The sequence below is a fragment of the Pedobacter sp. L105 genome (genome assembly GCF_009765875.1).
In the GTDB taxonomy this organism is placed as follows: domain Bacteria; phylum Bacteroidota; class Bacteroidia; order Sphingobacteriales; family Sphingobacteriaceae; genus Pedobacter.
Map to the genome: position 1 here is coordinate 115,344 of NZ_LMUP01000005.1, position 57,545 is coordinate 172,888.

Consider the following 57,545-nt stretch of genomic DNA (forward strand, 5'->3'; position numbering starts at 1 on the left):
ACCAGATCCTTTGGCCTCCATCTAATACACCACCCGAAGCTACCAATTTATTCCACTGGCTTTCCGTCAGCTTATCTTTCTTTATTGCCCTCCAGGCGTCACCATTTCCGTCAATGATGCCATCACCTGTAATAGCTATATTATTCGCATGCTTAGCCGATATGGGCGATTGGTTACGCATCTGTGGAATCCCTTCCCACTCGCCCTTCACCAGCTGATACTGGTTAAAGTCTTTGGTAAACTGCAATAAGGCATTCTCTTGCAGGTGAAGGTTCACATTGCTTTTTAACTCTATTGGCCCTGTTAACCATAGGCCTTCAGGAATGAGCACCACACCGCCGCCATTTTTTGAACAGGCAGTAATAGCCTCATTGATACTTCTGGTATTGAGCGTAATACCATCATTTTGCGCACCGAATTTTGTAATATTTAAGGTATCCTTTTTAAAAGAAGTTTCCCTGACCTGAGGCAGGTTGTCAAAAGAATAGTGGTTATTTTTCTGCTGTGCAAATACATGAACAATAGATAGCCATGCAGCCATGAAACATAATACTTGTCTGAACAGAATTGATGGTTTCATCATGGTAGTTAAATATAGAGAAACAAGTCTACAAAGTTTTAAATTCCGATCCCTTAAAAATCTAAAAAATAACTGTGCAATCGTTCCCGAAACGATTTAGGTTTACCGCAATTCAATTTATTTCGTTAAACTTGTAAAGGGTCATCTACCGGCTTAACCAAGTATTTTACGTCTTAACCAAAATGTTCGAAAGTTCAACTATAAAAGATATCGCCAGGGCCCTGGGTCTTTCTACCTCAACCGTTTCGAGGGCTTTACGCGACAGTTATGAAATCAGTGCCGGTACAAAAAAACTGGTTACAGATTACGCCAGAAAGGTTCATTACCGTCCAAATCCAAATGCGCTAAGCCTGAAAGAAAGAAAAAGCAAGTCTATTGGTATAGTGGTGAGCGAAGTGGCCAACCATTATTTTTCACAGGCTATCAATGGTATCGAGTCCATTGCTAATAGCCGGGGATATACGGTTATCATTACGCAGACCCATGAATCCCTGGAAAGGGAGATCGCCAATGTCCAGCACCTCGCCGCCCGGTCGGTAGATGGTTTATTAATTTCCTTATCAGCAGAAACCGAAACCACCAGCCACCTGGAAGAACTTCATGATAGAGGGCTTCCCATTGTTTTTTTTGACCGTATCCCGGAACAGATCAACACTCATAAAATTACTGCCGATAATGCCAAAGGTGCCTTTGATGCCACTACACACCTGATCCGCTGCGGCCATAAACGGATTGCCCACATCTCCAGTTCCGCACATTTGTCGATCAGTAAAGAGAGACTGGATGGTTACACCAAAGCATTAACAGAAAATGGTTTATCAGTTGATCATCAATATATTAAAAACTGTCCTCATGGAGGTATGATACAGGAAGAACTGGAATCTGTCTTTCAGGAATTAATGGAACTGGAGGTTCTGCCGGAGGCTATATTTGTAGCGGGCGACCGTTTAACCATAGGCTGTATGCATGTATTAAAAAAGCTGAATTTGCTAAACCCGACAAGTATCGCCATTGCCGGGTTTAGTAATTCTGATGTTCTTGATTTATTTAATCCGTCGCTTACTTCTGTATTTCAGCCTGCTTTTGATATGGGGCAGCTGGCCACCATCAAGTTGCTGGAACTGATTGAAGCAAAATATCCGGTGACTGAATTTGAAAGGAAAGTGCTGAACACCCAATTGTTTATCAGATAACTATCTTGCCATCCAGCCGCCATCCACCGTAAGCAATGTACCATGGACATAGTCGGACGCTTTAGAACTTAAAAATACAACCGGGCCTTTAAAATCATCAGGAATACCCCATTTACCAGCAGGGATGCGTTCCAGTATAGAGCGACTGCGGTTTTCATCAGCCCTCAAGGCTGTAGTATTATCTGTGGAAATATAACCGGGAACAATTGCATTTACATTTACCCCTTTCGCAGCCCATTCATTGGAGAAAGCCTTGGTTAACTGCGCTACGGCACCTTTACTGGCTGCATAACCGGGAACGTTAATTCCTCCCTGAAAAGAAAGCAAAGAAGCTGTAAATATGATTTTGCCTCCTCCATTGGCGATCATTCTTCTGCCTATTTCCCTGGTCAGGATAAAAGGCGCCGTCTGGTTTACCGCAATCACTTCATCCCAATATTCATCAGAATGTTCTGCAGCAGGCTGACGGAGAATTGTACCTGCATTGTTGATCAGGATATCGATTTGCCGGTGTTTTTCTGTTACCTTCGCAATAAAGCTTTTCAAGGCTGTACGGCTTCCGAAATCACATTGGTAGGCAAAAAAATCTTTTCCTAAAGCCTTCACTTCATTTTCCACCTCACTTCCGGAAGTTTCCAAGCTGGCAGAAACCCCAATGATATCTGCTCCGGCTTCAGCAAGGGCAACAGCCATCGCTTTGCCAATACCCCGTTTACAGCCGGTAACCAAAGCCATTTTTCCTTTTAAATCAAATGAATCTAATACTGACATATTATATGGTTACTTTAAGTCGTTAATTGCACAATGGTCCATATCGCCATAATCTAAATTTTCTCCCGCCATTCCCCAGATAAAAGTATAATTACTGGTTCCTGCTCCAGAATGTACAGACCAGTTGGGAGAAATCACGGCTTCTTCGTTCTGCATCCAGATATGCCGGGTTTCCTGCGGCTGTCCCATAAAATGGCAGACACTTTGTTTTTCGGGTACTTCAAAGTAAAAGTAAGCTTCCATCCTTCTATCATGCGTATGTGCCGGCATCGTATTCCATATGCTGCCAGTTTTCAATTCCGTCATGCCCATTTGCAGCTGGCAGGTTTCCACCACACTATTTACGATCAGCTTATTGATCACCCGGTGGTTGGCTGTTTCCAGTGATCCTAGTTCTACAATATCGGCTTCTGCTTTCGTTACTTTTTTTGTAGGAAATTTGTGGTGTGCGGGTGCCGAATTGATATATAGCTTAGCCGGAGCGGCTGGATCTACGGATTCAAAGTATACTTCAGCAGTTTCTCTCCCAATATATAAAGCCTCTTTATAGGCTAACCTGTACTGTTCCCCATCTGCAGTGACAATCGCTTCTCCCCCAACATTGATCAGCCCAATCTCCCTGCGGTGAAGGAAGTACGGTGCTTTTAAAGCATCTGGGTTAGGGAGGCTCAATTTGCCATTTACAGGCATCGCCCCGCCAACAATATAACGGTCAAAATAAGACAGGGTAAGATTTACTTGATGGGGTTCAAATACTGAACTGATTAAAAAATTGCTGCGCAGCGCAGTGGTATCCATTCCCTTTGCTTCGGCAGGACTAATTGCATAACGGCTCTCAAAACGGTTTTCCATACTATAAATATATGTTTAGGCAGAATCTCTTTTCTACCGGGGTAATCAACGGGGCATTAAATGGCGACAATTGTAAAGCCGCTGCCAGATTACGAATAGTACACTGCTGATTTTTATTCATAGAATAGGTTATACCCGGTTTTCGAATTTATGCAAACGAATTCATAAATCAAAAGCTAAATCGTAACATCATATACTATAGCGCATTATAAATAAATTTCTTCGGTTTTACATTCATCAGACATTAATAGATGTTACAACACAACATTACCATTATATTTGTACTGTAACAAATAGAATTACAGATGAACAATGCTAAATTTGCTACTGCCCTACATATTTTGTCTTTGCTGGATTATAGCAAGGACGAACAGTTATCCTCAGAATACATTGCCTCCAGCATCAACCTGAACGCTGCGCTGGTACGCAAAGAAATCAGTAACCTGAAAAAACTAGGCTTTATTTCCAGCAGAGAAGGCAATGGCGGCGGGTATTCACTGACAAGGGCTTCATCAGGCATTTTGTTATCAGAAATTTATTTTGCGGTGAGGCAGGCTCCCCTGCTTGGTCGTACGAACTCCCCTAACCCGGCATGTACAGTGGGGAGACAGATTAATACCCATCTGGATAATTTATATGCTGCAGCAGAATTATCATTAACAGATAAACTAAAGCAGCAGACACTGGCAGATTTCACTAAAAACTTCGACCCTGCATAATAAACCCATTAAAAATCAATTATATCCACACAAAAATTAAATCATATGAATATAGCATTAATCGGCGCCTCAGGATTTGTAGGTTCAGCCATTCTAACAGAAGCCTTAAACAGAGGCCACCAGGTTACAGCAATTGTAAGAAACCCTGAAAACATTGCCGTTCACCACGAGCATCTGATCATTGTTAAGGCAGACGCAATGGATGCTGCGCAAATCACCAAAGCTGTTGAAGGTAAAGACGCAGTGATCAGTGCCTACAACCCAGGATGGAGCAACCCTGATATTTACAACGAATTTTTAAAGGGCTCTAAGTCTATACAGGATGGCGTAAAAGCAGCCGGTGTTAAAAGATATATTGTTATCGGCGGCGCTGGAAGTTTAGAAGTTGCACCAGGCGTACAGGCTGTGGATGATCCTGAATTTCCGGCAGCGATCAAACCGGGAGCTACAGCAGCCAGGGATTACCAGAATTACATCAAAGAAGAAAAAGATCTGGACTGGACATTTTTTAGTCCCGCTTTTGAAATGCACCAGGGAACTTCAGGAGTTCGTCAAGGACATTACCGTACAGGTTTAGACAATCCGGTTTTTAATGAAGAAGGAAGAAGCGTATTGTCTGTTGAAGATCTGGCTTTAGTCATCATAGATGAACTGGAGAACCCAAAACATATCAAACAGCGTTTTACTGCTGCTTATTAATAGAAATAAAGGTTCAGCGGTAAGCTGAACTTTTATTTTTAATCTACTATTTTTATTCCGAGGCTATCCAGGAATGAAATTGCCGCAGGTAACTGAAAGGTTGCCCCTTTTATCTTGTTACCGGCCGGATCAATATGATAATTCTGTGCAGCGGTAAAATTTGCCAGTCGCAGGTCGGTATCAGAAAAAGTAGACCCCATAAAGTCTGTTCCGCTCAGATCTCCATTTCCCATATTAGCGCCCGTAAAATCTACCTCCCAGGCAATGCATTTTTGTAATTTTACTTTTTTCAGGTTCTTTCCAAAAAAGCTGGAATAGCTAAGGATAGATCCTTTTGCCTGAATAGAGAATGGATTTAGTGTGTCATACCACAATACGCCAATGGCCTTACAGTTGATCAGCACACAATCAGAAAAATAAGTATCCTTAAATTTGATCAGGGAAAGATCTGTTTCCTCAAAAGTACATTTAGTAAATGTACAATCGTCAAACAGGCAACCCTTAAGAGTAGATTTATAAAAAACGCAGTTGTCAAAATAACGGCCAACCAAATGTTTTTCTTCGTAATTTATACTTTCGAAGCGTTTGTTATAATGGCTGATGGGCTCGTCTGCATTACTCAAAACCGGAATCCTCCCTGAAAGGTGATCCCATGAGGATTAATATCCAGGTCATTACGACTATTATTGTATCCTTTAAAACCAGCAGAAACAAATGGAGCGAAATGTTTAGAAACAGCATATCTCAATCCGAAGCCACCATAAGCATAAAAGCCGCGGTCTGTTACATGGTCTACCGGGTTAGGATAAGGAATGGCGTCCGTACCCTGATCATACTTCATAAAAGTATAACCTAAAGCAATTTCTACATAAGGCTCAAACTTGGAATGAGAGGTAAAATCATAACTTAAATTTGCAAATACAGGCAGCAGTTTCATATTACTGAGCACTAATCCATTATCATGATGCTGCTGATCTGTTGCATAAGAAATGCCGATACCCGGTTTAAAATGTCCGCCAAAGTTTCTTGTGATCATCACAGCCGGGCCATTAAAAAAATCGCGGTGTGTAGATCGTAAAAGTTGATAGGCTGCTGAGAATGTAAAAAGGGGAATACTATCCGCTTTAGTTGTTTTTTCCTGCGCCAAAGCCGAAAATGAGAAGCTATACCCCACCAGGAGCATAATGCTTAAGGTTTTTATCCATTGCATGTTGGCCGCAAATCTAATACATTTTAAAATGCAGCGAAATATAATAGCCAATTAAATTGTCTCTCAAAGACCATATTAATTTCCACATCGGTTTCATTAATTATTTACTGTATCCTTAAAAAAAATATCATTCGCCAGATCAATCTCTTCATTTGTAATGGTATGCTGCTTTCCAGGATAAGCGACTACATGGATCCTTGCATTCATTTTTTCCATGATAGCTGCGCTTTCTTTTACCCTTTTCAAAGGCACATGAAAATCAGGATCGCTGGTGGTGATTAATATGGTTGTTTGCCCGAAGTCGCCTTTGTAATTTTCCATTTGCAAGTCCTTCCCAATCAGGCCGCCTGTAAATGCAATAATGCCTGCATATTTCCTTGCATTTCGGGTTACATATTCCAGGCTTAAACAAGCTCCCTGAGAAAACCCAAGAAAATAGATCTTGTCTGCCGGAATCCCTGCACTAATAATATCTTTTACCAAACCATCGATCAGCTCCACCGCAGAATCCAGCGCAGGCTGATTTAATTCTACCGGTTCAATGAAACTTGTAGGGTACCAGCTGTGTTTTGAGGCCTGAGGTGCAAATATAGCAACATCTTCAATTTGCAGATATTGAGCCAAAGGCACCATGCTTTCTGCCGAAGCACCACGGCCATGGATCATAATCATTGCGCTTTTGGCTTTTTCTAGAGCAACTCCTGCTGTAACGATATGTTTTGAATGCGTATACATATGAATTTCATTAAGTAGCAGCAAATTTAGATGATCCATTACTTAATCATCTTATCCTATCGTAAGAAAGTAATTAAAATCAAGGATTGAGCTGATAACAGATTTTAAGGTGTATCTAAAGAAAAAATAAAATTAATGCGAATAGATTTGCATTTGAATATTTGTTTTCTATCTTTGCAGCCCCGCAAGGGAGAACGGACCGGTAGTTCAGCTGGTTAGAATGCCGCCCTGTCACGGCGGAGGTCGCGGGTTCGAGTCCCGTCCGGTCCGCATAATAAGTAGCAAAACATTCAAAAAGCCTTTAATCGTATGATTAGAGGCTTTTTTGATTTAGTGATCCACCGAAATATTCAAGTTTTCTCATATAAACAGTGAGTCATTCAGTGAGTCACGGCAAGCAAACGCATGACTCACTGAAAAGCTTATAATTTAATGATTATCAGCTAGTTCTGAAAATGAACAACTTGACTGGCAGTATCTGCAATGCTAATTTTGTTTAACTCTAATCTCAAAGAAGATGAAAAACACTTTTAGCCTGCTCTTCTATTTGAAGAAGCCAAGAAATTATGTTTCCGGTGCTATGCCTATTTACATGCGTATTACTGTAGATGGAGTCCATAAAGAACTTTCCTCTGGAAAACATTGCGAACCGAACCAATGGAATACGAAAGCGGGCCGTTTAGATGGGAAGAAGGAAGATGCCCGAACAATTAACCGTCATTTGAAAGCGATTGAGGATAAAGTAGATCAGGCGCACACAGAACTGTTTAAAGCAGATCAGGAAATAACGGCTGAATCCCTTAAAAATAAATACTTAGGTGTTGAGGAAGAACCGCATACCCTACTGTTAGCTTTTCAAGAGCATAACGAGAAAGTAGAAGCACTTTTGGGTAATGGCTTCAAAAAAGGAACACTTACCAAGTACAATACTACGTTAAAGCATACCAAATCATTCATTTTGGATAAGTTCAAAGTCTCTGATATGGCGGTAACTAAAATTGACAATTACTTTATCACTGAATTTGATTTTTATCTGAGAAGTAAATGTAATTGTGCCAATAACGCGGCAGTAAAGCATATTAAAAATCTTGGTAAGGTAATACGTATCTGTTTAGCGAATCGTTGGATGACCCATGACCCGTTTTTAAACCACAGGAACAAGGTAACTAAGGTCGTTAGGGTAATCTTATCCCCTTCTGAGTTAAAGAGCATCTACAGCAAGGAATTTACTATAGAGCGTTTACGGGTAGTAAGGGACACTTTTCTTTTTTGCTGTTATACCGGGTTAAGTTTTATAGACGTGCAGGAGCTTACTAAATCAGAAATAAGAAAAGGAGTTGATGGTTATTCCTGGATTTTAAAGAACCGGCATAAAACAAGTGTAGCCACTCATATACCATTGTTACCTGTTGCAGAGGAAATAATAGAGCGGTATGCTACGCACCCGCAGTGTGAACATGGTAACCGGGTTTTACCTGTTTTCAGTAACCAGAAAATGAATGCCTATTTAAAAGAAATAGCTGATTTATGTGAGATCACAAAGCATCTAACTTTTCATATCGCAAGGCACACATTCGCTACTACGGTCACTTTAAGCAATGGTATCCCTATTGAAAGTGTCAGTAAGATGCTAGGGCATACTGATATTAGAACAACGCAGATTTATGCGAAAATATTGGATACCAAAGTTGGTGCAGATATGGCAATGATAAAGAATAAGTATTCAGTAGCTTAATTTTCAGCACTACACAATATCTTCCTGTTATGAGCGTCTTTATATGGAGAGCGTTAATTTAGATAAAGCGGAATGGTCGATCGATCATTCCGCTTTTTTATTGAGCTTTAGCCCAATTTCACATACTCTTCATTGAAAAATTCGCTTAAAGTTATATTAAAGCAATTCAAAATAGTTACTAAAGTGCCAATAGTAAGATTAGTACTTCCGGCCTCGTATTTTCCATATTGAGAGCGGTTTAAATTATGATCATAGGAAAACTTGTCGGGATTTGTATATCCTTTAGCTTTACGCAGATGTTTAATTCTCTGCCCAATCTTCTTTAATTCCTTTTCATTAATCAGTAAACTTTGATCATTCTTTTGCATCATGGAATAAAGTAAAAGAAAACCCTTTTTTAAATACACTCCATAAAAAGAGTATTATTATTTGGAGTATTACCATATTCTTTTTATCTTAGAGTAAGATTTAATTATTCACCTACAGTAAAATAATTATTCGACATAAAGAGTCTTGCGGTTGCATATCTGAAGCCGTAACGCAGGACAGCAGAGTAAACCCAGCCTATTGTAAATATGCTATATTTGCGTATTGAAATAGGTGCGGGACTGCTGTACACTCGTGTTACGTAAGGCTTCAGAAACTTTTATGCAACCACGAGATGCAGTTCCGCACCTTTTTTGCGCAATCTCCAAGACTCATTTATAGTGTAACCAACTAAAATGAGAATATATGGAACCGCACATTCTTTCATCAGCAGACCAACAGGCAAATTATTTTAAATCATTTGTCCAGTGCCTGGTTAATCAATTTCAGCCCTTACAGCTTTTCTGCTTTTCCAAAACAAGTGTTCTAACGGAAACCAACGGTTGTTTTAAAGATCAGGAAAACGCCCACCGTTGTAACTATTGTTTGCTGATGGTGACTGAATCCAATACCCGTATTGACCATGAGGTGCAGGATTTCACCAACTTTCATTATCAGCACGGCACTATTTCTATTCTCTGTCACGGTCAGGAGTCCATTTTAGAAGCGATCAAAGCGAATAACAGGTTTTTCATGACTGTTTATACTCACGCACAGCTATTATATAGCCATGATGGCATGAGCAACTTCGATTTTACCGGAAAGTTTATTCCTTCACAATCCGCAAAGAAAGCGCAGAAACATTTTGATCACCGTATGCCACTGGCAGAAGGTTTTTTAAGGGGTGCAGGCGAATGCCTTACTATGCAGGATTTTAATATTTCCACTTTCATGCTCCATCAAGTCGTGGAGCAATGCTGTATCCTGCTCATTAGAGTACATCTTTCCTACCGTTCCGAAATTCATAATTTACTGCGCATGTTGCGTTTATGTGGTGCTTTTTCCGAAAGGCCAATCAAAACGTTTTTGTCAGGAAGTACAGAAGATGAAAGACTCTTTAACCTGCTGATGAAAAGCTATTCCGGTTCACGTTACGGAAATGGTTTCTCAGTAGCAGGGCACGATGCTCAATGCCTATATGATCGTATAACTTTTTTTGTCACGCTAACCAAAGAAATGTGCCTTGCCAAAATTGAAGAACTAGCGCATGAAGCCCTATTGTATCAGGAACTTAAAGAAGGAAGCGAGGTGAAAGTTGGTTAAGGAAACGACAAGCCCCGGAAAATATCATTATTATACCTTACCACTGGAAAAAGGTACAGTTACACTTACCCTTAAAACCCTAAACAAACATTCTGAATTTAGATTTTCAGAACGTCCTTATCTGGTCATCTGCAGAAGAACAATTTCGTTCCAGAATGAGGTATTAATTTTAGGCATCCGTTTGGGAGAGGAAAAAGAAGAACGTGTTTATATCAGGTTATTGCAAACTGAATTAAGAATCAGTTGCAGTGTAGATACAGATCATACCCATCTAAGCCGTTACGCTTACTTTGCCTTGTATCAATTTGTGTCATTTGGCTCCTTTAATTTTGATAAATATTACTGGCCGGACTTTTTCAGTCCAAAAACAGGGAAAAGCAAATACCTCAATATTATTATTGACAGAGCGGGAACAGATATTAAAAGAAAATCTAAATATGCCTTTTTTTACAAACCCGGTCAAAAACTGATTTATCCTTTTAAGCATACGAAGGCAATTGCACCGCCTGTATCAGAATCACAAACCGACCACATTAACTTATTAAACCGCCATGCCATAGGTTACTGCTTTGCAGATACCAGTTTAGGAGCAAGATATTCCAATCATTTCCCCTTTCTACTTCCCTATACGGGTATCTGGAAACAGAAGAAAGATGGCATTAAGGGTTTTCACAGCTTCATTATAACTTCTAGCGATATACTTTCTTATGATTATACCCCTTTGCAGGATAAAATCAATGCCCTTGGTCAGGAAATGGCAATCCTTGCACCTATCCAAATGCTTGAATATAAAAGCAGTGAGAAAGAGAAGCAAGCGCATATAAGGGATAATCTAAAAAAGCTAAAGCTAGTCTACACATTGTGGCAGAAGGCAATTCCATTGTTGCAGGGTCAGCCACTTACGCATTTCCTGTTTACGCATGGCATGCGTTTTATCAAAAAGAAGCCACGAAAACAGGATATGCACCCCTGTATCTTTTCTGGCGAAACCCCACAGCTTTGTTTCTTACTGGTCAATAAAGGAGATTACTATGAACTGGAAATGAGGTTTAAAGTCAATGGTAAAATGTATGTGCCTAATGAATGTAACCCGACTTTCTTTATTCATTCCACAACTGAACCTTACCTTTTTTACCTGTTGGACTCCATTACAGATTATCGGGTGACCTCTTTTTTTGCCAGACATTACTTTAAATTATCCGTGTTAAAATGCCACTATCAGCCATATTTTAAAAAATTTACTGATCGGTTAGCCACTGTTTACGAATTGAAAGCTAAAGAAATTGAGAATTAAAGCCATGAAAACGAAAAAGATCATCAAAAAACTGAATTATCAGCCAACCAGATTACAAGAACATCAATTGAAAAATCCTTTGAAAGTAATGCGTTATTTTTTCTACGACTTTCCTATCCATGAGACACGGGATAATTTATCGGAACTCTATAAAGGATGGGTATACAATTCTGCACCGTATGCGGATGAAAAGATCACTACTGATATGCTATGCTTTTTTACCCAGTTCAATGAATTTTTAGATGCCTGCTATGTTTTCACGGAAACGAATCAACCCAAAGATGAATAGATCGACCATTTATCATGAAACGAATCAACCCTAACCTCATTATAGTCCCATTAGAATTTAAAATCGCCTGTACCATTTATAAACTTGACATGGCTCAGGTCTTACAGATTTTGATTGACCATGTTACGCTATATGATACGATCTGTCAGAAGTATAATGAAGGCTTTTCAGAAGCAAGCAGAATGATTGTCTGGTATGTTAGATCAAAGGGAAAGATCCGTGTGAATAGCAGAGCCATGAGGAAGTGCAAGCAACTGTTCTGGGACAATCTCAGACATATTGAAATCCTTGCCCGTAAAAAGAAAAGAGGATGGAAAACGGCCACTAAGCGCAGTTATACCCGTTGTTTTGTTGAAACGATATTCCGGTCAATGGAACGGCTACATACCCCTTCTGATCTGGTATACCTCGATGAATTTTCCACTTTAAAGCTGAGCAAGGATTTTTGCGTCCTTTGTGAAATACACAACTGTTATCCTAAAGAGTATCTGGAATATTTTATGGGGCAAATCTCACTGGCCGATGCCCATGCCCGCAAGGGGTTAAAAATGCCACCTGATAATGCCACTTTTATGTTTTTTCAAAACATTGCCAACGGCTTTGGAAGGGACGCATCCGGTTTACTTGATCTGAGTGACTTTGAAATAGATTTTTATGAAAAAATGGATGAGATACGTCTGGCGCTATATATTGTACGTGATCTGGAAGAAAGGACTGCCATCCTTGGAAATCATTACTTATCACATTATCAAAGTATGAACCCACAATAAACCTGTACCTATGAAAATCACAATTGATATTACCCTGCCAGAAGATTTTTATACCCTGCTCAGTATCTACCAGATTAAACCGGATGTTTTTGTACAATACTTAGCCAATCAAATTTCTTTCCCTGTTTTTTACAGTCATCCCACAGGTAGTAACCGATGGGCAACTTACTTCTTCCTTGACTTTTTAGAGTCAGAGGAATCTGAATATGAGGTGAACGAGGAACTGGAAGCAAAATACCTCAAAGTCTTTAAGCGGGCAATCGGTTATAATTTTGACCAGACCACTGATGAATTTACCAAATCTGAACAGGCCGGAAGGGAAATCATGAACCAATGGCTCAAAGCTGTTTTGGCAGAACGGACAAGGTATATTACCGATAACTTATAAGTTCGGATGAGCAGGGTCAAACAGTGTAGAATTTATCGATACCTTCCTGATAGGCTATATTAGAAACTTGCACCATAACGTCTGCAAATGGCATTTTTGGATAGTACAGCTTGATGTATTCCATCATCGATTTCATTGTAGCAGGTATCGCAAATTCCATAACGGTCAGTATCTCCATTGGCCATCTTTTAGTTTGTTTCATAAAGCCGTATACAGGAAGGTAAGGCGTTGAATACGCAAAAGAGTGGTCTATTAATCTTTCATAGAGGGGTTTCTCCACAACTTTTTTCAAGTCACGGACAATGTTATAAGCAACCACATTTTTTGCACCTAATTTAACAATATCGGCTATGTATGGCAAGCCTTCATCCCAAAAGAAGGTATGCAGGTATTTAATGAACCCTGCTTCCATCAGATCACATAAATCCCTGCTGTAATACGCATAAGCTCTTTTAAACAGGTCAAGTGAAAAATCTTCCTTGTGTTTATCCATAATAAAATTGATAACCTCATTTTCTCTTTCAATGATTTCTTCTATAGATGGGGCTTTAGTGCCTACCCCCGGCACTTCCAGAAAATACTTCGGTTTGCTGAATAATTCAAAGTAATAGCTTTTAAAATAAATGGGTTTTCTTTCAAAAGTAACCTGCACATATAAGGGATAAGTCAGCCGATCATGAAATTGAACCTGTTTCAGTCTTTCATTAAAGTATGTTTTATAGCCGATTTTATTCATTTTTTTAAACATTTTTTTTGATACGTTTTGCTTGTCTTTGGCACCATCTGTATGGATAAAAACAGGAAAGCCCGATCAAAACACCTTAACCCCTATCATTTTAAAATCCCGCCTTTAAAAGTAGCGCAATTCAAAGATAATAAAAAGTTATGATATATTATATATTGCCATAACAATCCTGTACTTTTGTATAGTGGGTATTAAAAACCCTCAATATCAAATATTTAAAAATAACGGTATCCTGTTATTTTATGGGTACCCTTTTATTCACTTCTAAAGAAAAAGGTATGACGTTGAACGAATTGATCACTAAAGAAGACCTCCAGGAATTTAAAGGCGAGTTATTGAAAGACATTAAACTATTGCTTAGCCCTGGAATGGGCGAAAGCAAAAAATGGTTTAAAAGTTCAGAGGTGAGGAAGATGCTTGGTATCTCTCCGGGTACCTTGCAGAACCTGCGGGTGAATGGTACGCTACGCTATACCAAAGTCGGGGGAACCATGTTTTACAAAATCGAAGACATTCAAAAAATGTTGGAGAAAAACCAATCGGAAGGGGGTGAATCATGAACTACCTTCCGACCGTATTTTTAAGAAAAGCGGCTGATGATGTGCGCCTCTTGCCTTCCCACCTGAGTCTGGTGATGGCTATTTTTTATTTCCGGGATGATAATACACCGGGTGCACCAACACGCATCAGTCGCAGTAAGCTGATGCGCTTTTCCCGCATCCGGTCTATCGTTACCTATCACAAATGTTTAAAGGAACTGATCAGTTTCGGGTACATCAATTATGTGCCTTCTTACCATCCTACAAATGCCAGTTTAATCTGGCTGTTAAATGAAACGGAGTAATCCGGTACTGCTTAAATAAGAGGATTATAGAAAGTTTATGGAAGTCAATTATAGGAAGTCTGGCGACTTTCTATAATCCCCTTGCCTATAAGAATTGAGGGAGCAAGTGTGTGTTTTTGTTACACAAAAACCTGTCCGGGGGAAGACCCGGACAGAACTTGCTTTGTGCTCCCGATGGTCGCAAAAAGTGAAGAAAGAAAGGAAGGAAACAAAATGGAAACCGTAAGAAAATATGACAGGTTACACAACTCAAAAGGCGGTCGTCCTTTAAAAGCAGTGAAAAGGGAAAATGATATTCGGGTCAGGCTAACGCAAACCGAACATTTTTTGATCAGTGAAAAAGCGAAAAAAGCAGGGATGACCATTAGTGAATGGTTTAGGCGTTCAGCAGTAAAAGGTAAAGTTTTAGTAAGGGTCAGCACGGAAGATTTGAAGGTCTTGCGAACACTGTCAGGGATGGCTAACAACTTAAACCAATTGACCAAGTTAGCCCACCAACAGGGATTTCTGGTTGTTCAGCGCAAATGCCGGGAACTCCTTTCTGATATTGATGATACTTTAAAAAAACTGAGCAGGGATGATTGGTAAGGTAGTGATCGGGAAAAGCTTTGGCGGGTGCGTGAGGTATGTTGTACAGAAACAGGATGCACAGGTATTGTATGGTGAAGGGTTACGGATAGAGAATACCGATACCATGACACACGACTTGAATATGCAAAGAAAAATTAATCCTGCATTGGGAAGAGCAGTCGGCCATATCTCTCTGAATTGGAGTCCAAACGATAAAGACAAATTGACCCCCGAAATTATGCTTGCCACCGCCCTGGAATATCTGGCTAAAATGAAGATTAAAGATACACAGGTTTTAATCGTTCAGCACAAAGACCGAAACCACCCGCACCTGCATATTATCTATAACAGGGTCAACAACGAGGGTAAAACCGTATCAGACCAATATCAGTACAAAAGGAATTTACAGGTCTGTAAGGAATTGACGGTGAGTCAGGGTTTTCATCTGGCTACAGGAAAGGCGCAGGTAAACCGGGAACAGCTAAAAGGCGCAGATAAAACTAAATACCAGTTGTACGATATGATCTGTAAGGCAATCCCTACGGCTAAGAATTGGGAACAGTTTGAAAAGATACTGGCAAAGGACAATGTCTCTATGCAATTTAAGTACAAAGGCACGACAGATCAGGTCCAGGGGGTATCTTTTGGTTTAAACGGACAGACCTTTAAAGGTTCAGAGATTGACCGCTCCTTCAGTTTCGGTAAATTGGATGCAAGGTTAAATCTTGGACAGCAGATCAGCACAGAAGTATCAAGAGGTAAGCATTACGAAAAAGGAGAAATAAACAGAGCTGTTTATACTCCTAATCATGACGGGAACCAAACTTCAGTGGTATCCTCGATACTAAAGGAGTTATTGACCCCCGGTTATGTTGCTCCCGATTATGGGGCACCAATTCCGAGAAAAAAGAAAAAGAAGAAAAAAGGCAGGTATCCTGAGGTGGTTATAAGCCGATAAACAATTAATCGATTAATTATGGAAAATGCAGAAGAAAAAATGGAGGCAATGGAACAGGCAATTGACAGCTTTATTCCTAAAATGCAGGAAATGCAAACTGCCATAGCCGAACAGGCAAAAGTGAAAACCCCGGACTTTAAAGAGGATTTTGATAAAATCATTCAATTCAGTCAGAAAACTAGTGACGTTATAAATAAGAATCTAACACATTTTAAGGAATCCGTTAATGTCCTGATCGACGTGATACAGTCTATACCCAAACAGGAGCCCATACTGCATCATCACCACTTTGATATCAAATCAAAATTTTTTGTCATCAGTTTTGTCATTATGCTTTTAACCGTTGCAGTATCAACAGGCTTAGCGGTCAGTTTTGGTATTGGGTATAGGGAACGTTACCATGAGGCAACATCCTATTCTATTGTCAGAGCTTTTTATCCAGAAGTTGCCAAGTACGTGGATAATGCCTACAGCGCCAATGCAGAAGAGATCATCCGGGAAGCCGAAATAAGGATTGAAGAACAAAAGACCTTATCCTCTGAGAATTATGAAAAGACGATTGATAAACGAGATACGAAACGGGTTAAAGATCAGATGAAGAGCAAAAGAAAAAAGAAATAGAGTCAGCCCCTCCCGCATTTGCGGCCTGCGAAACCCGAAGGGGTTTCGCTTTGGCTTTTACGGAAAAAGCACATTCTATTACCTATTTTTATGGTAATGTTAAATCAGTGGTTTTAAACTAAATTTCGTGCAAATTGCTTTAAGACAGGTTAAATAATCTAAAAATATCATTGACTTAAAAAAAGAATCTTAGTTTTATAAATCTATACTTTATTTATGAGTGAAAATCACACTTTTGTCCTGCAGCAAGTTATTGATGACCTTCTTAATTGTAACAATTCCCTTGAATCACCTTTATTAAAGCTGAATTATTTTGCCAGACTAATTAAAAATGAAGAATTAATACAATATACTAACTTAGAGATCAATGGATATAAAGGAACTGAGCTTCCTTCTTATCGAAAAACTGTTGCTACTCTGAATGTCAAACTTCAAGCTTGGCACAATTTCCATGTTAAAGAATTGCCAATATCCATGTTAGATAAGCCTCTAATTGAAAAATTAAGTTTCTTTGACATCCATGACGGGATAAAAGTTTTGGAAAATACAGCCTTAAAAGCCCATAAGAACGAATCACCGTTATTAATTTCAGAATTACCTATGGAATTACTTGCATTTTTGCAACCTGCGGCGGCCAAACTTTATAAAACTGATGTGGAATTACAGGTTATTAGTGCTTGGATATCTGCTAACTCTAATATAATCATACAAATACTAAGTACCGTTAGATCAAAATTGCTAGCGTTTACTATGGAGATTGCAGATCATTTTGGTTATAATATTGAGATTTCTTCCTTCAAAAAACAAGAAATATCAAATAATAACACAATAAATAATTTCATCAGAACGGAAATTATTAATAACGGAAATGGCAATATCAATAATACAGGTGATGATACAAACTTAGTGGCCGAAATAACTTTAAAATCTGGTAAAAAGGAATAATACTCTAGTCTTAATATAAATTATGATCCATAATATGCCTTGAGTGCTTCCGCTAATAAAGTACCGGCTGCTCCTATCCCAATCTTCCAAGTACTATCTAAAGATTTAGCTAACATTTTTTGAAACCAACTATTTACTTTAACTCCAAAACCATTTTCAGTAGGTTCCTCTGTATCGATAACGCTCATAAGTTCCGTTACATCTTCTTTTACAACCCCATTTTCTTGCAACGTTTTCTCTAATAAATCCTTGTTACCTTTTGTGATACTAATAGTAGCACTTATTTTAGTGTTATCTCCGGAATTTATAATATTCCCATCACCATTGTTATTTATTGTACTATTCATAATATTATTAATTACTGATTGTTTGGCTTTTAAATCCTGAATCTCCGTCACATGACCAAACTTATTTTCAAGCTCTAGCATGAAATCTAATAATTTCGAACGCACATTTGAAATTATGTCAGTTAAAAATGAAGCAGGCATTTCTAAATTTACACTTAATATTTGAAAATAAAAGTTGCCTTGAGATTGTATAGATTTTTCCAAAAATAATTTCGCATGTGCATTGACGCTTATCTTTATTCCTTTTTGAGTAATGAATCTTTCAACTGATGAAATACTTTCCTTCAACTCAATTGCAGTAAGAGTTTCCACCTCAGTTTTACTTAAATGTGCCACGGGAATTGTTGTATTGGTAACTTTCATCTTTCCATTCAAATAATTACCCATTAACATACCATAAGTCTTCCTATAATCAGGTAAAACATGCTCATTTTCATAGCCGTTTAATTCTCCATTCACCCAATTTATGAGATTTTCGCTACCTATTCTGGATGCTAGAACTTTTGTTTTTAGTAGTGGACTAGATATTGGTTTATCAAAGTCCATTAACTCATTTATAATGTCACTAATTAACTTCATACAAATTATCTGATTAAATGATGGTTATTTTAATTTAAAAAATTAATCATAGCAAGTTACATTCTTTTTTATCTTGCGGCTCCAGTATCTGCAATGCTCATCTTGTTTAACTTTAATCTTGAAGAAGATAAAGAACACTTTTAGTTGGCTTACATATTTGAACGAGTCAAATATAGAGTTCCGGTACACGTTATCTTAAAAATATGTAGCTTTAGTAAAAAATTATATGAAAACAAATGACTGGATAGACATTAACGATCAACGACCGGGACAAAATCAACAGGTTATGGTTTGTGACATTAATGTTTTTGAAAGAGATATTTTACAAATCGTCACATATACTGGCAAAATTAATAATGAATGGCTTTATGGGATACTTGGTAAGACTGAAGTTCCATTAAATTACTTCACGCATTGGATGCCCATAGATGTTGATTTGCCAAAAGAATCAGCTAAAAGCATGATCCAGCAATTTGAGGATGATTTAGCGATTAAAAATAGAGGAGAAACTTTAACAGTCACAGTTAATTTGGTATTGTCTGAAACTTTTATAGATAACGCTATCTTCAAAAGGGCAAAATATTCAAATTGGAATGTACATAAAGACATGTCAAAAAGGCCACTGTTAGTTTATACAATCAACTAAAGAAATAAACCTCGTCTACTTCAAACTACATATCTAATGATGTGCTAATCACCAGTAATCTTATATAATTTAACCATAAATGTGTAATGGCAGAAAAAGTAATTATTAGATCATCTAATATCGATAAGCATGGAGACTTTGTTCCTTTGGAACAAATGAAGCAATATGTTGAATCTGTAAATGGTATTTTAAAAATTCGTTATTTGGCAAATCATCGGAGAGATATACCACCTATCGGATATTTTGATAATGGCGAAATTTTCAAAGAGAATAATTCTTACCACGTAATGGTTGAGCCCATCGTATTTCTGAACCGGAACCAAGCCGTATGGAATAAGAATTTTATTATCGAAGATTCAGGTGCTCCCCTATCTTATGTAAAGAGGAATGACGAAGAAATAAACGAAATTCAGATTTCATTGGACAAAAATAATTTTAACAGTTTTGAAGCCTTTAACGAGGTAGGAAGAAAGCTATACGATATACATGATAAACAGATAAAACTTGAGCCTAAAATGCGTAAAGGTTTACTACCTGATCCACAAGTAGTAATTACTCTTGCCCACTATTATTTTATCTTATACCCATTGTTAAAGCCAATTTTAAAAAGAATTGGCGACAAGATAGCAGACGACATTGCGGATGACCTTTATAAGGCAAGCAAAGCAAAAGCAAAGAAACTTGTAAATTCGCTCTCAGACTCGATTAAATTGATAAGAGAGGACATCATTCCGAAAAACAAGGTTTTACAAACTATTTTTGAAATCCCTGGTGATCCATATATTGAACTTCATATTAAGTCAGACGATTCAAATAAAATTATAAAAGCTATCACGCCTAACAAACTGCTTAAAGTTCATCAACAGGTAAAAGATTTACAAAAAAATATTGATATTTCTGAAATATGCTTTGTTTACAATATCAAAAATAAGTGGGAATTTAGTTTTTTAATTAGTAAAACTGGGCAAGTTATTGGTACCAAAATAGCTTTTGAAAAAAGAGACAAATTAATAAATAGAATTAATTTAAGCCCAACAAAGGCATTTAGTGTAGGGCTCGAAGGAGTAAAACATGGAACCCAAAAGCGACGGGAAAGCTAAAATTCAAACGCAATTATAAATTATTATTACAAGTTTAAATCTTGTTAAAAATAAAATCTGTGAAAAATTATATGTTTTATTATTTTTAAAGTAGATGGTAAAAAATAGTATTTTATTAAAAGCAAAGGATTTTAAATATCCTACGAAATTAGAATTGCAGAGAATAAAGACTGACAAGCCAAAAATAAAAAGGTTCACTTTTCCTTATATTAATGAGGTGGATGAGCTTTTAATTGAAAAAAAATCATTGGAAGATGTTGCAAGGAAAAGCCAATTACATTGGTGGAATCAATGCCTTGTCAATAGGTTAGGCAATTTAGATCACTCGTTTACACATGCTCTAGTTCATTATAATAGGGGTTTGCCGGATGATGTTAAGGTTTATGCAAACGATGACTATATCAATAGAGTTCAATTTGGTTATTATGGCGAGACATACTTTTATTTCTTTGTAAGTGTCCGCGATACCATAGCGCAACTCATAAACATTTATTCTAAAGCAGGCTTTGAGGAACACCAAATTTATTTAAATGATAAATTCTTCAAAAAAATAAATGAAGTAGATTTACGTAAGTGTCTTGAAAATTTTGTAAAAACAACAACTGAAATTGTAAATATCAGAAATGGTTTGGCTCATAGATATTTATTAACGCATCATGATAACAGGCCTACTATAAAAATTCAGAATGGTAATCCAACCTACAATGCGGGCACTGGAACATACATTAAATCTAGTGAACTACTAACCGAAATCAAAAAATCTTTCGACCATCTGGCCAAATTTGTAGACGAGCTCGATATAATCTTTCAACCAAATAGTTAATTCTTTCTATTTTTATATTCATGTCCACCTCTTTAAGGTATATCATTTGCTTTTATCAGAAATATTGATTATATTAGTGTAATAGCATTTCAGCTATATTGTACTATGAAATTAGTGAGTAATTCAGTGAGTCACTAATCAAAATACTTGAAATAAACCGATTTAAAGGCTGTCAAGACACATATTTAAAGACCCGTCCGGTCCGCATAATAAGTATCAAAACATTCAAAAAGCCTTTAATCACACGATTAAAGGCTTTTTGATATACGGATTTCCCGAAATATTCAATTTTTCCCATACCAATCGTGCGTCAATTGAAGGGGATGCCTCTACCCAGAAATATAGGGGTAAAATATTGATTTTTAGCCTAAACGATTTAACTTATAGTATTTACAATTCTATGTTTGCTTTTTACATGACTACTATCATAAGGTTAAAATCATTTAAGAAAAAAGAGGAAACCAAAAAACAATTTGCTTCAATTCAGTATCAATCGTGAAGCTAATATTTGTATAACGTGTTTCTTCTCTCGTCTCATCTTCATCGAATTCATCATCAGAGTCTTTATCGTGGTATTTAAAGAACGCATCATATTCCAATTTTACTAAACCATTCTTACCCTCATACTCAGCCCTTGGGATGGTAAAATCTTCAATTGAATTACATATTTCATATTTGTAATAGCTGGTAAGTTTTTCACATATTTTCTTGTGATGAATGTCGTCATAAAGCATGAGTGCCAGGAACTCAGGCAAATCTAATTCATTATTCCTGACCATATCGAATGCGTCCTCATCGTAATTGGAAACTAATCTCTTTATGGTGTATTTCTGCATATTGAATATTTTGGATTATAAGGTAACTATTTCGCTTAAATAGGACAGCCCTCTGCCTTACTCAGATACGATTTTCTTGTAAACGTATTGACGGCTAGAATGCTTTAATCAATTTAACAATCCGCTTGACATCACTATAAAAAGCAGTATCATTTTTATAATAGGTTACAATGAACCTACCGTTGTTTTCTATGAAATCATAACCTCTGTCGATATACCACTGTATCTTTTTTTCCACATAAATACCGTATGAAGGATTATCCATCATACCGAAATGTTCCCAATGGTAGACAATTTTGCTGTGGAGAGCCAGGATGGTGAAATCAGGTATCTTGTTATACCCTTTTATTTCAAATGGCCTTTCATAATAGAATTTTAAACCATCCTCTTCCAGCAGTCTGTTATAGATGTATTGCTCCTGATAGGACCTCACCGAACCTCCATCATTGGTCGCTATTTTCCGGTCGGATTTATAATATTTGGGGGCAATTTTTACCGATTCCGAATTCAATTCTGTTGGCATTTTCGACTCCTTTCGGTAGAATGACCATTTATAGTAGATGGGATTGGAGATATCTACAATGTGATTGCGAATGATTTGATTCAGCACCCCTTCTTGATGCATTTTTCTCAAGAAACTGTTGAATTCTTTTCCCGTAGGAAATTCACTTCTAAGCGCTTCGTTTTTACGAATAGCATCATAAATATCCGTCGAACGGGCAGTGACAACGAAATTATTTGTATTGAAGAATTCATCTATTTCGATAGAGATCATCCTCAACAAACCGACTGCTTTAGAAAGTTCCATAAACTAAAATAAAGACTTCACGGAAACTAAACAAAATATGGATAAAAATTAAATTTTTGAGAAAATAAATTTAGAAAGAGCTACGCTGGTTACTGATATCTCTTACTAATTTTATTTGTCTCCCGAAATACTTAATAAATCATCAGAAAATCATATCTAATTGAGAGGACTTACTTAAAAAGTAACTCACATGCAAAAAAGAAGCAAACTTGATTCCATGTGTAAAAGCAATCTCACTAACCGGCTCCGCTCCCTTTAAACCCTTCCAGGTGCTTAAGTTTAAATACGATGCAGTACGAAATTAAAAGCAGAGGAGATATAAAATAACAGCAAAAACCCGATTGGATTTATTCCATTCATCTGAACCTTGATCCTTGCTTTAATCGCGAAAGCATATCAATTCAGTAAAGGCAGGTCTCCTGACTTGTAACATTTTGTTATCCTTCCCATTTTAAAACAGTGGATATAGTTAACAAAACTTTATTTACTCAAAGTTGCGCGACAGTCCGTGACTTACACATGGTTCCCTCTTATTCTGCAATTAAGCAGAACCTTTATTTGTTGATAAAAAATTTAAAGATGTATTTATTCGAAATATTGGTCGTTATCATTCAATAATTCGTAAGAAATAGAGTTCTTTTAAACAAAAACCTTAATTCTTGTTTACATTTACCTAGCAACTACCCAAATCTATCAAAACAATTTTTGCAGCAGGTATTATAAAATAAATATGACTGAATCCCCTATACAAAACGCTTCCTACTGGATCAAACAATTAAACCTGCTCCCTCATCCCGAAGGCGGATATTACAAAGAAGTTTTTCGTTCAGCCATTGAAGTAACCAAAAAATCTTCTGCTAAAACATCCAAAGCCTGCACGTCTATCTATTACTTACTGGAGGGAAATGATTATTCGGGATTTCACCGGCTTTCATCTGATGAAGTCTGGTATTTTCATAAGGGGGTACCGTTGCATATCCACGTGATTGACGAAAAGGGATTACATACCATAATGGAACTTTCTGATACTACTTCAGGAAGCCTGTCAGTAATAGTCCAAGCGGGTTTATGGTTTGCAGCTGAAATACCTTCAAAAGACAATTTCACACTGGTTAGCTGTGCAGTTGCCCCCGGATTTGAATTCAGTGAATTTGAAATGGCCAAAGAAGCCGAATTGCTGGCAAATTACCCCGAACATGCAGAATTATTCAATAAACTTTGCAGACCCTAGAAAAAAGGGTGTTTAAATACAAAAAAAACCCTTCTGATAACTATTTAAGCCAATCTTCTATAGTCTTAACGGTATCTCCATAGAATACACGGTAAGTATCTTCTGTCACAAAGCCAATGTGTGAGGTAGCCAATAAATTATCCAATTTTCTGAATGGATGATCTGCAGGTAGTGGCTCGGTATCAAAAACATCCAATGCTGCACCGGCAATACTTTTATTGGTCAGCACCTCAATCAAAGCCTGCTCATCAACTAATGGCCCCCTCGAAGTATTGATAAAATAAGCGGAAGGTTTCATCAGTGTCAGTTCCTTTGTACTTACAATGCCCCTGCTGCGGTCACTCAACACCAAATGTATCGTGATAAAATCAGATTCCTGGAAAAGGGCTTCTTTACTGACGTATCTCGCCCCCTGCTCAGCTGCTTTTTCCGGAGTTAAATTCTGGCTCCATGCAATTACATTCATGTCAAATACCTTCGCTATCTCAGCGATTTTCTTTCCTATACCCCCAAGACCAACAATGCCGATTGTTTTTCCAGCCAGGTCTGTCCCTATCGTGGTTTGCCAGCCACCACTTTTAAACGTGCTAGTCTCTTTTGGGATATGCCTTGCCATTGCCATCAGCACAGCCCAGGTCATTTCAATTGCACCGGTACTCATATAACCCGTATTAGCCACTTTAATACCTAATTTTTCAGTTGCCTTAAGATCAATGGAAGCATTTCTTGATCCTGTAGAAACGATTAGCTTTACATTCGGAAGTTTAGCTAACAGGCTTTCCTGTAAGGGTGTACGCTCACGCATCACGCAAATGATTTCAAATGGCTGCAGCCGCTTGGCTATTTCCTCCTCCTCAGAAAGATGGTCGTTAAAAACAGTAATATCTGCAGCAGCTTCTACTACCGACCAGTCGGCTAAAGTCAACGCTGCATTTTGGTAATCATCAAGAATGGCAATTTTTATCTTTTTCATCATCGTAAAATGTAATCAGTAAATATAGATGTATATCGATACATTAATTGAAAGATGAACATCTATTGTTTAAAACTTACATTCTTTAAAAAAGGTTTTACCTTTTTTCTCTATAAACTGGATGGATTAACCCCAAAGAGGCGCTTAAAAGAATTGGAAAAATAGTTTATACTATCAAAGCCTACCTGCTGGTAAATCTCTTCTGGAGTTTTACCTTTTTCTTTAATTTGGTAATACGCCTCCTTTAGTCTTTGAAACTGTATCCAGCGTTCAGGACTAATATGAAAGATATACTCAAAATCGCGCTTAAAAGTAGAAAGGTTTCGTCCGGTGAGATAGGCAAAACGATCCATGCTTACATTAAAGTGGTAATTTTGCAGCATAAATGCCTTCAGATCTGTTTTTCCCGGAACGCCGAAATCAAACAATACTCTTGCCAGCTCAGGTTTTGCTGTTAAGAGCATAAACACAACTTCTTTTTCCAGGTTAGGATCAGGGATTTCAAGGCCGTCCAAAATAGCATCCACATAATTTCTAAGCAAAGAAGCTGACTCTATTCTTACTATTTTAGCAACATTGGCTGTCTTTTCTAAAGCCATGTTATAGGCCAGGCTAATATTTTTCAACGTGAGCTGATCAAGATAAACAGTTACCGAAGCAAAGATACCTTCCTTAGGTGGCAGCTGATCAAATTTAACTAACTGATCCCTTTGTAAAAAAAAGAAATCACCTGTTTGAAAAAGATGGTCTTTTCTGCCGTCATTAACGGTTAGACTTCCTGACACCACATAACTCAACAGATGTTGATGGATAAACTGCTCCCCTTTAGTATACCGGGATGAATGACTGTTATAAATTATAGAATCAGAAATGGCAGCCTTCATCATTGTAATTTAGAAATCAATAATAGGATAATGCAATGATACATGAATAAACAGATAGATACAAAAGATATGATCCGGGTACATAAACTACCATTAAATATTTAAAAATCAATATACATAATTTTCCTATGTATGTAGGAAAATTATATATTTGTATCATGAGTACAACAAACGGTATGTTAAAAGGCAGTTTGCAAACTATCATTTTGAAATTGCTGCAGGAAAACGAGAAAATGTATGGTTATGAAATCACCCAGAAGGTGAAAGACATTACCAGTGGTGATATTGTTCTTACAGAAGGCTCTATGTATCCTTCGCTCCATAAAATGGAAGCAGAGGGTATGTTAAGCACGAGTACTGAATTAGTAGATAACCGTTTGAGGAAATACTATTCGCTAACTAAAGAAGGCCAGCGGGAAGTAGAAACTAAACTGGAAGAAGCAAAAAGTTTTATCGGTAACTTGGAACTATTGCTCCGCTTAAAAACTAAACTCTCATGAAACTAACCACACAGCAGCAACTGGAAATCCGCAAACATCTACTGGACGTAACGGTGGCAGAAGGAGTTTTTGATGAACTATATGATCATATCATCACCTCGCTCGAACAAAAACCGGCTTCAGCAAAATTTAACATCAATGATGTTCACCAAATGATCCATACAGAATTTGCAGAACTGATTGATACGCCCGAAGAAAAGAAATTTTATCAGCGTACCAATAACCTGGTTGGCTTTGCTGTCTTCTGTATTGCCCTGCTTACCTATTGGCTAACGATGGAGCCAACTGTAAGTTTCTGGGACTGCGGGGAATTTATCTCTACTGCCAACAAAATGCAGGTTGGCCACGAACCAGGAGCACCCCTCTTTTTAATGATAGGAAAGCTGTTCAGCCTGCTGGCGATGGGCAATACCACCAAAATTGCTTACTGGATTAATTTCAGTGCCGCTACGGCCAGTGCTGCTACCATTATGTTCCTCTTCTGGACCATCACAGCCCTGGTATCTAAAGTTTATAGAAATGAAAATATCAGAACAAAAACCTTCGGTATTATGGCCGCAGGTGCTATTGGAGCTTTGGCTTATACTTTTTCTGATACCTTTTGGTTCTCAGCTGTAGAATCTGAAGTTTATGCCCTCTCCTCTCTGTTTACCGCAGTTACTTTCTGGTCTATTTTAAAATGGGAAAATAAACCAAACGACAAATGGCTGGTTTTTATCGCCCTGATGATTGGGCTGTCTACCGGTGTCCATTTACTGAGTTTATTAACCATTCCAGCTGTTACCCTGGTCTATTATTTCAAAAAGGCCGCAAAGCCAGATCTGATAGGAACCATAAAGGCTTTTATTATTGGCTGTGTGATTGTAGGACTGGTTCAGTTTGGACTCCTTCAATATTTTGTCCTGTTCACTGCAAAATCTGATCTGTTTTTCGTGAATACGCTTGGTTTCTCCTTTGGTTCAGGGGCAATATTCTTCCTGTTATTTGTTGCAGGAAGTATTTTCGCAGGAATCTGGTATTCGATCCGTACAAAAAAATACAACCTCAATTTAGCACTGCTGTGTACAACAGTCCTCTTATTTGGTTTCAGCTCTTACTTTATGATCCTGATCAGGGCCAATGCCAAGCCTAACATCAATTTAAGTAATCCTGACAATGCTTTTTCACTGTATGACTATCTGGGACGCACCAATTATGGCTCTACCCCATTGTTCTACGGAAATACGTTCGACGCAAAAGAACTGGAAAATAAACAAACAGGTAACCGCTACAGGAAAGGCAAAACAGCTTACGAGGTTTCAGGACACACCTATGAGACCACTTATGATAAAAACATGTTCTTTCCCAGAGTATACAGCCAGAAAGACAACCATCCCGGTTATTATCGCCAATGGCTAAACATGAATGAAGGGGAAACACCCTCCTTTGCACAAAACCTGCAGTTCTTTAGTTCCTGGCAGCTGGGCTTCATGTACTGGAGATATTTTTTCTGGAATTTTGTTGGCCGCCAGAACGACAATGAAGGTCAGGGAGGAATACAAAACGGCAACTGGTTATCTGGCATCAAACCCCTGGATGCACAGCGCTTAGGCAACCAATCGCACCTTCCCCAAAGCATTACGGCCAATGAAGCACACAATGTTTATTACGGACTTCCCTTGATCTTGGGCCTTTTTGGACTTTACTGGATCTACCGCAAAAACAAACAAACAGCACTCGTTATCATTACACTGTTCTTTTTTACCGGCCTTGCCATTATCCTTTACCTTAATCAGGACCCATTGCAGCCAAGAGAAAGAGATTACGCCTATACGGGCTCATTTTATGCTTTTACCATCTGCATAGGATTGGGTGTACTTGCAGTGAAAGACCTGCTTTCTAAAATTGCATCTTCCAAATTAAGCCTTGTAGCTGCGGCGCTGGTTTGTATGGCAGTTCCTGTTTTACTGGGTACACAGAACTGGGATGACCATAACCGGTCAAAAAAGACTACTGCGGCCGACTGGGCTAAGAATTATTTAAATTCCTGCGCCCCAAATGCCATTCTCTTTACTAACGCTGACAACGATACCTATCCATTATGGTATGCGCAGGAAGTAGAGGGTTTTAGAACAGATGTCAGGGTAGTTTGCCTGCAATTTCTGCCAGATGATGCTTATATCAATCAAATGAAAAAGCAGATGAACAAATCTGCTCCACTGCCTATCAGCATGAATGAAGATCAATATGTTGAAGGCGTAAGGGATTACATGCCTTACGTAGATTATGGATTAACAGATAGCGTTGAATTAAAAGATCTGTTTTCTGCAATGACTTCTGAAAACAAAGCCGATCAGGTACAAATGACCAATGGCAATTACATGAATTTTTTACCTACCAAAAAATTCAAGATGACTATAGATCCTTTGCAGGTAATTAAAACCCATACCGTCAAAGCTGAAGACCGCTCGAAAATAGCAGATACCATGGAATGGAATTTCGATAAAGATTACGCCAGTAAAGGCGATTTGGCCCTATTTGATATTCTTGTCCATAACAATTGGAAACGGCCGATATATTTCGCAACTACAGTTTCCGCAGATACCTACGCCGGACTGGATAAATATCTCTACCTGGAAGGTTATGCTTTCCGTCTCCTGCCTTTTAAAACCGATCCGGCAGATCACAGGGACAAAACCGATAAAACAAATTCGGAAGTGATGTACGAAAATGTGATGCGTAAAATGGATTACACAGGTTTCCATCACTCAGCTTATCTAGACCCCGAAACCAGAAGCATCTTAAATACTACCTGGGGACTGAACAATACCTTAGCCAGCAACCTGATTATGGAAGGAAAAACAGCACAGGCAGAACAGTTGATTCATAAAAGCATGAGAGATCTCCCGCTAAAGAACTATACTTTAAATGATACGATTAACAGGATCTATACCGCCCAGAATTTATATGCGCTGCATCATATTAAGGAAGCAAACCAACTGGTAAAAACAACTTCAGACTACCTTACGCAGGAGTTTAATTACGTGGAAACACTGGATCCTGATTTCCAGCAGCAACACCTGCAAAACATTCGCTTCGGTTTAGCTGTTTTAAATGGACTGGACAGATTAACAGAGAGCTATCAGCAAAAAGAGCTCAACCAGCAGCTGAAGAAAAACTTCAGCAGAACAGCAAATGAATTTGGAATAAAGGTATAAGAATGAATATTTAACTGTCGATATGGTCAATTGGCCTGCTCATTTGCCGGGCTGAACGATTTCAGTTAGGATCTGAAAGATGATTAACTTTTCTTTGACAAACCTTACATCAGATCACATCAACTGATGCCGGGTTTGTCAAAGAGATAAAAAAACCTTAAGATCATATCAATTATGAGTACAGCAGCCAAACCCCCGTTAAAAAGGATCGTCCTTCCAGTATTTTTCGCCCTGATATTTTGTTTTATCGTACTGCAATTTGTCAACAGGCCGCTAATTACTAACCCTCCGGTTACAGGGGAGATCGAAGCCCCGGCACAGGTAAAAGCCATTTTAAAAAAGGCCTGTTACGACTGCCATTCCAATGAAACCAACCTCAGATGGTATGATAAGGTAAATCCTGTTTACCATATGGTAGCAGAAGATGTAACCGAAGGCAGAAAGGGTTTGAATTTTTCTACCTGGAAAGACCTGGCTGCGCCAGACCAAAAAGGGAAACTGTGGGAAGCCGTCAACCAGATCATAGCTGGTGCAATGCCTTTAAAGAATTATACCGCGGTACACCCGGGTGCTAAAGTTTCTCTGGAAGACCTGGCAGTGCTGAAAAAATATTTATCCGACATGGTAGTCAGTAAACCTGCAGATACCAGCAAAACAAATGCTTTAGATAAACAATATAAAAACTGGACGAAAGAAACAGCTGCTCAAACTGCACCTTCGGTATCATCTAATGGAATAGCTTACATTCCCGATTATAAAAACTGGCAGGTGATTAGTACAACCGATCGCGTCGATAATGGCTCTATGCGCGTGATTACTGGAAATGATATTGCAATAAAAGCCATTAAAGAAAATCACATCAACCCATGGCCAAATGGCACTATTTTCGCCAAGATAGGCTGGGATAAAATCGCTGATGTCGATGGAAATGTACATACAGGCGCATTTAAGCAAGTTGAATTTATGATCAAAGACGACAAAAAGTATGCGTCTACCAAAGGATGGGGATTTGCCAGGTTTAAAACGCCCAAATTGCTTCCTTATGGTAAAACCAAACTTTTCGCAACGGAATGTGTGAACTGTCACCGTCCGGAAAGTGCAAATGACTTTGTATTCACTTCACCTGTAAAACATTAATTCCCATGAGATCATCTTATTTATTGTTACCCGCGTTGTTATTATTCCTGGTTTCCTGTTCTGAAAAACATCCCGACGGGGCCAGTCTCATCAATAAAGAAGCGTCTTTGCCAGCAGCTTTTAATTTCAGCAAAATGGGACTGAAAGTGATTACTTCTTCCATCAATAAAAAACAGGGTACCATGTCTACCTTATACGGCAATGACCTGGCACTAAATACCGCTAAAGCCGGTAGGCCTGCACAGCCAGGCGAAGTGCTGGCACTAATCACCTGGAAGCAGAAGGACGATGATCGCTGGTTTGGTGCAAAAATCCCCGGTAAATTACAGTCGATGGAAATGATCAATACTACTGCAGCCCCCGGAGCTGCTGCAACGGTTACCTACAAACATTATGATGGAGATCAAATGGCTTTAAATCCGGATACTTTAGTCAACCAGGAAAGGATAAAGTATATCTTTGACCAAAAGCCATCAGTGATGCCATGAGCCTAAACAATCAGTCTGCCAGCTATAAAACAGTATTTAAAGTTTCCCCGTCCATCATTTGGCTGAGCTCACTCTTTATAGGTATGTTAGCTGCTATACCTAAAATATTGCTGATCAATATTACCCTGACCGAACTGGCAGTGGATGCTTCCATTGCCTTTACTTTCTCGCTGGTGGTGTGGTATACAAACCTGTATAACCTGCCGAAATTTACCAGTCAGCCTGCAGACAATAGTTTCTTTAACCGGAAATTGCTTTTCAGTCTGCTGATCGGTATTGTAGTTATGATCGTGCTTGTGCTTACACATATGTTAATATTTCCACGGTATAAATTCCAGTCGATGATGCTGATGTATCAATTCCGTGGAATACTGATCAATCTCACCATTTACATGTTCCTGCATTTGCTTTATCATAGCTATAGCAGCCAGCTGATGGGCATTGAACTGGAACGTACCAAGGCAGATAACCTTGGAGCACAGTTTGAACTGCTCAAGCAACAGGTAAACCCGCACTTTTTGTTTAACAGCCTGAGCACCCTTAAATCTATGATTGAAATCGGCGATCCGCACTCGGCTGATTTCATCAATCAATTATCAGATTTCTATCGCTTTACGCTGGAAAAGAGAAAGTCAGACCTGATCTCACTGGCTGAAGAACTGAATATACTCGAGGCCTATACTTACCTCCTTAAAGCCAGGTTTGAAGACGGAATAGATCTTAACATCACCATCGATAACAACTATCAGCAAAGCTATATCCCTCCTTTTACGCTACAGCTCCTGCTGGAAAATTGCATCAAGCATAACATTGTTTCCCTTGAACAGCCCCTCCCTATCCGTCTATATATTTCAGGTGATAGCCTGGTAATAGAAAACAAACTGCAGCTCAGGAAAAAATCCGAATTTTCCACCGAAATGGGCCTGGAAAATATTAACCAGCGTTATATCCATTTAATCAGTAAAAAGGTTGAAATTGAATCGGGTACCACATCCTTTAAAGTAAAACTTCCCATCATCTATGAACGTCCTAATTATTGAAGATGAAGTTAAAACAGCCAAAGCGCTGGCCAGGTTAATTACCTTGGTTAAGCCGGAGGCCGTTATTGTAGCATCGATACAAAGTGTAGAGACTTCAGTACAATACCTTTCGTCTAATACAGCGCCCGATCTGATCTTTATGGATATACAGCTGGCAGACGGCCTATCTTTTGATATATTTAAACGGGTAAAAATCGTTTCACCTGTAGTATTCTGTACTGCTTATAATGATTATGCCATTGAAGCTTTTAAAGTAAATGGCATTGATTATGTGTTAAAACCTATTGCCGAAGAAAATATCAGGGCTGCCTTTGATAAGGTCTATGGCCTAAAAAACTTCTTTCAAACACATAAAAACGAAGTAAATGATATTGAAGTACTGATCAACAGGATTGAAGAGAACAGCGGTAAAAAGAGCTTTCTTGTGTTTAAGAATAACAAGTACCTCATTGTCCCAACAGAAACCATTGCCTTTTTCTACATCAGGAATGAGACACCTGCAATCGTTAATTTCGACCAGGAAGAATACAGTATTTCCCAGTCACTCGACGAGGTATCACACCTGCTGCCTGCCAAACAATTTTTCCGGCTAAACAGGCAGTACCTGATCAATTTTAAAGCAGTGAAAGAAGTGGAGCACTACTTTGCACGCAAATTGATGGTCAGGTTAATCATACCGTCACCCGATAAATTACTGGTAGGTAAAGACAAGGTGACGGCATTCTTAAGCTGGCTGGAAAACAGATAAAGTTTTCCTTTAAGGTTTTACCTCTTCCACACTGATATAGTACATGCTGATAACCTGCGCCGGATTAAACAAAGCAGCTTCATTTCCTTTCAGTTTAGTCGTGTTCCACTGTTCTGACGGATAGATCTTAATCCTGTCGGATGTGTTTTTAAGCACCAGTGGTAAATTAAATCCTTTCACACAGCTGGTCCAGCGATAAGCAACAGTCTGCTGTACAGTATCCAGTTTATACTCCAGTTTAGGAATTTGTATGGTTCTCAGGTACTGGTCAAAAACTTTGTTATAGTCATAACCAGCCTGTTTAGAAACATAACTTTCAATCTGTTTAGTGGTTACGGTCTGGTGATAAAAAGTTTTGTTCAGTCCGCGGATGATCTGTCTGAATAACGTATCATTATCAATGCTATGTCTGATCGCGTGAAGCATATTAGAACCTTTAGTGTACATATCGCCGCTCCCCTGTGCATTCACGTCGTAATCCGGGATGATGGGCCTGTCATTTTTTATCCCTTTTCTGATCCCTGCATTATAGGCATCGGCCGCATCCTCTCCAAAGCGATATCCTGTGTAAAGTGTTTCACTGTAATTAGTAAAACCTTCATGCACCCACATGTCTGCCAGGTCTTTGGTAGTAATGTTATTGCCAAACCATTCGTGGCCGCTTTCGTGAACGATGATGAAATCCCATTTCATTCCCCAGCCTGTACCAGAACCATCCCTGCCGCGATAACCCGGTTTGTAATGATTACCATAAGCTACAGCACTCTGGTGTTCCATGCCGGTATGCGGCACATCAACCAGTTTATAACTGTCTTCGTAAAAAGGATAAGGGCCCATCCAGTATTCAAAGGCCTTTAACATCTGGTGAACCTCATTGGGCATATAAGCTTTAGCTTTAGCCAGATTATAGTCCAGTACCCAATAACCCAGGTCAAGCTTTCCTTTTTCACCGTCATAAACTTCATTAAAATTCACATACTTACCGATATAGGGAATGATACAGTAATTACTGATCGGGTTTACTACTGCCCATTTATAGGTAGCTGTACCATCGTTATTTTTCTTTTTGTATTGCAGGCGTCCGTTGGCTACAGCCACCAGGGTGTCCGGAACAATCATCGTTAAAGATGCGCCATAGTCGGGCTCATCACTCTGGTGATCTTTACAGGGATACCACACCGAAGCACCCATTTCTCCCTGGCAGGTAACAGTCATCCATGGCCGCCCCAATGAATCTGTTGTAAAAGTAAATCCCCCGTCCCATGGTGCTTTAACGGCTTCATGAACTTTTCCATGGTAAAACACATTCAGCTCATGGACAGTAGATTTTTGCTGCGAAGGAACTTTTACGTGCCATACATTTCCTTCCTGGGAATAGGTCAGGGCTTTTCCTTTTAGCAGGATACTGTCTATGGTTAGAGGTGCCCTTAGATCCAGCTGAAGCTGGGTCTGCCCATTGGCAGCGGTAGTCCTGTAAGTGATTAGATCGGATCCGGCAATTGTTTTACTGGTATAATCCGGTTTTAGGGTGATATCATAACGTAACACATCCCACCAGGCACGTTCTGCTGTGATCTTGCCACGAAGTGTATCAGCATGAGTATATACTTTAACTTTGTTCTGACCATAACAGGATATGGTCCCGTACAGGCAGATCATTAAAATCCCCAGGTATTTCATTTTCTATAATTGTTTAAGTTCAATTGATTTTTAAAAATAGAAGATTTGCCGTCAAATTTCAGACACGATATTAGCTGATTCAGGTTTTATATTAACCGCCACAAAAATGAGACAATCCATGAACTTTCATTTTGACATTTTTATTTTTTCCTATGAACAAAAAATGCCCCCATAAAGTGTCTAACTTTTTGGGGGCATTGTAATCAGCTATAACCGAAGTCCAGTAATTATTTTTTAATTGTTTTCAGCATTTCTTTAACTGCTGCTTCCAATTGCTGGTCTTCCCCTTTCAGGATTTTGTTGTAATCGTTAAGCACCATGATATCTGGTTCAAGCTGGTAATTTTCTGTTGCATGGGTATCTCCCGTTCCATAACTGGCCCACATTGGGATACCAAATACAATACGGTTATTGATTTGTCTTTCCCACCATACCGCGGTGCCTGTACCTGCTACAGGCATACCAATCAGCTTGCCAATACCCTGTTCTTTATAAACAAAAGGAAAAATAAAGGCATCCGAGTAATTACATTCACTCATCAGTACACAGCTTGGTTTATTCCAGCGGTCATAAGATTCACCGTCGGTAGTAGCGTGTTTCTGAGGGCGGAACTGCATATATTCCTTCCCGCTCAGGAAGGTAGACAATGCATCGTGTAAATTACCTCCGCCATTAAAACGTGAATCGACGATCAGCGCTTCCTTATTCCTGTTTTTTCCTAAAACTTTATCAAAAGTAACCCGGAAACTAGGATCGTCCATACTGCGTACATGAACATAACCCACTTTACCACCCGATAAACTATCGGTTAAGTGTTCCATTAGTTTTACCCATCTGTGGTACAACAATACATTTGTTTCCGTTCCCTGTCTGATAGGTTTGATGATCTCTTCATAGGCAGTACCGCCTTTCTGATCATGAAAAGAGATGCGCGTAAACTGACCTGCTTTATGATTTAACAACTTTGCCCAATCTGCATCCTGAGTAATCGCTATGCCATCAATTTTATCAATGATCGCATCACTTTTCATTTTAGTCCTGGCATTATCAAATGGGCCGCTTTCCAGTACTTCCTTTACCAGTAAGCCATCACCACTGCGGGTGAGGTCGTAAGTTAATCCCAAAGCAGCAGTTTCATCGCCATTAGGGAAAGAAGGACTAAAACGTCCGCCTGTATGTGAGGCGTTCAGTTCGCCTAAAAACTCACTTAACAACACCTGGAAATCATAGTCGTTGGTAATGTAGGGCAGGAATTGTTTATATATAGCATAATAACCATCCCAGTCTACCCCCTGTAATTTAGGATCAAAGAATTTCTTTTTCACCTCTTTCCAGGCATGCTCTAAAATATATGCCCTTTCTGCGGCAGCGTCGAGTTCCATGGTAGAATTGATTTTCACAGGACTCACCTTGCCATCGTCAACACCAACTTTCATGATATTTCCATTGGCCAGTACGAACAATGATTTACCATCCTTGCTCATATCCAGATCGCCCCCCTGGGCATCCAGTTTAGCCAGTACTTTACTTTCGTTGGTGCGCGTCATGGTTACCCACAGGTCATAACCCTTATCATATTTGGCCAGGTAGTACAGTTTTTCACCATCTTTTGATAACCTTACTCCATTAATATCTGTTGAAGCAGTAGTTAAACGTTTAGTTCTGTTATCCAGGTTTTTCAGATTTAAAACCAAAGGTTCTGCAGGTTTTTTAGCAGGCTCTGTTTTCTTTACCGCTTTAGGATCTAACGGTTTCTTAGCCATAGCCGTAGTATCCTTTTTCTCGGTCTCTGCGCTCAGGTCAAGATCCTCTTTACTCAGCTGGAACTTATCCCATGCTTTCTGATCAAAAAACATTGCATAAATATCAGCCTGGCTGCCGTGGCTCAAATTTCTCATCCCATCTTTATTACTCAGCCAATACATCATTTTTCCATCCAGTCCCCATTGTGGCAGCTGATCGTCAAATCCGCTTTCTGTTAAGTTTACCCTGCTTCCTGATCCATCATCTTTAATCAGGACCACTTCGCTCTGCGAAATTGTACCTTCGGTAGATTGAGCCAGAACATATTTGCCATCGGGAGACCAGGTAAAATACTGGTCACCATCTGAATAAGAAAAATTAATTCCTTCAGGCACCAGAGTGTGGGTAGTTTTAGTGGCAAGATCATAGGACTTTAAGACATTTCTTTCTTCGAGGTAAGCAATCTTCTTTCCGTCAGGAGAATAAATACCTTGAAATTCATCCTTAGGGCCAGCAATAATACTTTCCGTGTTCAGTACCGTAGCGATGTAAAAATAAGGTTCGTTTTTATTGACAATTGTTACCTGGTCTATATCCCATGAACCGGCATGTTCTGCTGAATACAGTAATTTTTTCCCATCAGGACTAAACTGTACCATCCGCTCCTGATATGGAGTATTAGTGATCCTTTTTGTGGTTGATCCGTCTACAGAGGTAACGTAGATATCCCCGCGAAAGACAAAAGCCACTTGTTTGCCATCGTCAGAAACAGCCATTTCAGAAGCTTCTCCCCTTACCGGTAAAGTTGCTATCTGGTCACCGGCAAAATCGGCGGTCAGGTTAATACTTAATTTCTTAGGCTGACTTCCCTCAGCAAAAGTGTAGATATCGCCATTGTTGGTAAATACAAAATCCCCATTTTCAGCTCTTGAAAGGTTCCTAACCGGGTTCTTTTCAAAACTAGTGAGTTGTGTAATTTCAGCAGTGTTGGATAACGAAGATTTAAATAAGTTCTGTGTACCATTTTTTTCACTCAGGTAGTAAAAGGTATCTCCTTTACCCCAAACCGGTTCACGGTCTTCTCCTTTAAAGGAAGACACTTTGGTATAAGTACCGTTTTTGATATTGTAGGTCCAGATATCGCGGGTGATTGAAGAAGTGTGGTGTTTACGCCAGGCATCTTCATATCCCTTCCTGTCCTGGAAGATCAGCACGTCACCTGGTTCATTGTAATGGGCATATTCCATTCCGGCACTGCTAACCAGGCGGCTGCTCCCACCTTTAGCGGGTACTTCATACAATTTAGTGAAGATCGCGTCTATAGGAAAACGTGCTGAGGAATAAATATCATGACGGTCCGTTCCAAAGATCACCTTTGCATTATCTACAGAAAAATCATAAGGAATATCGCGGCTGGAACTAAAGGTTAGCCTGCTGGTTTCACCACCCGATGCGCTCATCAGGTATACATCAAAATTACCATAACGGTCTGATGCAAAAGCAATCTTCTTACTATCGTGGCTCCACACCGGATATCCATTATAAGAGTTCGCTATAGTTAGTGGTACAGCATCCCCACCTGTATAAGGTACTTTGAAAATATTCCCCTTGTATTCAAAAGCAATCCATTTTCCATCAGGAGATACTGATGGTTGCTGCATCCAGCGAGGCTGGACCTGGGCATTTCCTTTAAAACCAGCAAAAGCCAGAAATGAGAGTAATAATAAAGTTTTCTTCATAAAATTGAAAAGCAAAATGTGGTAAAAACAAAATCTACATTGAATAGGTAAAGCTATGTTATTAACATACAAATGTTATACTGTTGCATTAATATTACAGTAGTCACTTCTAAGGCAGCACGTATTCTAACTAACCTTTAAGTTAATAAAAAAAAAGGGCATTGCAGATAATGAATCTGAAATGCCCACACACCATTTACCTAACTATAAGACACCACATTCTTGTGGATGTTACATGATAACTAAAAAATATTTTTGTTTTTCCTGCGATTACCTTTTCGCTCTGAAACTGAGTGAACAAAAACCCCCCGCTATTAAATATAACGGGGGGTTTAGATAAAAATAGCAGCTAATTATTGCTGATTGATTTGTTTAACGATCTCATCCAGCGTTTCGAAGGAGAAATGACCACCAGAGAAATACACCAATTTATAAGCCGGCAGATCACTCAGGAAAGACATCATCATCAGATCAGATTTTTTCTTTGCCTCTGTCTGCTCGGTAGTCATATTTTTAGGCGGGGCCTGATTAACATCTACGCCAAAACCCTTTAGCAACTGAGGATAAAATTTTTCTCCTCCGGGATGGGCAAGAAATTCTTTGACCATAGAATTACGGGTGATTGGCAATACCACAGGTTTAGATAAACTTACAGTAACCATTTTATCCAGGGGAAGCCCTGCAGAAGAACCACCTGCCAGAATATGGAAAACACCAGGGTTTACCGCCCAGTCGTGCAGCCTCACATTGTAATAAGCAAAATCGCGTTTGCTCAATTTAAATTCAGCAGTTTTCTCTTCTCCCGGTTCCAGTGCCAGTTTAGTAAATGCTTTCAATTCTTTTACCGGGCGTGAAACGGTAGCATCTGTGTTGCCTACATATAACTGTACTATTTCTTTACCAGCTACCTTACCAGTGTTCTTCACTTTTAACTTTACCGTCAGGCTATCTGTATCCTTGATCTGATCAGCACTAAGCTCCAAATCTGAATAGGAAAAAGATGTATAACTCAAGCCATAACCAAAAGGAAATAGCGGTTCAATTTGTTTTTTATCATAATAACGGTAACCAATATAAACGCCTTCCCCATAATTTGCCTGCTGGTTTAAACCAGGAAATTCAAGTGCAGTCGGCGTATCATGAATAGACCCGGCAAAGGTTTCAGATAGTTTACCTGAAGGATTTACCTTTCCGCTCAATACATCGGCCATTGCACCGCCAGAAGCCTGACCAGTTAACCAACCTTCAACTACGGCTTTCACCTTGGGCAACCAGGGCATGGTAACCGAAGAACCATTCATCAAGACCACTATTGTGTTTTTCTGTACAGCAGCTACAGCTTCAATCAGTTTATTGTGCGCTTCAGGCATATCCATAGAAGCACGGTCAAAACCTTCCGACTCATAACTATCAGGCAGACCGACAAAAACCACGGCCACATCGGCATCTTTAGCTGTTTTAACCGCTTCAGCAATGAGTTCATCTGTTGTTTTATCCTGATTTTGATACCCTTCAGCATAACTGATCTCCTTACTGCCGGCATATTTCTGCATTTCTGCGTAGGTATTGGAAATTTTAATTGGATTTACCTGTGAGCTTCCTGCGCCCTGGTATCTCGGGTTTTTAGCAAAACCACCAATAAAAGCGATCTTCTGTTTTTTCACCTGTAAGGGTAAAATATGATCTTCATTTTTTAATAGCACAATACTCTCCGCTCCTGCTTCCCTGGCCAAGGTGTTGTGCTGTTCGGCATCAAATTTAGCTCCGGCTTTATGGCTGTCTTTTGCTTTTAAAATCACGGCCAATAGTTCTGTCACACTTTCATCAAGCGTAGCTACAGGAAGTTTTCCATCTTTTACAGCTTGGATCAATTGATTTTGATTGATCACACCGCTGCCCGGCATTTCCAGGTTAAGTCCTGCATTCAGGCCGTTAACACGGTTATTGACCGCACCCCAATCGGATACTACAAACCCTTTAAACCCCCAGTTCTTACGCAGGATATCTCTGAGCAGCAATGGGTTTTCTGAAGAATAAACCCCATTTACCTTGTTGTAGGAAGCCATAACTGTCCATGGTTTACCTTCTTTAACGGCAATTTCAAATGCCGTCAGGTAAATTTCATGCAGCGTACGTTCATCTACATTAGAACTGCTGGCCATCCTTTCAAATTCCTGGTTATTGACGGCGAAATGTTTTAAGGATGTACCTACCCCTTCACTTTGTACCGCTCTGATATAGGAGGCTGCCAGTTTACCTGCCAGTATAGGATCTTCAGAAAAATATTCAAAATTTCTGCCGCCCAATGGAGATCTTTTCATATTAATTCCTGGCCCCAGCAGGATCTGAACATCATTAGCTTGGCTTTCCTGTGCCAGGGCTACACCCACCCGCCCTATCAGGTTAACATTCCAGGACGACGATAATGCTGATGCCGTAGGGAAACATGTTGCAGGTACTGCCTGTCCAAGCCCACCATCTTCAGCTTTACGTAAACCATTCGGTCCGTCGGTTAAAAAGATGGAAGGGATGCCTAATCGCTTAACCGCATAAGTCTTCCACCATCCGTCACCGCTCAATAGCAGTGTTTTTTCTTCCAGCGTCATTTGGGAAACCAACTTTTTCGCTTTCTCAGGATAGTTTAGCTGTTGTGCCGAACCATAGGTTGGGATGGCCAGCAATAAATAACATATTGATTTATATTTCATTTGAATTAAGGTTTAATAAGTAAAGTGTTAAATGAATCTGCTTTTAAAACAGGGCTAATGGTGAGGTTACCCACTTGAATAATAGACTTGTTCATTACATTAGTTTAAAGGAGAATATTTGGTTAAAGCATAATGAAAAACTAAAGTTTTACATTATTGCTTCTTTATGAAGCAATGTATAATATTTTATTTAAATTCCCTAATATTTATTTTAGGCTTATAATTGCAGTGGATGAAAAGAGATGAAAAATTAATAGAGATGAGCCGGCTGATGTGGCAGCAGGCCTTACCTCATATTTCAGTAGACAGTGTAGTATTTGGTTTTCATGAAAATCAGCTAAAAGTACTACTGATAAAAATTGCGTCGCTCGACAAATGGCTTTTGCCTGGCGGATATGTATTCAAAAATGAAAATCTATATGATGCGGCCGAGCGGGTATTAAAAGAGCGTACCGGAGTAGATAAAGTTTATCTGCAAGAGTTTGGAACATTTGGAAACATTAACCGCTCTGAGGGATTTTTTGACGCCTATGATGATGATCTGTGGCATAAGCAACGTTTTATTTCTGCGGGATTTTATGCGCTGGTAGATTATACAGCGGTGAATCTGGAAGTAGATTCTATCAGTGAAAGCTGTGAATGGAAAAGCATTGATGATTTACCTGAACTGGGAATGGACCATCGGTCAATGTATGATACTGCGCTGATTGCTTTAAGACAGCAATTAAGTTATAAACCTTTAGGAATGAATTTATTGCCCGAGCGTTTTACCATAACGGAATTACAAAAACTCTACGAAACGATATTGGGAAAAGAATTGAACAGGGGCAATTTTTACCGCCGGATTATGCGCTTTGGCATCCTGGTAAAACATGAAGATCAGCGTAAAGGCGGGGCGCACAAAGCGCCCAACCTTTACAGCTTTGATCCTGTAAAATATCATGAGTCCCTGCAGGGCATGGACTGGTAAAATGGCTATTTCCAACCACCACCTAATGCGCGGTATAAATTAACCACAGCCTGCAAACGTTGCAGCTGGTCGCTCACGCCACTCAATTGTGCGGCCAGCAAACTTTGTTCTGAAGTCAATACATCTGTATAATTGGTAGCAGAGCTGAAACGTAACAGTTCCCTGGTATAATCTACAGATTTAGTTAAAGCTACAATCTCTTTAGCCCTGGAATCCTGTTTATCTACGGCCGACTGATAGGCATATAAATAATTGGAAACTTCCTGTCCAGCTACAAACAGGCTTTGCTGAAAACTGTTCATCGCCTGCAATTGTGCAGATTGCGCCGTAGTTAAGCGTTGTTTGTTCAAGCCCTGATTAAATATAGGCTGTGTTAAACCGGTGATTACAGAATAAAAGATCGAATTATCAAACAGATTTGACAATTTCAAACTGGATACCCCACCGCTTGGCGTAATGGTGAAACTTGGATAAAAATAAGTTTTGGCCAGGTTGGTGTTTTCGAAAGCAGCCCTGAAGTTAAGTTCTGCCTGCTGCACATCCGGACGGTTTTTCAACAACTGTGAAGGTAAACCTATGGCTAGATTTGCAGTGGTTGTTTGCACATCCAAAGTTGTCCTGTCAATAGGTCCCGGAGCTTGTGCCAGCAATATAGCCAATGCGTTTTCCATTTCACGGATATTTTGTTTCAAGTCTGGAATGGTCACTTCCGTTGCATAACGGCTGGCTTCACTTTGTACTACAGCCGCACCCGTTACCACATCACCTTCTTTTAACACTTTCATGGTCTCTACACTAGAAATACGGCTTTTCAGCGTTTCCTGCGTAATAGCCAATTCTTTATCATAAGAAAGCAGTGCAAAATAATCATTGGCAATATCTGCGATCAGCTGCGTTTGCACTGCTCTTTTTGCAGCATCACTGCCCAGGTAACTTGCCAATGCCGATCTTTTAGCACTGCTGAGTTTACCCCATACATCTGCTTCCCATGAAGCACTCAATCCCAATTGCCAGGTATCTGACTTCAGGTTGATGTTTAATCCGGGAGGAAAGTTTAATGCGGCCTGAGAAGACTTCGCATGTGTTTCCTGTGCATTACCACTTAGCGTAGGATAATAAGCCAATTTAGCCTGTTTCAGTGTTGCCTGTGCCTGCACAATATTCTGTATGGCATTTTTCAGGTTTACATTTTGATCAAGGCCCCTCTGGATCAGTACTTTCAGCTTTTCATCAGAGAACAAACTCTGCCATGGCATATCTGCCATGGTTGTAGAATCTGCGTTTACCTGATCGCGGTATAAACCATCGGTTTTTACCTCAGGACTCTTGTAGCGTTTGGTTACCGAGCAGGCGCTTAACAAAGCTGTCGCTGCCAGTAATACAAAAACCTGTTTGTTATATCTATAAGTCATCTTGTTCTGTTCTAATTTTAAAAATGAGCTATGCTGTTGGTGGTTCAATCAGTTTCTGTTCTTCAGCACCTTCGATTCTTTTAGTCTCGTGTTTGGTAGCTACTTCTTCATCATCATCGTCCTCATCATAACCGTTTTTAGCCGGTCCACTGATTTTCTCCTGTAAAGTCTGGAAAATGACAAACAATATCGGGATCACAAATACCCCAATGATAGTACCGATCAACATCCCGCCTACTGCACCTGTACCAATAGACCTGTTACCTAAGGCACCTGCACCGGTGGAGAACATCAATGGCAACAGTCCCAGGATAAATGCAAATGAAGTCATCAGAATTGGTCTTAAACGGGCTTCAGCTCCATCAATAGCCGCTTGTAAAATTGGCATTCCATTTCTTCTCCTGTCCAGCGCAAACTCCACAATCAGGATCGCATTCTTGGCGAGTAGTCCGATGAGCATGATCAGCGTAATCTGCAGATAAATACTACTGTTCAGTTTAAAGATCACAGAGAAGATAAATGCACCTGCTAATCCAAATGGAATAGCTAACAGTACAGCAAACGGTAAAATATAACTTTCATATTGTGCACTCAATAAGAAATACACGAACACAATACATAGGATAAAGATAAACACGGTTTCTTTTCCTGAAGCCAGCTCTTCCCTTGTCAGACCAGAAAACTCATATCCATAACCTGCAGGCAATGAACTTGCGGCAACTTCCTGGATCGCTTTGATCGCATCACCAGAACTGAAACCTACATTTGGCGCACCTGTTTCTGAGATAGAGGTAAATAAGTTAAACCTGGTAATCGTTTCCGGACCAAAAACCCTGGTCATGGTTACAAAAGCAGTAATAGGCGACATTACACCGGCCGTATTTCTGACAAAGATTTTGTTTAAGCCTTCCGGATTTTTACGGTACTGATCATCCGCTTGCACCATTACACGGTATTGTTTACCGAACTCATTAAAGTTTGAGGCATACAAACCACCATAATAACCTTGCATTGTAGTCAGGATGGTGTTTTCACTTACCCCTGCTTCCTTAGCTTTCTCCAGGTTCACATTCATCATGTACTGAGGAAAATTCGGGTTAAAGGGTGTAGTGGCATATTGAATTTCAGGACGTTTTGATAAATTAGCCAGGAAATCATTGTTCACTTTAAAGAAGTCTTCTGTACTATGTCCTCCTTTATCCTGTAGCTGGAATTCAAATCCCCCGCTCTGTCCAAAACCCTGTATGGTTGGCGGAGAAATAAAGAAGATCTGTGCTTCTCTGATACCGCCAGTTTTCATGAAAAGCTGCTTTATCACATCGTCTGATGATAACTTACGGGCATCCCATGTTTTAAGTCTTACAATTACCATACTGTAAGCACTACCGGCACCTGCTGTAAAGTTTTGTCCTACAATACGCAGCGTACTTTCTACTCCCGGAATGGTATGGGCAATACTATCTACTTGTTTAGCAACTGCTGTTGAGCGCTCCATGGATGATGCCGGAGGTAAACTGATATTCGCAAAAACAACCCCCTGGTCCTCCGCAGGAACAAATGAAGTTGGTGTAGTTTTCATCAGATAAAATAAACCTGCCGATGCAACCACAACCATACCTATAACCAGCCATTTTTTACCTGCAAGGAACTGTACAGAACGTTTGTAACGATTAGTCAAACTTTCAAAAGCAACATTAAAAGCCGTGTAAAAACGCTGAACAAAACTTTGGTGTTTGTGGTCATCCTCATGTGGTTTTAGCAACAGCGCACATAAAGCAGGACTTAAGGTTAAGGCATTTATCGCCGATAAAATAATGGCGACAGCCAGCGTAACCCCAAACTGTTTATAAAATACACCTGTAGAACCGGCAATAAAAGTTACCGGAATAAATACAGCCGCCATCACCAGGGTAATGGAAATAATCGCTCCGGATATTTCGTTCATCGCATCGATGGAAGCTTTCCTTGCAGATTTATAACCCGCATCCAGCTTGGCATGAACGGCCTCTACTACTACAATCGCATCATCCACCACAATACCGATGGCGAGTACCAATGCGAATAACGTTAATAAGTTAATGGTAAACCCAAATAAGTTCAGAAAAAAGAATGTACCAATAATCGCTACCGGAACTGCAATAGCCGGAACCAGAGTAGATCTTAAATCCTGAAGGAAAATAAAAACAACGATAAATACCAGGATAAAGGCTTCAACCAGGGTATGTACCACTTTATCGATAGAAGCATCCAGATTTTCGTTTACATCTACCAGGTAAGTATATTTAACTCCCTTTGGAAATGTTTTGGAGGCATCTTCAATGATTTTTTTAGAGTTGTTAATTACATCTCTCGCATTGGAACCCGGAGTCTGGGTAATGGCCATACCTACTGATTCTTTACCATCTAAACTGATGGTGGAGGTATATGTTAATGCACCAAGCTCTACCCTGGCAACATCTTTTAACCGCAACACTTGTCCATTGCCAACAGATTTGATAATCATATTACCAAATTCTTCTGCTGTAGTTAAACGCCCTTTATAACGGATCACATATTGGAAAGCCTGATTACTGTTCTCACCAAATTTACCTGGTGCAGCTTCAACATTTTGGTCGGCCAATACGTCAGAAATATCACTTGGCAATAAACTGTATTGCTGCATAATTTCCGGTTTTAACCAGATCCTCATCGAGTAATCTTTAGATCCAAAAACCGTAGCGGTACCTACACCTGTTACCCTTTGAATAGCGGGAACTAAATTGATCTTCGCATAATTTTGAAGAAAGGTTTGGTCGTATGTCTTATCATCACTATATAAAGCAAAGATCAACAAATTACTGCTTTGACTTTTTGCTACCTGCACACCTGCAAGGGTTACTTCAGCAGGTAATAAACTCGTAGCTCTGGAAACCCTGTTTTGCACGTTTACAGCAGCAATGTCCGGATCTGTTCCAGTTTTAAAGTAAACGGTTATTGTTGCAGAACCATCATTGGCAGACGAAGAAGTCATGTAAGTCATGTTATCTACCCCGTTGATCTGCTCTTCCAGCGGTACAACAACACTTTTTAATACCACATCAGCACTTGCCCCGGTATAAGATGTGGTTACACTCACCGTCGGCGGTGCAATATCAGGGTATTGCGCTATAGGCAGGGAGGTTAGTCCCAATATCCCCAGAATTACAATAATCACGGAGATTACTGTAGAGAGTACTGGTCTCTGTATAAATCTTTTAAACATTAGTTCTTATTTTAAGTCCGCGTAAACAGTTGCTGGTTGCTGTACATTTGCTTTAACCTTAGTACCATCTTTTACAGAAGTTACACCTTCCAGTAAAATCTGATCACCAGCTTTCAAACCACTTTCTACCACATAATAGGTTCCGTCAGTATCCTCATCCACTGTTATTGCTACGTTTTTGGTGGTACCATCTTTTGCTACCACTACTACAAAGTGTTTATCCTGTAATTCGTAACTGGCACTCTGCGGAATGATAATCGCATTTTTCAATACATTTGGAATTCTTACGGTAGTACTGCTACCGCTTCTCACTATTCCTTTAGGGTTAGCAAAACGTGCACGGATATTGGCAGATCCAGTAGCGGTATTAATTAAACCATTTACAGTTTCTATTTTACCCTGCTCAGCATATAAAGTTCCATCAGCCAGTATTAAAGATACTTTTGGGAGCTTTGCAATCTTACCGGCGAAAGAAGTACCGGTGCTGTCTTTCGTAAAGCTCAGCAGCAATTTCTCATTAAATGCGAAATAGGCATATACATTTCCAATACTCGAAACAGTGGTCAGGGCATCAGTAGTAGTAGAGCTTACTAAACTTCCTAAGCGGAAAGGAATAGAACCTACTACCCCATTTACCGGACTGGTTACCAGTGTATAGCTTAAATTAACTTTTGCATTGGCCATAGCTGCTTTAGCGGAAGCCAGCGCTGCCACTGCCGAATCATAACTATACTGTGCTGATTCCAGTTCGTACTTACTTACAATTTCCTTATCTACCAATGGTTTCACTTTAACTACTGCCAGTTTAGCCGTACTCAACTGAGCTTGCGCAGTTTTAATACCTGCATCAGCTGTTCTCACTGCTTGTTCGTATTGAGGATCATTGATTTTAAATAAAGGCTGACCAGCTTTAACAACTGCACCTTCATCAACATATATCTTTTCTATATAGCCCTCTATTCTTGGTCTCACGTCAATATTCTGCTGTCCCTGAATACTTGCCGGAAAATCCGTGTTTAAAGTGGCAGAACGGAGCTGTATATCCAGCGCCTTATATTCTTTCACCTGGTTAGCTGCTGCAGCCGCCGCGGCTGCCTTTTCTTTATTATCGCCGCATGAGGCGAGGGTTAAACCTGTAAGGAACAGGAGCCCGATCTGCATTGTTGTTTTCATTAGTCTGTGTCGATTTTTAAGAGTCATGAAGCTATCATGAGCTTCGTTAGGATTCGTTAATGGTAAGCTCATGATGTTTTCATATTTTAATTTAGTCTGAACGTTCTATTTATTAATACGATTTATTTGATTTTCTGGTTATTCTCTTCTGCCCGGTTAATCCTGATACAGCATTTCAAAAATTATATTTTTTCTTTGCTTCATCATCTTGATATATTCTGCATCACTAATTCTTAAGACGCTCTTCTGTAATGAAGCAGATACTACAGGATAAGACATTAAAGAAAGTAAATTCATCATAAACTGTCTGGGATCCATTGTTTTAATATGCCCTTTTATCATCTCCTCTTTGATCTCCGCCAGAAAGGGCTTAATGAACAAATCATGTTTTCCATCCAATTGAATTTCAGCATGCCGTTTCTCCTCAGTGATCACAAAAAGCTCGCGGTAAGGATAAGCAATGATCAGATCCAAAACAGTGTCAATCATCTTTTTCAATTTCACTTTAAAAGGATGGTTACCTGTTAAAATAGGTTCCATGACCAGGCGCCACTCCTCTTTTCCTTCCTGTATGATCTGCTCAAAAAGAATATCCCTGGAGCGAAAATAATAATGTACCAGGGTCCTGTTCACTCCCGCCGCATCCGCGATATCCTGTGTGGTAGCATGCAGCTTACCCTCCGAAAAGAAAATCCTTTTAGCGGTATCTTTAATTAACTGCTCTGTACCTGTATCCCTCGCTGCCATTTGTTTATTAAAAAAGTTTAATATTATTATTTAACAAAATTGTTAAACAAATATATAAACCGGTGTAATAACATATATCATGCCATTGACATTTTAGATAAATTCAACTGATCTTGTTACAGAAATGCTGTAAGCTAAATATTAAAAAGAGATTAAATCCCTTTCAAAAAAACAAAATAAAACGGATATAAAAAAAGCTAATAGACGAAGAGATGAAACTCACCGACTAAATCACTATCCTGCTTTTTTTATTTTGGCAACTTAGGCCGATGTGAAAATTTAAAATAACATTATATTTAAATCAAATAGATCAAGCGATGAGACATAAAGATTTTAGTTACCTGCTGGCACGTTTACCATTAGGCATGAGTCTGTTCGGGCATGGTTTAGCCCGTTTGCCTAAATTAACAGCCTTCAGTCACTGGATGACCGGCTCTTTCAGCAAATCCATCTTGCCCCAATCACTGGTACAGCCATTCAGCTATGCTTTGCCTGTAATAGAATTTACCATCGGAATTTTGTTACTGCTTGGGCTTTTTACCCATTTGGCTATTTTGCTGGGCGTGGTTACTATGCTGGCCCTGATATTCGGCTCATCATTGTTAGAACAATGGGAAAATGTATTTATTCAGCTGATATATGGAATATATTTCGCGCTTTTATACCGCTATGTCTATTATAACAGGCAATCGTTCGACCAGCTCATCATTAAACACACTTAGTCTTTCAACAAATAAGGTATTAGCAATTTGTTCCATATCTGATAGCCTGTGGCATTCATATGCAACATATCCTGTGTAAATAAACTGGGTTGCATGTTATTGTTTTTATCCAGCATCGGCTGATAAACATCCAGGTAAACAATATTCTTTTGTGCCTTGATAAACTGTGCGATCAGCAGGTTTGCCTTTTTTGCTTTCTCTTGGTATTTTGCCCGGGAAGGACTTCCTTTAATAGTCAGATATACGATAGGTACTACAGGCAATTTAACCCTGATGTCTGTATATAATTTCTTAAAATCATTTAAAACAGTTTCCGCATCCGGAGAACTGATCAGGTCGTTCTCTCCTACATAGATCACCAGCTGTTTTGGATGATAAGGAAACACGATATCATTCAGGTACCTGTCTACGTCGTTTGTTACAGCACCTCCAATCCCTCTGTTCAATACCCTGTAGGCCCCAAAACTTTTATAAAAATCGACCCACTTCCTGATCGAGGAGCTGCCTATAAATAAGATAGGATCTTTCGGAGGGGCATATTGCTGATCGTAAGCTTTAATCGTTTGCACATCATTCCAAAAGGGAGCTTTTTCCTGTGCAAAAACAGAAGAACCGGCAAGCAATATAACTATATGGATAAAAGATACGGATTTTAATAATTTTAACATCTGCTTAAATTAAGTAAATATGAACGTAAATATAGCGCTACAGGTACATTCTAACTCATCATTCCTGTGTCATTTTAAGGTCAGGTAACCTTAGCTTTATTACCTAAATCTTACATTTGACCAAAACAAATAATTAGTCAGTATAAAATCTAAAAACAATTTTAACGTTTTATTGCTTTCTAATATTGAGTCAATATAATCCTGAATTAAATTATATTTGGCCGCATCAAAACTAAAGAATGGATCCAAACGCAGAAAATCCGAATATCCCGCCACAAAAATATTTTATTTCCAAAAAAGTGGATGATTTTTTCTTCACTATCTACACTATTTATCAATTTATCCTGCGTTTCTTCAGGGAATTGTTTATACCGCCCTATGAATTTAAAGAAATCATCCGTCAGTGTTATGAGGTAGGCGTTAATTCTCTTCCGCTAATCTCACTAACCGGTTTTATTACCGGCATCGTATTTACCAGCCAGTCCAGGCCTTCGCTAGCCAATTTTGGAGCTACATCATGGATTCCTTCCCTGGTTTCTATTGCCATTGTGAGGGCTCTTGCCCCTCTTGTGACTGCTTTAATTGCTGCCGGTAAGGTAGGTTCCAACATGGGTGCAGAACTGGGATCGATGAAAGTAACGGAACAGATAGACGCTATGGAAGTTTCGGCAACCAATCCATTCAAATTCCTGGTGGTAAGCCGTATCATTGCTACTACTTGTATGATTCCTATTCTGGTAATGTATACTGCATTTGTTGCCTTATTAGGATCTTTTTTAAATGTACACAGTAATGAGCAGACAAGTTTTGTCATGTTCTTTTCACAGGTATTTGATTCTCTCAGCTTTTTAGACCTGTTTAGTTCATCCTTTAAATCAACTGTATTTGGGTTTACCATTGGTGTGGTAGGCTGTTATTGCGGATATAACTCTACTAAAGGTACTGAAGGTGTAGGCAAGGCAGCTAACTCTGCCGTTGTTGCCGCCATGTTCCTGATCTTTGTAGAAGAAATAGTAATTGTTTCAATAGTAAATGCTTTCCGATAATGGTAAAAGAACAGAAAGCAATAGACAAAAATAATGCAGTTATCTCTATTAGGGGGCTGCAAAAAGCCTTTGGAAACCTTCATGTGCTGAGAGGTGTAGATCTCGATGTTTACCAGGGAGAAAACCTTGTAGTACTGGGACGCTCCGGTACAGGAAAATCTGTACTGATCAAGATCATCTCCGGTTTACTTCTTCCTGATGAAGGTGAAGTAAACGTATTGGGGCAGGAAATTGCGGAGCTGAAAAACCGCGAACTCATGGAGTTAAGGTTAAAAGTAGGTTTCTCTTTTCAAAACAGCGCCCTGTATGATAGTATGACGGTACGTCAAAACCTGGAATTCCCACTGGTTCGTAATTCAAGGGGTTTAAGACGCAGCCAGATAAACAACGAGGTAGAAAGCGTACTGGATGCTGTGGGACTTTTACAAACCATCGAACAAATGCCTTCAGAATTATCTGGCGGGCAACGTAAACGTATTGGTATTGCTCGCACGCTGATCCTGAGACCAGAAATCATGTTATATGATGAGCCGACTGCCGGTCTGGACCCTATTACTTGTATTGAAATTAATCACCTGATCAACGAAGTACAGCAGAAATATAAAACTACTTCCATTATTATTACACACGATTTAACCTGTGCCAAAGAAACTGGCGACAGAATTGCTATGCTACTTGACGGACAATTTGCTATTCAGGGAACTTTCGATGAGGTCTTTGCGAGTGACGACCTTCGTGTTCAATCTTTTTACAATTATAATTTCACACAATAAATGAGCGCTTCACAAAACAAAAAGTCGGTTATAGTAGGTATCTTCATCCTTATCGGAGTTATTATCTTTATTGCAGGTGTACTTACACTCGGCGGAAAGCAAAAACGATTTGTCAGCACAATTACCCTTAAAGCTATATTCAGTAATGTAAACGGAATAGCCGCCGGTAATAATATCTTTTTTTCGGGTGTAAAAATTGGTACCGTTAGCAAAATTGCCTTTTATGGAAATGCGCAGGTTGAAGTAACCATGCACATTGAACAATCTGCACAACAGTATATTCACAAAAATGCACAGGCCAAATTAGGTTCTGAAGGTTTTATCGGTAATAAAATGATTGAAATCCTGGGTGGTACCACACAAACGCCTGTTGTAGAAGACGGCGACAGGCTGGATATCGCTGCAGCATTAAATACCGATGATATCATGAAAACCCTGCAGGAGAACAATAAAAACATCCTGGCTATCACTACAGATTTTAAAACAGTAAGTGCCGGTATGGTTAAAGGAAAAGGTACACTGGGTACTTTACTTTCCGATTCATTAATGGCACAGCGTTTACAGCAAATGACTATCAACCTTGAAAATGCTTCGGCAAGTACAGCAAGGGTAACAGCAGCCGTTTCACAATACACGTCCAAGCTGAACAATAAAGGTACATTAACCAATGAGCTACTTACTGATACAGTGGTATTCAGCAGCATGAGAACAGCAGTAAAAAGTTTACAGCAAACTGCTGCATCGGCCTCTCAAATGACCAGTAACCTTAAAGCAACTACAGATAAACTGAACTCTGATAAAAATGCAATTGGTGTATTGCTGAATGACGAAGAAACAGGAACACACTTAAAAAATACAGCAGTTAACTTGGAGTCCAGCAGCAAAAAACTGGATGAAGATCTGGAGGCTTTACAGCATAACTTCCTGTTAAGAGGTTTCTTTAGAAAGAAAGCTAAAACGGAAGCTAAAGCAGCAGAACAGCAGCAAAAAACACAGGGACAGCAATAATACTACCTCTGTTATCCCATATTTATTTTTTGAAAAGGCTATCATTTATTTGATTAGCCTTTTTTATTTTATGAGCGTTGGAACAAAGGCAGCCATAAAAAAGGGATGTACCACTGTACATCCCCGTTTCAAATTAAACCTGAGTGCTAAATTAATAGCCTGTATTTTGCACTAAATTTTTATTGGCATCCAGTTCCCTTTGTGGAATAGGGAAAATCAAAGCTGTAGAATTCCATGCCACAGAACCAATATTAGTCTGTGTCCTTTTTGCATCATTTAAAGAGAACCCTTCAAAAGCAAATTCACGTGTCCTCTCCAACAGAATATCGGCCAGCGTAGCCGAAGTGGTGGTTAGGCCTGCCCTGCCCCTGATCACCGCCAGGTCTTCCAGAGGAGTAGCGCCAACAGCAGTAGATAAACGAACGTTAGCTTCAGCCCTGATCAGGTACATTTCTGCCAGTCTGATGATGGCTACATTACCGTACTGGTCTGCAAATTTAGACGTAAACAGATCGCCATCATCGTAGAAGAAATCTTTTCGTGCATCCCCGGTTTCATAAGTGGCATCTATCCAGTCGGGGTCAATAGATGCATCTCCCCTTCCTCCATAAGAAGAAGAAGCGTAATAAGTATTAAAATTATTAACACCCGTTAAGTTAGTCACCTGCATGGCAAAAATATCTTCTACAGTATTGGATCCCGGCTGCGCAGGATCGCCCAATGTTTGTACCGTAGGAAATGCTTTGGCAAAGGTAGAGGCCAGCTGATAATCACCTGAAGCAATTACCCGGTTTGCGGCATTCAGGGCATTGTTATAATCACCCATTTGCAGATATACCCTGGCCAGCATTGCAGCAGCGGTATACTTAGTCGCAAAAAAGCCATTACTTTCAGGTAATGAAGCCTCTGCATCCGTCAAATCCTTAATCACCTGCTGATACACAGCCGCAACTGTAGAACGGCTTACATAACTGGCTGTCGTAATTGCTGTTGTAGGTGTCAATACGATCGGTACACCCAGATTCGTAGCTGGACTGCCATCGTTATAAGCTTTTCCAAAAACCCTCACCAGATCGAAATAAACAGAGCCTCTGATAAATTTGGCTTCTCCTCCAACCCTTGCCTGATCTGCAGCATCTACTTTGTCAACTGCACTGATCACATTATTTACATCGTTAATTGTTTTATAACCATTCAGCCATACATCTTCCACAAAACCATTGGAATTAATAATGGCCTTATTGATCAGTTGCGTTAATCCTTCAAAGGTTCCTGTCCAGACAATTGCGTTGGTGTTGGCTAAAAAATCAGACATCAGGAAAGGTCCTCCCCCATAAAAATTTGCATTTCCAAGATCGGAATAGGCACCCACCAGTGCTGCCTGTACATCTTTTGAGGTATTCAGTGCCTGGGCCTGCTCAATGGTATCTTTAGGGGTCACATCCAGCGGTTTCTTGCAGGACGATAGCAAAAGTCCAACTACGGCTATCGAAAATAAAGTAAAACTATATATCTTTTTCATAAATTTCATTTTTAGGATTAAAGCCCAATGTTTACACCAAATGAGATCACCCGGGCTTGAGGGGCCGAGTAAAAATCTATTCCCTGGTTAATGTTCGTCGACTGATAATCTGCGTTCACTTCCGGGTCCCAGCCTTTATAACCGGTAATCGTTGCCAGGTTTTGTGCAGAGGCATATATCCTTAACTTTGTTAACTTCATTTTACTTAAAACACTGGGAGGAATACTATATCCCAGCGTTAGTGTTTTCAAACGCAGGTACGAACCGCTGGAAAGGTATCTGGTAGAATTACCTACACCATTTCCATAACCCAAACGCGGCTCAGGGACATTGGTCACCTGCCCTGGTGTTGTCCAGTAATTGAGCTGGTCAATCGTTTGGTTATCAAATCCATTGGACGCTTCTGCACTCATATACTGACCACCACTATTATAGATCTTATTGCCGGTCACGCCCTGGATAAATACAGAAAAGTCGAAGTTTTTATAAGAAAAAGTATTGTTCATCCCATAGTTGTACTTAGGATTGGGATTTCCGGCATAGATTCTTTGTGCCTGATTGATATCATTGGTGGTAGCCCTGTTAAGAGTACCATCGGCATTTTTTGTATTCAGATAATAGATCGCATCTCCATTTGCAGGATTTACTCCCGCATATTCAGGCAGATAAAACACACCCAAAGGCTGCCCTGCAACAGCCGCATTAATTTCATTGGTATTTAAAACCTGTCCGCCCAGATCAGTGATTTTATTTTTGTTTACCGACCCTGTGATAGCAGTAGACCATCTGAAAGCTCCAATCAGGTTTTCTGTATTAATTCCTAATTCAAAACCTCTGTTGGTCAGCTTACCCAGGTTTTCAATTTTAACTGCAAACCCACTGGTCTCCGGTACAGGTACATTCAGCAGCAGATTAGAGGTGTTTTTTTGATAATAATCGAATGTACCCGTAACCCTGTTACCCAGTATGCCTACATCCAAACCTATATCAAGCTGTTTGGTTTTTTCCCAGCTCAGGTCTGGATTAGCTATTTGTGAAGGTATCTGTCCTGGTAAACCACCATAAGCCCCTGTACCACTATACAGGCCGCGTGCAGAATAGTTTCCTATTTCGGCATTTCCTGTTAAGCCATAACTTATCCTCGGCTTTAACAGGCTGATTACCGGTAGAGACTTCATGAATTGCTCTTCAGACACAATCCAGGCTACAGATCCCGCAGGAAATACACCATAACGGTGGTTAGCCCCAAAACGTGACGATCCATCTATCCGGGTACTGAAACCAATCAGATAGCGGTCGTTGTACTTATAATTCGCCCTTGCAAAATAAGATAAAAAGCTGTAGGCATTTTCATTACTGGTAGCGATCTTTTTAGTAGCTGCACTTTCCAGTTCTTTGTAAGCATCACTGGGAAAATCCGTCCCTTCAATATGGTTATATTTGGTAGTCACTTTTTGATAACTGGAACCTAAAACCGCATCGAACTTACTTTTGTCGCCGAAATTGGTATTGTAGCTAAAGTAATTGTTGGTGTTTGAATTGATGACAAACGTAGAAATATTCTCTCCGTCCCCATTTGCGGTACCGGTATTCCTGAATGTAAGCGACCCATAATAGCTTTCTTCATTTTGATTTAAGTTGTCAATAGAAAACTCACTGGTAAACTTTAATCCTTTTAAAATTTTCACATTTGCAAAAGCCTTACCTATGGTACGGTAAACCGTAGCTTTATAAAAAGCATTATCCACCGATAAAAGAGGATTATAATAAACAGGATAACTGGAGGCTTCCCCTGGTAAACTTCCGCTTTGCAATCCTGTCCTTGGATCAATCAATGGAGTAATTGGAGATAAAGCAACAATTTGCAAAGGACTGGAAAAAGCGTCATCATTGGATAAACGATTGTTGATACTGTTGGCAAAATTAAGGTTGATCCCTACTTCCAGAAAACTGGTTGCCTGATTCGTCAGGTTTAACCTGCCGCTGTATCTTTTAAAACTATTGCCCACTAAAATCCCTTCCTGATTAAGTGCCTGGCCACTCAGGTAAAATTTAGTTTTGTCGTTACCGCCACTAAAATTCAGATCGTATTGCTGCGTAAGCGGTTTATCCTGGAAAGCTTGGGCTTCCCAATCGGTATTCACCTTATAGGTCTGGTAATCGTTATTTCCCGCAGAATATCTTTGTAAACGGCTCTCCACAAAACTGGAGTAATCATCTAAAGCATCTTGTAAAGTAGCATATTCACCAGCCTGAAAATCCTGGTTAGCGGCTCCTACGCCCGCCCGGCGTTCCAGGGCCACAAATTGCTCGGCATCCAGAAACTTACGGTGGCTGGTTGGAGAACTAATTCCTTCCAGCACGTTAAAATTGATCGCAGTTTTACCCGCTTTACCTTGTTTTGTGGTTATTAAAACCACTCCGTTAGATGCCCTGGCCCCATAGATCGCAGAAGCGGATGCATCTTTTAAGACTTCAATGGACTCAATATCATTTGTATTCAGGTCCGCCAGCGGGTCTGTTGGTGCAATGGTGCTCGACTGGCTGTCTGTAGTCACGGGAATACCGTCGATAATATAGAGGGGTGCACTTCCTGCGGTTACAGAGGCCGACCCCCGTACCCTGACCGTTATCCCCTGACCTAACTTACCGTTTTGTGAAGATATCATCACGCCAGCAGCTTTACCCTGCAGGGCAGATTCAAAACTTGTCACCGGGATGTTCTCCAAGTCCTTAGCTTTTACTTCGGCAACAGATCCGGTAAGATCTCTTTTAACAGCAGTACCATAACCTACTACCACTACTTCTGACAGATTGTTAAAATCTTCCTCGAGGCTAACATCAACAGTAGTGCCGGTCAGGTTTACCTCTTTCGGTTTATAAGAGATGTAGCTAAAAATTAAAGTTTTGGCGTTTTCAGGAACGGTTAACCTGAACAGGCCATTAACATCAGTCTGGGCACCAAATGAATTTGATCCTTTGACGGTAATACTTGCACCAGCGATGGGTTCTGAATTTGACGTAGTGACCTTTCCGCTGATCACTTTTGTCTGTCCGAAAGCCAGAGTAATCATACCAAAGGACAAAACACAACTAAATAGTAGTTTTTTTGTCATATCGTTAAGTTTAGATAATAAAATAAGATTTATCTTAAAATAGCGATTTTATAATAGACATAAAAACTACAAACACCTCAAAATATGATATTTATATATTATTTAATGATTTTATATTGATAAAATTGAAATTTTCATATTAAAAACCAATTAAATCTACATTAAAATACACTAATTTCAATAAAAACTAAAATCAAGGATAACAAAACATGCAAAAATCACATTAATTCATTTAGCAATAATAAAATGAAAAGAATAGACAAAAAAAAATCCGCTTATCTAAAGATAAACGGATTTTAATGTATCCAGATGTTTTAATTAAGCTTCGCTATTATATTCTATATCGTTAACGTGTTTGTCAATTTCCCATCTTCCAGTTCCTTCTTCCCCAAT

The 57,545-nt window shown here is 39.4% G+C and carries 54 protein-coding genes, 1 tRNA gene and 1 riboswitch (2 of these 56 cut by a window edge); of the genes, 31 read left to right on the forward strand and 24 right to left on the reverse strand.

Annotation, left to right across the window (positions count from 1 at the left end; translation table 11 throughout):
- Positions 1 to 583 carry the start of a glycoside hydrolase family 28 protein gene (locus GSQ84_RS11965; protein WP_254070844.1) on the reverse strand. Its footprint begins 920 nt before the window's first position, so the window shows 583 of its 1,503 coding nt (coding positions 1–583); its start codon is at positions 581 to 583; its stop codon lies off the left edge, out of view.
- Positions 584 to 762: 179 nt separating this feature from the next.
- On the opposite strand from GSQ84_RS11965, the gene GSQ84_RS11970 reads away from it, so the two are divergent.
- On the forward strand, positions 763 to 1,773 hold the full coding sequence (locus GSQ84_RS11970) for a LacI family DNA-binding transcriptional regulator (RefSeq protein WP_158797502.1): 1,011 nt from the start codon (positions 763 to 765) through the stop codon (positions 1,771 to 1,773).
- Here GSQ84_RS11970 and kduD read toward each other — a convergent pair whose 3' ends face one another.
- Positions 1,774 to 2,544: a 2-dehydro-3-deoxy-D-gluconate 5-dehydrogenase KduD gene (kduD, locus tag GSQ84_RS11975; RefSeq protein ID WP_158797503.1), complete on the reverse strand. Its 771-nt coding sequence runs from the start codon at positions 2,542 to 2,544 to the stop codon at positions 1,774 to 1,776.
- Between the two features lie 9 nt (positions 2,545 to 2,553).
- Positions 2,554 to 3,396 carry a 5-dehydro-4-deoxy-D-glucuronate isomerase gene (kduI, locus tag GSQ84_RS11980; protein ID WP_158797504.1) on the reverse strand — a complete coding sequence of 281 codons (843 nt, stop codon included), beginning with the start codon at positions 3,394 to 3,396 and terminating at the stop codon, positions 2,554 to 2,556.
- A gap of 305 nt (positions 3,397 to 3,701) precedes the next feature.
- On the opposite strand from kduI, the gene GSQ84_RS11985 reads away from it, so the two are divergent.
- Both GSQ84_RS11985 and GSQ84_RS11990 read left to right on the forward strand, forming a co-directional pair.
- On the forward strand, positions 3,702 to 4,115 hold the full coding sequence (locus tag GSQ84_RS11985) for an Rrf2 family transcriptional regulator (protein WP_158797505.1): 414 nt from the start codon (positions 3,702 to 3,704) through the stop codon (positions 4,113 to 4,115).
- A 45-nt stretch (positions 4,116 to 4,160) separates the two neighbouring features.
- On the forward strand, positions 4,161 to 4,814 hold the full coding sequence (locus tag GSQ84_RS11990; RefSeq protein WP_158797506.1) for an NAD(P)-dependent oxidoreductase: 654 nt from the start codon (positions 4,161 to 4,163) through the stop codon (positions 4,812 to 4,814).
- 38 nt (positions 4,815 to 4,852) lie between these two features.
- Here the strand turns inward: GSQ84_RS11990 and GSQ84_RS11995 are convergent, their stop codons facing one another.
- From GSQ84_RS11995 to GSQ84_RS12005, 3 genes are all read right to left on the reverse strand, one after another.
- Complete coding sequence (locus GSQ84_RS11995) at positions 4,853 to 5,437, reverse strand: pentapeptide repeat-containing protein (protein ID WP_158797507.1); 585 nt, start codon at positions 5,435 to 5,437, stop codon at positions 4,853 to 4,855.
- Entirely contained in the window at positions 5,434 to 6,024 is a 591-nt protein-coding gene (locus GSQ84_RS12000) for a hypothetical protein (RefSeq protein ID WP_158797508.1), read from the reverse strand. Before GSQ84_RS12000 ends, GSQ84_RS11995 begins: the two co-directional genes overlap by 4 nt.
- A 96-nt stretch (positions 6,025 to 6,120) precedes the next feature.
- Positions 6,121 to 6,759 (reverse strand): alpha/beta hydrolase, encoded by a 639-nt coding sequence (locus GSQ84_RS12005; protein WP_158797509.1) that lies wholly within the window; start codon positions 6,757 to 6,759, stop codon positions 6,121 to 6,123.
- A 196-nt stretch (positions 6,760 to 6,955) separates the two neighbouring features.
- Here GSQ84_RS12005 and GSQ84_RS12010 point away from each other — a divergent pair.
- Both GSQ84_RS12010 and GSQ84_RS12015 read left to right on the forward strand, forming a co-directional pair.
- Positions 6,956 to 7,029 (forward strand) — tRNA-Asp (locus tag GSQ84_RS12010).
- 247 nt (positions 7,030 to 7,276) lie between these two features.
- A complete protein-coding gene (locus tag GSQ84_RS12015; protein ID WP_158797510.1) occupies positions 7,277 to 8,494 on the forward strand; it encodes a site-specific integrase in 1,218 nt (405 codons plus the stop codon).
- A gap of 107 nt (positions 8,495 to 8,601) precedes the next feature.
- Here the strand turns inward: GSQ84_RS12015 and GSQ84_RS12020 are convergent, their stop codons facing one another.
- Positions 8,602 to 8,865, reverse strand: a complete 264-nt coding sequence (locus GSQ84_RS12020; protein ID WP_158797511.1) for a helix-turn-helix domain-containing protein — start codon at positions 8,863 to 8,865, stop codon at positions 8,602 to 8,604.
- 361 nt (positions 8,866 to 9,226) lie between these two features.
- Here GSQ84_RS12020 and GSQ84_RS12025 point away from each other — a divergent pair, with 361 nt between their 5' ends.
- Genes GSQ84_RS12025 through GSQ84_RS12045 form a run of 5 tightly spaced genes read left to right on the forward strand, consistent with a single transcriptional unit; the run spans position 9,227 to position 12,864 of the window.
- Positions 9,227 to 10,123, forward strand: coding sequence for a HEPN domain-containing protein (locus tag GSQ84_RS12025; RefSeq protein ID WP_158797512.1), 897 nt, complete (start codon positions 9,227 to 9,229; stop codon positions 10,121 to 10,123).
- Positions 10,116 to 11,417, forward strand: a complete 1,302-nt coding sequence (locus tag GSQ84_RS12030) for a hypothetical protein (RefSeq protein WP_158797513.1) — start codon at positions 10,116 to 10,118, stop codon at positions 11,415 to 11,417. The genes GSQ84_RS12025 and GSQ84_RS12030 overlap by 8 nt, the downstream gene beginning before the upstream one ends.
- Positions 11,418 to 11,421: 4 nt before the next feature.
- Positions 11,422 to 11,706 (forward strand): hypothetical protein, encoded by a 285-nt coding sequence (locus GSQ84_RS12035; protein ID WP_158797514.1) that lies wholly within the window; start codon positions 11,422 to 11,424, stop codon positions 11,704 to 11,706.
- Positions 11,707 to 11,720: 14 nt separating this feature from the next.
- Positions 11,721 to 12,476, forward strand: coding sequence for a hypothetical protein (locus tag GSQ84_RS12040; protein WP_158797515.1), 756 nt, complete (start codon positions 11,721 to 11,723; stop codon positions 12,474 to 12,476).
- A gap of 10 nt (positions 12,477 to 12,486) precedes the next feature.
- Positions 12,487 to 12,864 (forward strand): hypothetical protein, encoded by a 378-nt coding sequence (locus tag GSQ84_RS12045; protein ID WP_158797516.1) that lies wholly within the window; start codon positions 12,487 to 12,489, stop codon positions 12,862 to 12,864.
- 16 nt (positions 12,865 to 12,880) lie between these two features.
- Here the strand turns inward: GSQ84_RS12045 and GSQ84_RS12050 are convergent, their stop codons facing one another.
- Positions 12,881 to 13,600: a hypothetical protein gene (locus tag GSQ84_RS12050; protein ID WP_158797517.1), complete on the reverse strand. Its 720-nt coding sequence runs from the start codon at positions 13,598 to 13,600 to the stop codon at positions 12,881 to 12,883.
- Between the two features lie 251 nt (positions 13,601 to 13,851).
- On the opposite strand from GSQ84_RS12050, the gene GSQ84_RS12055 reads away from it, so the two are divergent.
- From GSQ84_RS12055 to GSQ84_RS12080, 6 genes are all read left to right on the forward strand, one after another.
- Positions 13,852 to 14,169, forward strand: a complete 318-nt coding sequence (locus GSQ84_RS12055; protein WP_254070845.1) for a helix-turn-helix domain-containing protein — start codon at positions 13,852 to 13,854, stop codon at positions 14,167 to 14,169.
- The gene (locus tag GSQ84_RS12060) at positions 14,166 to 14,453 is read left to right on the forward strand and encodes a hypothetical protein (RefSeq protein WP_158797518.1); all 288 of its coding nucleotides are present in this window, start codon (positions 14,166 to 14,168) and stop codon (positions 14,451 to 14,453) included. The genes GSQ84_RS12055 and GSQ84_RS12060 overlap by 4 nt, the downstream gene beginning before the upstream one ends.
- A gap of 174 nt (positions 14,454 to 14,627) precedes the next feature.
- On the forward strand, positions 14,628 to 15,041 hold the full coding sequence (gene mobC, locus GSQ84_RS12065) for a MobC family plasmid mobilization relaxosome protein (protein ID WP_158797519.1): 414 nt from the start codon (positions 14,628 to 14,630) through the stop codon (positions 15,039 to 15,041).
- The gene (locus GSQ84_RS12070; protein WP_158797520.1) at positions 15,031 to 15,981 is read left to right on the forward strand and encodes a relaxase/mobilization nuclease domain-containing protein; all 951 of its coding nucleotides are present in this window, start codon (positions 15,031 to 15,033) and stop codon (positions 15,979 to 15,981) included. Before mobC ends, GSQ84_RS12070 begins: the two co-directional genes overlap by 11 nt.
- A gap of 18 nt (positions 15,982 to 15,999) precedes the next feature.
- Positions 16,000 to 16,602 carry a hypothetical protein gene (locus tag GSQ84_RS12075; RefSeq protein ID WP_158797521.1) on the forward strand — a complete coding sequence of 201 codons (603 nt, stop codon included), beginning with the start codon at positions 16,000 to 16,002 and terminating at the stop codon, positions 16,600 to 16,602.
- 216 nt (positions 16,603 to 16,818) lie between these two features.
- Positions 16,819 to 17,547, forward strand: coding sequence for a hypothetical protein (locus GSQ84_RS12080; protein WP_158797522.1), 729 nt, complete (start codon positions 16,819 to 16,821; stop codon positions 17,545 to 17,547).
- 20 nt (positions 17,548 to 17,567) lie between these two features.
- On the opposite strand, the gene GSQ84_RS12085 is transcribed toward GSQ84_RS12080, so the two are convergent.
- Complete coding sequence (locus GSQ84_RS12085; RefSeq protein WP_158797523.1) at positions 17,568 to 18,473, reverse strand: hypothetical protein; 906 nt, start codon at positions 18,471 to 18,473, stop codon at positions 17,568 to 17,570.
- A gap of 226 nt (positions 18,474 to 18,699) precedes the next feature.
- Between GSQ84_RS12085 and GSQ84_RS12090 the strand changes: the two genes are divergently transcribed.
- The 3 genes from GSQ84_RS12090 to GSQ84_RS12100 all read left to right on the forward strand — a co-directional run bounded on the left by GSQ84_RS12090 (position 18,700) and on the right by GSQ84_RS12100 (position 21,042).
- On the forward strand, positions 18,700 to 19,119 hold the full coding sequence (locus GSQ84_RS12090; protein ID WP_158797524.1) for a hypothetical protein: 420 nt from the start codon (positions 18,700 to 18,702) through the stop codon (positions 19,117 to 19,119).
- An 86-nt stretch (positions 19,120 to 19,205) separates the two neighbouring features.
- Positions 19,206 to 20,219 carry a hypothetical protein gene (locus GSQ84_RS12095; protein WP_158797525.1) on the forward strand — a complete coding sequence of 338 codons (1,014 nt, stop codon included), beginning with the start codon at positions 19,206 to 19,208 and terminating at the stop codon, positions 20,217 to 20,219.
- Between the two features lie 94 nt (positions 20,220 to 20,313).
- Positions 20,314 to 21,042 (forward strand): Cthe_2314 family HEPN domain-containing protein, encoded by a 729-nt coding sequence (locus GSQ84_RS12100; protein ID WP_158797526.1) that lies wholly within the window; start codon positions 20,314 to 20,316, stop codon positions 21,040 to 21,042.
- Between the two features lie 443 nt (positions 21,043 to 21,485).
- Here GSQ84_RS12100 and GSQ84_RS12105 read toward each other — a convergent pair whose 3' ends face one another.
- Entirely contained in the window at positions 21,486 to 21,878 is a 393-nt protein-coding gene (locus GSQ84_RS12105; protein ID WP_158797527.1) for a hypothetical protein, read from the reverse strand.
- A 94-nt stretch (positions 21,879 to 21,972) separates the two neighbouring features.
- A complete protein-coding gene (locus GSQ84_RS12110) occupies positions 21,973 to 22,686 on the reverse strand; it encodes a hypothetical protein (protein WP_158797528.1) in 714 nt (237 codons plus the stop codon).
- A 391-nt stretch (positions 22,687 to 23,077) separates the two neighbouring features.
- A riboswitch (cobalamin riboswitch) is annotated at positions 23,078 to 23,257 on the reverse strand.
- Between the two features lie 159 nt (positions 23,258 to 23,416).
- Here GSQ84_RS12110 and GSQ84_RS12115 point away from each other — a divergent pair.
- Positions 23,417 to 23,917, forward strand: a complete 501-nt coding sequence (locus GSQ84_RS12115) for a cupin domain-containing protein (RefSeq protein WP_158797529.1) — start codon at positions 23,417 to 23,419, stop codon at positions 23,915 to 23,917.
- A gap of 40 nt (positions 23,918 to 23,957) precedes the next feature.
- Here GSQ84_RS12115 and GSQ84_RS12120 read toward each other — a convergent pair whose 3' ends face one another.
- Both GSQ84_RS12120 and GSQ84_RS12125 read right to left on the reverse strand, forming a co-directional pair.
- Complete coding sequence (locus GSQ84_RS12120; protein WP_158797530.1) at positions 23,958 to 24,893, reverse strand: D-2-hydroxyacid dehydrogenase family protein; 936 nt, start codon at positions 24,891 to 24,893, stop codon at positions 23,958 to 23,960.
- 107 nt (positions 24,894 to 25,000) lie between these two features.
- Positions 25,001 to 25,777, reverse strand: a complete 777-nt coding sequence (locus GSQ84_RS12125; protein ID WP_158797531.1) for an AraC family transcriptional regulator — start codon at positions 25,775 to 25,777, stop codon at positions 25,001 to 25,003.
- A 155-nt stretch (positions 25,778 to 25,932) separates the two neighbouring features.
- On the opposite strand from GSQ84_RS12125, the gene GSQ84_RS12130 reads away from it, so the two are divergent.
- The 6 genes from GSQ84_RS12130 to GSQ84_RS12155 all read left to right on the forward strand — a co-directional run bounded on the left by GSQ84_RS12130 (position 25,933) and on the right by GSQ84_RS12155 (position 32,884).
- A complete protein-coding gene (locus GSQ84_RS12130; protein ID WP_254070846.1) occupies positions 25,933 to 26,274 on the forward strand; it encodes a PadR family transcriptional regulator in 342 nt (113 codons plus the stop codon).
- Positions 26,271 to 29,471 (forward strand): protein O-mannosyl-transferase family, encoded by a 3,201-nt coding sequence (locus GSQ84_RS12135; RefSeq protein WP_158797533.1) that lies wholly within the window; start codon positions 26,271 to 26,273, stop codon positions 29,469 to 29,471. Before GSQ84_RS12130 ends, GSQ84_RS12135 begins: the two co-directional genes overlap by 4 nt.
- A gap of 174 nt (positions 29,472 to 29,645) precedes the next feature.
- Positions 29,646 to 30,608, forward strand: coding sequence for a heme-binding domain-containing protein (locus GSQ84_RS12140; protein WP_158797534.1), 963 nt, complete (start codon positions 29,646 to 29,648; stop codon positions 30,606 to 30,608).
- A 5-nt stretch (positions 30,609 to 30,613) separates the two neighbouring features.
- Positions 30,614 to 31,096 (forward strand): cytochrome P460 family protein, encoded by a 483-nt coding sequence (locus tag GSQ84_RS12145; RefSeq protein WP_158797535.1) that lies wholly within the window; start codon positions 30,614 to 30,616, stop codon positions 31,094 to 31,096.
- A complete protein-coding gene (locus GSQ84_RS12150; RefSeq protein ID WP_158797536.1) occupies positions 31,093 to 32,136 on the forward strand; it encodes a sensor histidine kinase in 1,044 nt (347 codons plus the stop codon). The genes GSQ84_RS12145 and GSQ84_RS12150 overlap by 4 nt, the downstream gene beginning before the upstream one ends.
- Positions 32,117 to 32,884, forward strand: coding sequence for a LytTR family DNA-binding domain-containing protein (locus tag GSQ84_RS12155; protein WP_158797537.1), 768 nt, complete (start codon positions 32,117 to 32,119; stop codon positions 32,882 to 32,884). The genes GSQ84_RS12150 and GSQ84_RS12155 overlap by 20 nt, the downstream gene beginning before the upstream one ends.
- A 9-nt stretch (positions 32,885 to 32,893) precedes the next feature.
- On the opposite strand, the gene GSQ84_RS12160 is transcribed toward GSQ84_RS12155, so the two are convergent.
- The 3 genes from GSQ84_RS12160 to GSQ84_RS12170 form a co-directional block, all read right to left on the reverse strand.
- On the reverse strand, positions 32,894 to 34,564 hold the full coding sequence (locus tag GSQ84_RS12160) for a M1 family metallopeptidase (RefSeq protein WP_158797538.1): 1,671 nt from the start codon (positions 34,562 to 34,564) through the stop codon (positions 32,894 to 32,896).
- Between the two features lie 227 nt (positions 34,565 to 34,791).
- Complete coding sequence (locus GSQ84_RS12165; protein ID WP_158797539.1) at positions 34,792 to 38,046, reverse strand: S41 family peptidase; 3,255 nt, start codon at positions 38,044 to 38,046, stop codon at positions 34,792 to 34,794.
- A gap of 353 nt (positions 38,047 to 38,399) precedes the next feature.
- Positions 38,400 to 40,754, reverse strand: coding sequence for a glycoside hydrolase family 3 C-terminal domain-containing protein (locus GSQ84_RS12170; RefSeq protein WP_216848914.1), 2,355 nt, complete (start codon positions 40,752 to 40,754; stop codon positions 38,400 to 38,402).
- Positions 40,755 to 40,986: 232 nt separating this feature from the next.
- Here GSQ84_RS12170 and GSQ84_RS12175 point away from each other — a divergent pair, with 232 nt between their 5' ends.
- Positions 40,987 to 41,724 carry an NUDIX domain-containing protein gene (locus tag GSQ84_RS12175; protein ID WP_158797540.1) on the forward strand — a complete coding sequence of 246 codons (738 nt, stop codon included), beginning with the start codon at positions 40,987 to 40,989 and terminating at the stop codon, positions 41,722 to 41,724.
- A gap of 5 nt (positions 41,725 to 41,729) precedes the next feature.
- On the opposite strand, the gene GSQ84_RS12180 is transcribed toward GSQ84_RS12175, so the two are convergent.
- From GSQ84_RS12180 to GSQ84_RS12195, 4 genes are all read right to left on the reverse strand, one after another.
- Positions 41,730 to 43,136, reverse strand: a complete 1,407-nt coding sequence (locus GSQ84_RS12180) for an efflux transporter outer membrane subunit (RefSeq protein ID WP_158797541.1) — start codon at positions 43,134 to 43,136, stop codon at positions 41,730 to 41,732.
- A 28-nt stretch (positions 43,137 to 43,164) separates the two neighbouring features.
- Positions 43,165 to 46,377 carry an efflux RND transporter permease subunit gene (locus GSQ84_RS12185; RefSeq protein ID WP_158797542.1) on the reverse strand — a complete coding sequence of 1,071 codons (3,213 nt, stop codon included), beginning with the start codon at positions 46,375 to 46,377 and terminating at the stop codon, positions 43,165 to 43,167.
- 6 nt (positions 46,378 to 46,383) lie between these two features.
- The gene (locus GSQ84_RS12190; protein ID WP_158797543.1) at positions 46,384 to 47,550 is read right to left on the reverse strand and encodes an efflux RND transporter periplasmic adaptor subunit; all 1,167 of its coding nucleotides are present in this window, start codon (positions 47,548 to 47,550) and stop codon (positions 46,384 to 46,386) included.
- Positions 47,551 to 47,706: 156 nt separating this feature from the next.
- A complete protein-coding gene (locus GSQ84_RS12195) occupies positions 47,707 to 48,297 on the reverse strand; it encodes a TetR/AcrR family transcriptional regulator (protein ID WP_158797544.1) in 591 nt (196 codons plus the stop codon).
- Positions 48,298 to 48,614: 317 nt separating this feature from the next.
- Between GSQ84_RS12195 and GSQ84_RS12200 the strand changes: the two genes are divergently transcribed.
- On the forward strand, positions 48,615 to 49,019 hold the full coding sequence (locus GSQ84_RS12200; RefSeq protein ID WP_158797545.1) for a DoxX family membrane protein: 405 nt from the start codon (positions 48,615 to 48,617) through the stop codon (positions 49,017 to 49,019).
- Here the strand turns inward: GSQ84_RS12200 and GSQ84_RS12205 are convergent.
- A complete protein-coding gene (locus GSQ84_RS12205; RefSeq protein ID WP_158797546.1) occupies positions 49,016 to 49,687 on the reverse strand; it encodes a GDSL-type esterase/lipase family protein in 672 nt (223 codons plus the stop codon). The genes GSQ84_RS12200 and GSQ84_RS12205 overlap by 4 nt on opposite strands.
- Positions 49,688 to 49,926: 239 nt before the next feature.
- Between GSQ84_RS12205 and GSQ84_RS12210 the strand changes: the two genes are divergently transcribed.
- The 3 genes from GSQ84_RS12210 to GSQ84_RS12220 are packed head-to-tail and all read left to right on the forward strand — an operon-like array spanning position 49,927 to position 52,514.
- Entirely contained in the window at positions 49,927 to 50,733 is an 807-nt protein-coding gene (locus tag GSQ84_RS12210) for an ABC transporter permease (protein WP_158797547.1), read from the forward strand.
- The gene (locus GSQ84_RS12215; RefSeq protein ID WP_158797548.1) at positions 50,733 to 51,506 is read left to right on the forward strand and encodes an ABC transporter ATP-binding protein; all 774 of its coding nucleotides are present in this window, start codon (positions 50,733 to 50,735) and stop codon (positions 51,504 to 51,506) included. Before GSQ84_RS12210 ends, GSQ84_RS12215 begins: the two co-directional genes overlap by 1 nt.
- Positions 51,507 to 52,514, forward strand: a complete 1,008-nt coding sequence (locus GSQ84_RS12220) for an MlaD family protein (protein WP_158797549.1) — start codon at positions 51,507 to 51,509, stop codon at positions 52,512 to 52,514.
- A 151-nt stretch (positions 52,515 to 52,665) separates the two neighbouring features.
- Here the strand turns inward: GSQ84_RS12220 and GSQ84_RS12225 are convergent, their stop codons facing one another.
- The 3 genes from GSQ84_RS12225 to GSQ84_RS12235 form a co-directional block, all read right to left on the reverse strand.
- A complete protein-coding gene (locus tag GSQ84_RS12225) occupies positions 52,666 to 54,036 on the reverse strand; it encodes a RagB/SusD family nutrient uptake outer membrane protein (RefSeq protein ID WP_158797550.1) in 1,371 nt (456 codons plus the stop codon).
- A gap of 17 nt (positions 54,037 to 54,053) precedes the next feature.
- Entirely contained in the window at positions 54,054 to 57,152 is a 3,099-nt protein-coding gene (locus GSQ84_RS12230; protein WP_158797551.1) for a TonB-dependent receptor, read from the reverse strand.
- 318 nt (positions 57,153 to 57,470) lie between these two features.
- Positions 57,471 to 57,545 carry the 3' end of a ferritin gene (locus GSQ84_RS12235; RefSeq protein WP_158797552.1) on the reverse strand. 456 nt of this gene lie beyond the right edge of the window, so only the last 75 of its 531 coding nucleotides appear in the window; its start codon lies beyond the right edge, outside the window — the gene reads right to left on this strand; the stop codon is at positions 57,471 to 57,473.

What these genes read in the sequence shown, in the direction of transcription:
- GSQ84_RS12045 (WP_158797516.1), top strand. Translation starts at nt 12,487, where the DNA reads ATGAAAATCACAATTGATATTACCCTGCCAGAAGATTTTTATACCCTG.
- GSQ84_RS12080 (WP_158797522.1), top strand. Translation starts at nt 16,819, where the DNA reads ATGAGTGAAAATCACACTTTTGTCCTGCAGCAAGTTATTGATGACCTT.
- GSQ84_RS12125 (WP_158797531.1), bottom strand. Translation starts at nt 25,777, where the DNA reads ATGATGAAGGCTGCCATTTCTGATTCTATAATTTATAACAGTCATTCA.
- GSQ84_RS12015 (WP_158797510.1), top strand. Translation starts at nt 7,277, where the DNA reads ATGAAAAACACTTTTAGCCTGCTCTTCTATTTGAAGAAGCCAAGAAAT.
- GSQ84_RS12180 (WP_158797541.1), bottom strand. Translation starts at nt 43,136, where the DNA reads ATGACTTATAGATATAACAAACAGGTTTTTGTATTACTGGCAGCGACA.
- GSQ84_RS12105 (WP_158797527.1), bottom strand. Translation starts at nt 21,878, where the DNA reads ATGCAGAAATACACCATAAAGAGATTAGTTTCCAATTACGATGAGGAC.
- GSQ84_RS12060 (WP_158797518.1), top strand. Translation starts at nt 14,166, where the DNA reads ATGAACTACCTTCCGACCGTATTTTTAAGAAAAGCGGCTGATGATGTG.
- GSQ84_RS12165 (WP_158797539.1), bottom strand. Translation starts at nt 38,046, where the DNA reads ATGAAGAAAACTTTATTATTACTCTCATTTCTGGCTTTTGCTGGTTTT.
- GSQ84_RS12020 (WP_158797511.1), bottom strand. Translation starts at nt 8,865, where the DNA reads ATGATGCAAAAGAATGATCAAAGTTTACTGATTAATGAAAAGGAATTA.
- GSQ84_RS12090 (WP_158797524.1), top strand. Translation starts at nt 18,700, where the DNA reads ATGAAAACAAATGACTGGATAGACATTAACGATCAACGACCGGGACAA.
- GSQ84_RS12215 (WP_158797548.1), top strand. Translation starts at nt 50,733, where the DNA reads ATGGTAAAAGAACAGAAAGCAATAGACAAAAATAATGCAGTTATCTCT.
- GSQ84_RS12115 (WP_158797529.1), top strand. Translation starts at nt 23,417, where the DNA reads ATGACTGAATCCCCTATACAAAACGCTTCCTACTGGATCAAACAATTA.
- GSQ84_RS12210 (WP_158797547.1), top strand. Translation starts at nt 49,927, where the DNA reads ATGGATCCAAACGCAGAAAATCCGAATATCCCGCCACAAAAATATTTT.
- GSQ84_RS11985 (WP_158797505.1), top strand. Translation starts at nt 3,702, where the DNA reads ATGAACAATGCTAAATTTGCTACTGCCCTACATATTTTGTCTTTGCTG.
- GSQ84_RS12175 (WP_158797540.1), top strand. Translation starts at nt 40,987, where the DNA reads ATGAAAAGAGATGAAAAATTAATAGAGATGAGCCGGCTGATGTGGCAG.
- GSQ84_RS11990 (WP_158797506.1), top strand. Translation starts at nt 4,161, where the DNA reads ATGAATATAGCATTAATCGGCGCCTCAGGATTTGTAGGTTCAGCCATT.
- kduI (WP_158797504.1), bottom strand. Translation starts at nt 3,396, where the DNA reads ATGGAAAACCGTTTTGAGAGCCGTTATGCAATTAGTCCTGCCGAAGCA.
- GSQ84_RS12050 (WP_158797517.1), bottom strand. Translation starts at nt 13,600, where the DNA reads ATGAATAAAATCGGCTATAAAACATACTTTAATGAAAGACTGAAACAG.
- GSQ84_RS12200 (WP_158797545.1), top strand. Translation starts at nt 48,615, where the DNA reads ATGAGACATAAAGATTTTAGTTACCTGCTGGCACGTTTACCATTAGGC.
- GSQ84_RS12155 (WP_158797537.1), top strand. Translation starts at nt 32,117, where the DNA reads ATGAACGTCCTAATTATTGAAGATGAAGTTAAAACAGCCAAAGCGCTG.
- GSQ84_RS12185 (WP_158797542.1), bottom strand. Translation starts at nt 46,377, where the DNA reads ATGTTTAAAAGATTTATACAGAGACCAGTACTCTCTACAGTAATCTCC.
- GSQ84_RS12140 (WP_158797534.1), top strand. Translation starts at nt 29,646, where the DNA reads ATGAGTACAGCAGCCAAACCCCCGTTAAAAAGGATCGTCCTTCCAGTA.
- GSQ84_RS12055 (WP_254070845.1), top strand. Translation starts at nt 13,852, where the DNA reads ATGGGTACCCTTTTATTCACTTCTAAAGAAAAAGGTATGACGTTGAAC.
- GSQ84_RS12205 (WP_158797546.1), bottom strand. Translation starts at nt 49,687, where the DNA reads ATGTTAAAATTATTAAAATCCGTATCTTTTATCCATATAGTTATATTG.
- GSQ84_RS12160 (WP_158797538.1), bottom strand. Translation starts at nt 34,564, where the DNA reads ATGAAATACCTGGGGATTTTAATGATCTGCCTGTACGGGACCATATCC.
- GSQ84_RS12230 (WP_158797551.1), bottom strand. Translation starts at nt 57,152, where the DNA reads ATGACAAAAAAACTACTATTTAGTTGTGTTTTGTCCTTTGGTATGATT.
- GSQ84_RS12120 (WP_158797530.1), bottom strand. Translation starts at nt 24,893, where the DNA reads ATGATGAAAAAGATAAAAATTGCCATTCTTGATGATTACCAAAATGCA.
- GSQ84_RS12035 (WP_158797514.1), top strand. Translation starts at nt 11,422, where the DNA reads ATGAAAACGAAAAAGATCATCAAAAAACTGAATTATCAGCCAACCAGA.
- GSQ84_RS12025 (WP_158797512.1), top strand. Translation starts at nt 9,227, where the DNA reads ATGGAACCGCACATTCTTTCATCAGCAGACCAACAGGCAAATTATTTT.
- GSQ84_RS12145 (WP_158797535.1), top strand. Translation starts at nt 30,614, where the DNA reads ATGAGATCATCTTATTTATTGTTACCCGCGTTGTTATTATTCCTGGTT.
- GSQ84_RS12170 (WP_216848914.1), bottom strand. Translation starts at nt 40,754, where the DNA reads ATGAAATATAAATCAATATGTTATTTATTGCTGGCCATCCCAACCTAT.
- GSQ84_RS12085 (WP_158797523.1), bottom strand. Translation starts at nt 18,473, where the DNA reads ATGAAGTTAATTAGTGACATTATAAATGAGTTAATGGACTTTGATAAA.
- GSQ84_RS12075 (WP_158797521.1), top strand. Translation starts at nt 16,000, where the DNA reads ATGGAAAATGCAGAAGAAAAAATGGAGGCAATGGAACAGGCAATTGAC.
- GSQ84_RS12150 (WP_158797536.1), top strand. Translation starts at nt 31,093, where the DNA reads ATGAGCCTAAACAATCAGTCTGCCAGCTATAAAACAGTATTTAAAGTT.
- GSQ84_RS12110 (WP_158797528.1), bottom strand. Translation starts at nt 22,686, where the DNA reads ATGGAACTTTCTAAAGCAGTCGGTTTGTTGAGGATGATCTCTATCGAA.
- GSQ84_RS11970 (WP_158797502.1), top strand. Translation starts at nt 763, where the DNA reads ATGTTCGAAAGTTCAACTATAAAAGATATCGCCAGGGCCCTGGGTCTT.
- GSQ84_RS12220 (WP_158797549.1), top strand. Translation starts at nt 51,507, where the DNA reads ATGAGCGCTTCACAAAACAAAAAGTCGGTTATAGTAGGTATCTTCATC.
- GSQ84_RS12040 (WP_158797515.1), top strand. Translation starts at nt 11,721, where the DNA reads ATGAAACGAATCAACCCTAACCTCATTATAGTCCCATTAGAATTTAAA.
- GSQ84_RS12000 (WP_158797508.1), bottom strand. Translation starts at nt 6,024, where the DNA reads ATGCAATGGATAAAAACCTTAAGCATTATGCTCCTGGTGGGGTATAGC.
- GSQ84_RS12195 (WP_158797544.1), bottom strand. Translation starts at nt 48,297, where the DNA reads ATGGCAGCGAGGGATACAGGTACAGAGCAGTTAATTAAAGATACCGCT.
- GSQ84_RS12100 (WP_158797526.1), top strand. Translation starts at nt 20,314, where the DNA reads ATGGTAAAAAATAGTATTTTATTAAAAGCAAAGGATTTTAAATATCCT.
- GSQ84_RS12070 (WP_158797520.1), top strand. Translation starts at nt 15,031, where the DNA reads ATGATTGGTAAGGTAGTGATCGGGAAAAGCTTTGGCGGGTGCGTGAGG.
- GSQ84_RS12135 (WP_158797533.1), top strand. Translation starts at nt 26,271, where the DNA reads ATGAAACTAACCACACAGCAGCAACTGGAAATCCGCAAACATCTACTG.
- GSQ84_RS12190 (WP_158797543.1), bottom strand. Translation starts at nt 47,550, where the DNA reads ATGAAAACAACAATGCAGATCGGGCTCCTGTTCCTTACAGGTTTAACC.
- mobC (WP_158797519.1), top strand. Translation starts at nt 14,628, where the DNA reads ATGGTCGCAAAAAGTGAAGAAAGAAAGGAAGGAAACAAAATGGAAACC.
- GSQ84_RS12225 (WP_158797550.1), bottom strand. Translation starts at nt 54,036, where the DNA reads ATGAAAAAGATATATAGTTTTACTTTATTTTCGATAGCCGTAGTTGGA.
- GSQ84_RS12095 (WP_158797525.1), top strand. Translation starts at nt 19,206, where the DNA reads ATGGCAGAAAAAGTAATTATTAGATCATCTAATATCGATAAGCATGGA.
- GSQ84_RS12130 (WP_254070846.1), top strand. Translation starts at nt 25,933, where the DNA reads ATGAGTACAACAAACGGTATGTTAAAAGGCAGTTTGCAAACTATCATT.
- GSQ84_RS12005 (WP_158797509.1), bottom strand. Translation starts at nt 6,759, where the DNA reads ATGTATACGCATTCAAAACATATCGTTACAGCAGGAGTTGCTCTAGAA.
- kduD (WP_158797503.1), bottom strand. Translation starts at nt 2,544, where the DNA reads ATGTCAGTATTAGATTCATTTGATTTAAAAGGAAAAATGGCTTTGGTT.